The organism is Actinokineospora sp. (assembly GCF_052390155.1).
Classification (GTDB): Bacteria; Actinomycetota; Actinomycetes; order Mycobacteriales; family Pseudonocardiaceae; genus Actinokineospora.
In genome coordinates this window covers 1-57,671 of the sequence record NZ_JBQTHF010000047.1, presented here as the reverse complement: position 1 = coordinate 57,671, position 57,671 = coordinate 1, and the positions used below count along the sequence as shown (strand labels likewise).

Below are 57,671 nucleotides of genomic sequence, written 5' to 3'. Positions count from 1 at the left end.
CAGATCGGCGCCGTCCCTGAACCAGACCATCCCACCGCCGTACTCGTCAGCCACCAGCCGGGCGGCCAGCACATGGCGACGGTCGAAGACGAACACCGCATCGGTGTACTGCTCCCGGCTGTAACTGGCGGCAATCCCGATCACGTCGTCATTGTCACGCAGGAGATGAAAGCTCCACCCCGCTTCCCGGATGGCGACCAATTCGGCCAACTCCGCGAACCGACCACAGGCATCGGCCTCAGAAATGGGCTGATGGCTCACGGACCAACCAACCCGACACCGGCCCCCGCAACCACAGCCTCGTCATTGTCCCGCAAGACTTTGGCCTCCGCCAAAGCACGCGTGGCCAACCCAACAAAACGAGCCAGGCCGTCTTCGTTGAACGCCAACTCGAAACTGTTCGACCGATCCCCGAACACGAAATCAATGTGCTCCTGCTCAGGCATCACATACCTGATCTCGCAGTCCCGACCAATGGTCACCCATGCGCCAACCCTGAGTGCTGTCCGCACCGCTATCCGCCTCCCAAGCTCCGGTAGTTGCCTCTGGACGACACCCAGCGCCGCGAGCCGACGCACGGTCATAAGGAAGACCGCCAGGGAAAGCAACTGCGTTCTCCCGACGCCGGGTGCCAGGTCGGAACGCTACGGACAACGGAAGGTGACGACTTGTACAAAATGTGTGACCACCGATCCGCTACGCTTGACCTGTCGCCGCAGGTCGAACGGGTGAGGCATTGGACAGCGCGCCACAGCAGATCGGCCAGAGGGTTCGGTACTGGCGGGAACGCCGGAACCTGACTCGCCAGCGGTTTGCCGACATGGTTAGCCGATCAACGTCGTGGCTGGACAAGATCGAGTCCGGCGAACGAGAGCTGGCGCGTCTGCCCATGATCGAGCGGGTGGCCGCCGCCCTTGGCCTCGACCCGGTCGTGCTGACCGATGCCAACTACGCCCAGCGCGCCGAACAGTGTGTGGATGCCTCCGAAGTCCAAGCTATTCGAGCGGCCTTGGCCGCCTACCCCGGCCTGGCCGTTGACGACACCTGGTCACTTGCGCGGGCTACCCGCAGTGTCGCTCGCGCCATGACCAGCACACACCAGCAATCCCAAGCCGCGCACACGCTGCTGGCGATGGCTGACCGAATGCGCGCCGAAACAGAGACGAACGCGACCGAACTCCTATCACTCTACGGCATGCTGTATCTAGCCGGCTCGATCACTGCGGCCGGCCAAGAAGACAGCGTTTTGGCGCGGGAAATGCACGACGAAGCCATGTTGGCCGCACACAAGTTCGAGCCGCACTACAACACGCACCACACGTTCTTTGGAATGATCAATACGCTCATCCACCGGGTATCCGCGTTGGTGCGATTGCATGAAAGCGGGCGGGCATTAGCGTTTGCCGCCACCATTGACCCGGTTGCGGTCATGTCCTTGTCTGCGGAACGGCAGTCGAACTTCTTGCTTGACCTCACCGAAGCGCACGCCAATGTCGGCAATTACCGTCAGGCTGTCGCGTTGCTTGGACAGGCTGAACAAATCGCACCGGAAGAAGTACGCTGCCGCCCCTTGGCGCATGGGTTGCTCCGCTCACTGTTGCACAACACGAGCGGTGAGCCAGCCAAGTTGGTCAAGCAAATGGCCAGGCGGGCGGGCGTGGAGGCGTGACCAAGCCGGTGTTGTACTTGATGGTCTGCGGCGCGGGTCCGGCTGGCCACAGTGCGCGCATGGTCGAGTTGGCGCAGGCCGATGGGTGGGAAGTGTGGTGCCTGGCCACGCCTGCGGCCATCGAGCACTTCCTTGACCTCGGCGAGCTGGAAGCGCTGACCGGCCATCCGGTTCGTACCGGCCACCAGCGCGCTGGGCAACCGGCCTTGCCGAAAGCCACGGCTGTCATTGTCGCCCCGGCCACTTACAACACCATCAACAAGTGGGCGGCCGGTATCGCGGATACCTACGTGCTCACCCAACTCGCCGAACTGACCGGCCTCGGCCTCCCCATTGCCGTGCTGCCGTTCGTGAACACCGCGCTTGCCGCCAACCGGGTCTTCCAGCGGAGCGTGGCCGAACTACGGGAATCGGGAGTTTCGGTGCTCTTCGGCAGTGGCGGGTTTGTGCCGCATCCGCCGCGCACAGGTGGACGGGCGATGGATTCGTACCCGTGGCATTCGGCGCTTGAGGCGGTGAAGCGGGCCAATTCAGGGTAGGCGCGATCCGCTCAATTCGAGGTTTCGCACCCCTCCGTCCCGTCCCTCCCCTGACCGCGAGCCATGGCAATCACGGAGAGTTGCAACCGGACTCAACGGCCTTCGTTGCGAAAGGTGAGGGGCGTGAGCACAATCGGGGAGCGCCGCCGTATCCTGCGCCTATGAGCGAACAACCTGTCACGGTGTCCGCCGACGACCTCCACGCGGCCAGTCGGCAGGCCGCCACCTGGGACGACGCCATCCGCCGTGCCGAGCACGGCGAGACCGTAGCGGTCATCGCCCACGGCGAGCATGTCGCCGATGTCGTGCCCTCCGGCGAGCTGCGTCGACTCCGCGAGACCATCGAAGTCCTCTCCGACACCGACGCCATGCGCGACCTCGCTGACACCGAGCCCGCAGTGCGCGGCATCGACGCCATCCGCGCACTGGTAGCCGAACGCGCAGCCCGCGTGACCGACGAATAGCCCTACTCAATCGACCTCACCAGCACCGCCCGCCGCGCACTGGCAGAACACCTGCCCTTGGACGTCGCGATGGGCGTCACTGACTTCCTCCGGTCACGATACGCAAGACGCCCGAACTAGTAAGGCTTCCGTTGACCTCGAACTTGCGACTGGTCATTCTGAAATGCTTGCCCCTGTAATCGTGCACAGCCGGTACAGGTATCCGTTCGGGACGTCTCCCGTGCCGGGCGGGTAGCGTCCACCGCGTGTTCTCGAACCGGAAGTGGTGTGTCAGCTCGGCGGCCTTGCTGCTCGTGATGGTGGTCGGCTGCTCGTCGTCCGATGATGTGTCCGCACCGGGGCCGTCGTCTTCTGTCACGTCCAGCGGTCAGCCGAGTGCCGCCCTGGCGGGCAAGTGGGCGTTTGCTCGTCAACTCGCCAACACGACTGACAGCAGCTATTACCTGGAGATCAAAGCGACGGGAGAGGTGGCAGCGCGCGGCAGCCTTCGCGCGTATCTCCTTGAACCGTACACCGACGGCTGCGTCGGGAAGGTCGGCGAACCCGATCAGGCGGGGCGGGCCGAGTTACTGATCAGTTGCCACGGCCTGAATCGCTACTTCCCGACCGGCCCCACGCCCCGGGACTACAAAGCCTGGGCGGAGATCCAGAACGACAATGAAATGAACGACAGCATCTGCGAATCGCTGGAGATGAACCCGGACAGAGGTGTGCTCATCCTCTCCTATCCCGACCGGACAGACCTCCTCTGTCGACGGGATGGGTAGGACCCGCCCCGTCATGTCTCGGCCCGGTCCCACCGACCTATGCGCGCCCCCCACGAGATGAGCGCCCTCCACCTGGCACGATCGAGCCCATCATGACGCTCACCGCCAGGCTCCCCGCCACCCCCGACCCCGACGACCTCTTCACCGCCTTCGCCACGTGGGCCGAGGAACAGGGCTTGTCCCTGTACCCCGCCCAGGAAGAGGCCCTGATGGAGATCGTCTCCGGGGCGAACGTCATCCTCAGCACCCCCACCGGCTCCGGCAAGAGCCTCGTCGCGGCGGGCGCGCACTTCACCGCGTTGGCCCACGAGAAGCGCACCTTCTACACCGCCCCCATCAAGGCGCTGGTGTCGGAGAAGTTCTTCGCGCTGTGCGAGACGTTCGGCGCGGAGAACGTCGGCATGATGACCGGCGACTCACAGGTCAACGGGGCCGCGCCGATCATCTGCTGTACCGCCGAGATCCTGGCGAACATCGCGCTGCGCGACGGGGCGGACGCCGATGTCGGGCAGGTCGTGATGGACGAGTTCCACTTCTACGCCGAGCCCGACCGGGGCTGGGCGTGGCAGATTCCGCTGCTGGAGCTGCCGAACGTGCAGTTCGTGCTGATGTCGGCCACCCTCGGCGACGTCACCCGGTTCGTCGACGATCTGTCCCGGCGCACGGGGCGGCCCACGGCGGTGGTCACCTCGGCCGAACGGCCGGTGCCGCTGTTCTACAGCTTCGGGATGACGACGCTGACCGACGCGCTGGAGGAGTTGCTCAGCACCAACCAGGCCCCGATCTACGTCGTGCACTTCACCCAGGCCGCCGCGCTGGAGCGGGCGCAGGCGCTGATGAGCATCAACGTGTGCACGCGGGAGGAGAAGGACCGGATCGCCGCGCTGATCGGCAACTTCCGGTTCTCCTCGGGCTTCGGCAAGACGCTGTCGCGGCTGGTGCGGCACGGCATCGGGGTGCACCACGCGGGCATGCTGCCCAAGTACCGGCGGCTGGTGGAGCGGCTGGCGCAGGCCGGGCTGATGAAGATCGTGTGCGGCACCGACACCCTCGGCGTCGGCATCAACGTGCCCATCAGGACGGTCGTGTTCACCTCGCTGTCGAAGTACGACGGGGTGCGGACCCGGCTGCTCAAGGCGCGCGAGTTCCACCAGATCGCCGGGCGGGCCGGGCGCGCGGGCTACGACACGCTCGGCACGGTGCTGGTGCAGGCGCCCGAGCACGTGATCGACAACGAGCGGACGCTGGCGAAGGTCGGCGACGACCCGAAGAAGCGGCGCAAGGTGGTGCGCAAGAAGCCGCCGGAAGGCATGGTGTCGTGGGGGAAGCCGACCTTCGAGCGGCTGGTCGACGCCGAGCCGGAGCCGCTCACGTCGAGCTTCCACGTCAGCCATTCCATGCTGCTCAACGTGATCGGCCGCCCGGGCGACGCGTTCGCCGCGATGCGCCACCTGCTCACCGACAACCACGAGGACCGGCCCGCGCAGCGGCGGCACATCCGGCGCGCCATCGCGATCTACCGGGCGCTGCTCGCCGCCGGGGTGGTCGAGAAGCTCGACGAGCCCGACGAGCAGGGGCGCCGGGTGCGGCTGACCGTCGATCTGCAGTTCGACTTCGCGCTCAACCAGCCGCTGTCGCCGTTCGCGCTGGCCGCGATCGAGCTGCTGGACCGGGAGTCGCCGGGCTACGCCCTCGACGTGCTCTCCGTCGTGGAGTCCACTTTGGACGATCCACGGCAGATTCTCTCGGCACAGCAGCACAAGGCGCGCGGCGAGGCCGTCGCCGCGATGAAGTCCGAAGGCATCGAGTACGACCAGCGGATGGAGCTGCTGGAGCAGGTCACCCACCCGAAGCCGTTGGCGGAGCTGCTCGGCGGGGCGTTCGAGACCTACCGGCGCGGGCACCCGTGGGTGGGCGATCACCAGCTCTCGCCGAAGTCGGTGGTGCGCGACATGTACGAGCGCGCCATGACCTTCACCGAGTACGTCTCGTTCTACGCGCTGGCCCGGTCCGAGGGCCTGGTGCTGCGCTACCTCGCCGACGCCTTCCGCGCGGTCCGCCAGACGGTGCCGGACGACGCGAAGACCGAGGAGCTGACCGATCTGGTGGAGTGGCTGGGCGAACTGGTGCGCCAGGTCGACTCCAGCCTCCTCGACGAGTGGGAGAAGCTGACCAACCCGGAGACGGGCGAGGTCACCGACCAGGTGGACGCCACACCGCCCGGGGTCACCAAGAACCTGCGCGCGTTCCGCGTCCTGGTGCGCAACGCGCTGTTCCACCGGGTTCAGCTCGCCGCCCGGCGCGCCTACCACGACCTGGGCGAACTGGACGCGGGCACCGGCTGGGACGCCGACTCCTGGGCCGATGCGCTGGAGCCGTACTTCCAGGCGCACAGCCACATGGGCACCGGCCCCGACGCCCGCGGCCCGGCGCTGTTGATCATCGAGGTCGAATCCGACCGCTGGCTGGCCCGGCAGATCTTCGAAGACCCGGCGGGCGACCACGATTGGGGCTTCACCGCCGAGATCGACCTGGCCGCCTCCGACGAGGCGGGCACCGCGGTCGTGCACATCACCGCCGTCGGCGAACTCTGACGACGAGTGTGGCAGGCGACGAACCTGCGATGAAGTCGAGCGCACCCGATGGAATCCCGCCGATCTATGTAGGATGGAGCTACGTAGTTGCCACCTACCTATGCGGGGTGCCGTGGACGGGTTCATCGGGAGAATGGGCGAACTCGGCCTGCTACGGAAACGCCTCGACCGGGTCACCGCGACGGGCACCGGGGCAGCCCTCACCCTGCGTGGGCGTCGCCAAGTCGGCAAGTCGAGGCTGATCCAGGAGTTCTGCGACCGGTCAGACCTGCCCTACCTGTTCTACACCGCGACCAAAGGCGCGTCACCGGTCGAGTCCGTGGCAGCCTTCCTCGACGAACTGGCGGAGTCGTCCCTGGCGACCGACCGAGAACTCATCCCCAGGCGAGTCGCGGGCGGTTGGCCGGACGCCTTTCGGGTCCTCGCCTCGGCGCTACCTCCCGCACCGGCGATCGTCGTCATGGACGAGGTGCCCTGGCTCACCGAGCAGGACGATCTGTTCGACGGCGCCCTGCAGACGGCATGGGACCGGCTCCTCGCCGCGCGCCCTGTACTGCTGTTGCTCCTCGGCAGCGACATCCACATGATGGAACGGCTCACCGCCTATGACCGGCCGTTCTTCGGCCGAGCCGACAACATGGTGCTGGGCCCACTCAACCCGGCCGAAACCGGCCACGCCCTCGGCCTGGACGCCGCCGACGCCATCGACGCCCATCTGATCACCGGCGGCCTGCCTGGCATCATCCGCAGTTGGCCGCATGCCACCCCGACCCTTCGTTTCCTGGAAACCGAGTGCGCGGACCCGGCTGCCCCCGTGTTCAGCGTCCCGGAGTCCGCACTGATGGCCGAGTTCGCCACCCCGGATCAGGCCAGGCGGGTCATCGAGGCAGTGGGCAGCGGCGACCGCACCTACGCCAACATCGCGGCCACAGCCGGGACCCGTCATGGCAGCATCCCCTCGGGTTCGCTGTCCCCGCTCCTGCACCGCCTGACCGAGGAGAAGCGAGTCCTCGCCATCGATCAGCCACTGTCGACCCAACCCGGCAAACCCGCGCTGTACCGGGTCGCCGACAGCAACCTCCGCCTGTACCTGGCCGTCGGTAGAACCGCGCAGGAACAAGCCCGTCGCGGTCGCCCCGAGGCAGGCGTGCGCCTGTTCGACCGGCGCTGGAGCACTTGGCGCGGCCGCGCGGTGGAACCCCTGATCCGCGCCGCGCTCGAACTCGCCGCCCTGGCGGGGACACTGCCGTGGCCCGACGCGACCACCGTGGGCGGCTGGTGGAACCGCAGATTCGACCCTGAGATCGACCTCGTCGGCGCGGATCGCTCGCCCTTCGCGCAACGCGTGTTCTTCGCCGGGTCGATCAAGTGGCTGAACAGCCCCTTCGACGCGCACGACCTGGCCGCTCTCCGCCACGGGGCCACCCACGTCCCAGGCTTCGGCGTCGGACAGCCGAGCCTCGCTGTCGTCGCGCGGTCGGGCATCTCGCTGCCCGACAACACCGCCGACCACATCGACCTCGCCTGGGGACCACGCGACGTCCTGGCATCCTGGCCGTCACCGACATAGGACGCCATCGACGAAAGAGAGGGACAGCGATGCCCCGCGGCGACGGCGACCGGGTGGTGCGGTGCGACCGCGGCCACGTGCACTGGGGTCGCTACGGTGCGGCCGGTCTGCTCGCGGTGCACGGCGGCCCGGACGGGCAGGTGCTGTTGCAACAGCGGGCGTGGTGGACGCCCGGCGGCAACACGTGGGGCCTGTTCGGCGGGGCGCGCGACAGCCACGAGGACGCGGTGGCGGCCGCGCTGCGCGAGACCGGCGAGGAGAGCACGCTCGACCCGGATCTCGTGCGGCCCTACGGCGTGGTGCGTGAGGACCACGGAAAATGGGCCTATGACACGGTGATCGGCGCGCTGGACGTGATGCCGGAGGTCGAGCCCGCCTCGAACGAGACCCGGGACGCCGCCTGGGTGCCGGTCGCCGAGGTGCCCGATCGGTCGCTGTTCACGCCGTTCGCGGCGGCCTGGCCCCGGCTGCTCCCCTGCCTGCGGCGGCCGGTGCTGGTGGTCGACTGCGCGAACGTGATGGGTTCCCGCGCGGACGGGTGGTGGAAGGACCGCGCGGCGGCGGCGGCCCGACTGCGCGACGAACTGGCGGCGCTGGCAGGCCCCGGTGTGGTCGGCATGGCCCCGTTCGCCGTGGCCTTCCCGGAGATCGTCCTGGTCGTCGAGGGCGCGGCGCGCGGGGTCGGGTCGGTCGACGGCGTCACGGTGGTGTCGGCCCCCGGCAGCGGCGACGACGCCATCGTGGCCACGGTCGAGGGCAGGCTGGACGCGAATTGCCTGGTGGTGACGGCGGACCGGGAACTCCGCACCCGCTGCGCATCGGCGGGCGCCCAGGTGACCGGCCCCCGCTGGCTCCTCGCCCGCCTCCCCTGACGCCCGGTCAGGGGCGGCTGAGGGGGTGGCGCGGCGGCGGGAGGTGGGCGGTGTCGGGGAACATCAGCAGGGCGCGCAGCGCGGTGCCGATCTCGGCGATGTCGGCCGGGTCGCTGAGCGAGCGGCCCAGTTCCTCGCTCACCCGACGCAGCCGGTGTCGGATCGTGTTGGCGTGGCAGTACATCCGCTCCGCGGTGAGCCGGGTGGAGCCGTGGTTGTCGAACCAGACCCGCAGCGTGGACAGCAACACGTCCCGTTCGTCGGCGGACAGGTCGAGCAGCGGGCGCAGCACCTGGTGGGCGAGTTGCGCGGACGCCTCCGGTGAGCCCGCGACCAGCCCGGCCAGCGGCGAGTGGTCGAACTGGACCGCCTCCGCCGTGCCCATCGGCAGGCTGGACAGCGCCACCCGGGCGAAGTGCAGGGCGCGGGCCGTGTTGCCCAGGCCGGTGAACATCGGGCTCACGCCGACCCGGGCCGACACGTGCGCGCCGAGGGTCTTGAGCACGAGCCCGACCGCGCCCGGCTCGCGCAGCGACACCACGCCCAACTGCAGGTCGGGGGTGAGCCGCCAGGCCGAGGCGTGGTTGTCCGAGCGCAGCCGCGCCTCGATCTGCGGCAGCGGCTCCTGCCCCAACCCGGGCGTCTCGGCGGCGACGACCACGAACGTGCCGTCCAGCGGCAGGTCGAGCAGCCGCGCGATGTCCCACAGGGTGCCGCCCGTGCGGCCCGCGAACAGCGCCTCCACGAGCACGGAGCGCTGGTTCTGCTGGGCCAGCGTCAATTCCGCGCTGGTCTCCCGGTATCCGCTGGTCAGCGCCTCGGTGTACTCATCGAACAGGTACCAGATCGTGGTCGCGGCGGAGATCACCGAGGTGAGCACCTCGCGGTCCTGGCGCACCGCCAGCTCGACCAGCCGGTTCCACACCTCGGTGAACCCGATCCGGTACGCGCGCAGCACCTCCGGCAGCGGCGCACCCTGCAACGCGCGCTCGCGGCCGGTCTGGCGGGGCGGTTCGAGGTCGGACAGGCCGGGGCCCGACAGCGCGGCGAGCATCGAGCGCAGGTTCGCGGCCACCGAGTCGCGCAGTCGGGCGTGCGGCACCAGGCTGCCCGCCTCGTACATCGACATCTCGTCGAGGATCTTGTTGTACGTGACGTCGATGAGCTGGTCCAGACCCCGCACGACCTCCGCGACCAGCGCGGCGACCCGGTGGTCGTACTTGCGGTCGAAGGCGAGCGTCATGGCGGTCTCCTCGTCGAGTCGCCCTGTTCAACGAGCAACCGGGCCGAACGGCGACGGGTCGTTGCTAAGGCAACTGTAGGTCAGAAGGACACCGTCAGGCAGGCCAGCCGCGAACCCGCGGTGCCCGCCTCGCCCGGCGCGGTGTGCGTGTGCTCGGCGTGGATCACCAGCGAACCGGCCGGGCGGCCGCCGAATCGCCACGGCACCTGGGCGACGGCGACCGCGGCGCCGCGTGCGTCGGTGCCGAAGTCGAGCCACACCTCGTTGCGCGGGTTGGCGTACGCGGGGTCCACCGACGGCACCACGGGGTCGGCGACGTGCTGGAAGTGCGGGCCCGCGTCGGCCGGGGCGGGTCCGCACGGCCTGGTGTGCACGTGCGCGCCGTAGTGCCGGTGCGGCAGCAGGCCGCGCACCAGCAGGATCACCACCGTGCGCCGTCCGCCCGCGATGGGCACGACGGTGGCGCGGGCGCCGACCGGGACCAGGTCCGGGGCATAGGTGACCGCGGCCGCGCCAGGGCGGTAGGGCTCGAACGCGCCGGAACCGGAGGCAGCGGCGGGGACGGTGAGGGTGGCCGCGAGCACGAGGGCCGCGGCGAGGGTGACCAGGGAACGCATGCCGCGATCCTGGCAAGCCGGACCCCGGGCACCGCGCCGCCGGGCGCGAGAGTCACCCGATGGTGTGATCCACCGTCACTCCGAGTCGCCGCGGCTTTCCGGGATGCGGCTTTCCGGGATGACGATGGCCGGTCGGTCGCGGTGCGGGGGCGGGTCGGACTCCACGACGAAGGAGTCCACGACGATCGGCCGGTGCCTGCCGTCGGCGAGGGCCCGCTCCGCGCGACGGATGATCCGGCGGCGCACGACGGCTCGCGTCGGCGGCAGCAGCAGCGCGATGGCCAACAGGTCGCTGAGGAAGCCGGGCAGGACCACCAGGATGCCCGCGGCGGCGATGAGCATGCCGTCGACCAGTTCCTTCTCGGGCGCGCGGCGGGCGAAGACGGCCTGCTGGAGCGCGGCGAAGGCGCGGGTGCCCTCGCGGCGCAGCAGGGCGGCGCCGAGGACGGTGGCGGCGATGAGCAGCAGGATGGTGGGCAGCACGCCGACGAGGTTCCCGACCGTCACCATGACGGTGATCTCGGCGGCGACGGCCAGCAGCAGCACTAGCAGGACCGGCACGACGGCACTCCTCGCTGGTATCCGGTTCGCTGAGATCCGGTGGATACCTTTTCCAACGCACGAACCGCCCGAAACGCTCCCGAAACCCTGTTCGCGCTGGTCACGGCTAGAATCACCCGGACAGCGGCGCCGTCAAGACCACGTGGTCTTCACCACGAGCGCCGATCGGCGTATCCCGATAACGCCGAGTTCACACTATTGTCATGAGAACCCCCGGATGACCTCGGGGGTGACCAGCGCGGGTACAGGCGGTTCCGTACCGGAATCCGCCCTTGTCCGCCCCGGCCGCACGATGAGGTGCGCTGCCGCTCCGCACGATCTTTCGCACGATCTTTTCGCACGATGAGGTGCGCTCAACCGCCCACGCCCGGGCATTCTCCGCGTCGCCGGAACCGACGGACGCGACACCGGGCGGAGTCGACGGTGAAGGTGCCCTCCTGGCCTTCCGGTCCGCTCCGCGACACCCGGCGTCGGGGTCCCGACCATGGGAGGGCCACCAACCGTGACGACCCGCCACAACCACCGCCAGGGTGGTCTCTACGACGAGCAGTACGAGCACGACGCCTGCGGGGTGGCCTTCGTGGCCGACCTCACCGGCCGCCGAGACCACGGCATCGTTGCCAAAGCGCTCGTCGCCCTGCGCAATCTGGAGCACCGGGGCGCCCGCGGTGCCGAGTCGGACACCGGCGACGGCGCGGGCATCCTGATCCAGGTCCCGGACGCGTTCTACCGCGACGTCGTGGCGTTCCCGCTGCCCGCGGCAGGCGCCTTCGCGGTCGGCACCGCCTTTCTGCCGGTCGCCGCCGGGGAGCGCGCCGAGGTGGTCGAGGTCGTCGAGCGGATCGCCGCCGAGGAAGGCGCGGTCGTGCTGGGCTGGCGCGACCTGCCGGTGCACGTCGAGCACACGGGCGCCACCGCGGCGTCGGTCATGCCGCACTTCAGCCAACTCTTCCTCGCCGCGGCGGACGGTGTGTCGGGTCTGGCCCTGGAGCGGCTGGCGTTCTGCGTGCGCAAGCGCGTCGAGCGGGCCGCGGACGTCTACTTCGCCAGCCTGTCCGCGCGCACGATCGTCTACAAAGGAATGTTGACCGAGCCGCAGGTCGAGCTGTTCTTCGCCGACCTGTCCGACGAGCGGGTCACCAGCTCGGTCGCCCTGGTGCACTCCCGCTTCTCCACCAACACCTTCCCGTCGTGGCCGCTGGCCCACCCGTACCGCTACGTCGCGCACAACGGCGAGATCAACACCTTGCGGGGCAACCGGAACTGGATGGACGCGCGCGAGTCGACGCTCGCCAGCGACCTGATCCCCGGCGACCTCAAGCGAATCTTCCCGGTGATCACCCGCGGCGCGAGTGACTCCGCGTCCTTCGACGAAGTGCTGGAGCTGCTGCACCTTGGCGGGCGGTCGCTGCCGCACGCGGTGCTGATGATGATCCCGGAGGCGTGGGAGAACCACACCGGGATGGACACCGCGCGGCGCGCCTTCTACGAGTTCCACTCGACGCTGATGGAGCCGTGGGACGGCCCGGCGCTGGTGGCGTTCACCGACGGCACCCAGATCGGCGCCGTGCTCGACCGCAACGGCCTGCGCCCGGCCCGCTACTGGGTCACCGAGGACGGCCTGGTGGTGCTCGCCAGCGAGGTCGGCGTGCTCGACATCGACCCGACCACCATCGTCCGAAAGGGACGGTTGGAGCCGGGCAGGATGTTCCTGGTCGACACCGCCGCGGGCCGGATCGTGGACGACGAGGAGATCAAGGGCGGCCTCGCCGCCGCGCACCCGTACGCGGACTGGGTGGCCGCCGGGCTCATCCCGCTGGAGACGCTGCCCGAGCGCGAGCGCGAGGTGCCCACGCACGCGTCACTGGTAGCCAGGCAGCAGGCGTTCGGCTACACCGAGGAGGAGCTGGCGGTCCTGCTTGAGCCGATGGCCCGCACCGGTGCGGAGCCGATCGGGTCGATGGGCAACGACGCGCCGCTGGCGCCGCTGTCGACCGGCCAGCGGCCGGTGTTCGACTACTTCAGCCAGCTCTTCGCCCAGGTGACCAACCCGCCGCTGGACGCGATCCGCGAGGAACTGGTCACCTCGCTGGGCGCGCAACTCGGCGCGGAGCCGAACCTGCTGGCCGCGGGCGCCGACTCGTGCAGGCGGATCACCCTGCCGTTCCCGGTGCTGGACAACGATGAGCTGGCGAAGATCGTGCACGTCAACGATGACGGCGATCTGCCCGAGTTCCAGTCGGTGACCATCCACGGCCGGTTCGACATCCGCGGCGGCGGCGACGCGCTGCGCGAGCAGTTGGCCGAGATCCGTACCGAGGTGTCCTGGGCGATCAAGCACGGCGCCCGGATCGTGGTGCTCTCCGACCGCGGCGTGACCGAGCACCTGGCGCCGATCCCGTCGCTGCTGCTGGTCGGCGCGGTGCACCAGCACCTGGTGCGATGCAAGACCCGCACCCAGGTCAGCCTGATCGTGGAGTCCGGCGACGCCCGCGAGGTGCACCACGTCGCGCTGCTCATCGGCTACGGCGCCGCCGCGGTCAACCCGTACCTGGCGATGGCCACGGTCGAGGACCTGGCCGACCGCGGGCTCATCGCGGGCGTCGACGGCAAGCACGCCACCCGCAACCTGATCAAGGCGCTGGGCAAGGGCGTGCGCAAGACGATGTCCAAGATGGGAGTGTCCACTGTGGCCTCCTACACCGGGGCGCAGGTCTTCGAGTCGCTCGGCCTTGGCGCCGAGGTGGTCGACGCCTGCTTCACCGGCACCAGCGCGCCGCTGGGCGGCGTGGGCTTCGACGTGCTGGCCGAAGAGGTGGCCCAGCGGCACCGGCAGGCGTTCCCGGCCGACGGGGTGCGCGCGAGCCACCGCGAGCTGACCACCGGCGGGGACTACCAGTGGCGCCGCGAGGGCGAACCGCACCTGTTCAACCCGACGACGGTGTTCAAGCTGCAGCATTCCACCAGGGCCGGGAAGTACGACGTCTTCAAGGAGTACACCCGCGCCGTCGACGACCAGTCGCGCTCGCTCAAGACGCTGCGCGGGCTGTTCGCGTTCCGGGAGGGCGCGCGGCCGCCGGTACCGATCGACGAGGTCGAGCCGGTCTCCGCGATCGTCAAGCGGTTCGGCACGGGCGCGATCTCCTACGGCTCGATCTCCCAGGAGATGCACGAGACGCTGGCGATCGCGATGAACCGGCTGGGCGCGAAGTCCAACACGGGCGAGGGCGGCGAGGACGCCGATCGGCTCTACGACCCGGCGCGGCGCTCGGCGGTCAAGCAGGTCGCGAGTGGCCGGTTCGGCGTGACCAGCGAGTACCTGGTGAACGCCGACGACATCCAGATCAAGATGGCGCAGGGCGCCAAACCCGGCGAGGGCGGGCAACTCCCGGGGCCGAAGGTGTACCCGTGGATCGCCAAGACCCGACACTCCACCCCCGGCGTCGGACTGATCTCGCCGCCGCCGCACCACGACATCTACTCGATCGAGGACCTCGCGCAGCTCATCCACGACCTGAAGAACGCCAACCCGGCCGCCCGCATCCACGTGAAGCTGGTGTCCGAGGTGGGCGTCGGCACGGTCGCGGCGGGGGTGTCCAAGGCGCACGCCGACGTGGTGCTGATCTCCGGGCACGACGGCGGCACCGGCGCGTCGCCGCTGTCCTCGATCAAGCACGCGGGCGGGCCGTGGGAGCTGGGCCTGGCCGAGACCCAGCAGACGCTGCTGGCCAACCGGCTGCGCGACCGGATCGTGGTGCAGACCGACGGGCAGCTCAAGACCGGCCGCGACGTCATGGTGGCCGCACTGCTGGGCGCGGAGGAGTTCGGCTTCGCCACCGCGCCGCTGGTGGTGTCCGGCTGCGTGATGATGCGGGTGTGCCACCTGGACACCTGCCCAGTGGGCGTGGCCACGCAGAACCCGGTGCTGCGCGCCAGGTTCGACGGCAAGGCCGAGTACGTGGTGAACTTCTTCGAGTTCATCGCCGAGGAAGTGCGGGAATACCTGGCGGCACTGGGTTTCCGCTCGGTCGAGGAGGCCGTCGGGCACGCCGAGCTGCTCGACACCCGCGCGGCGGTCGACCACTGGAAGGCCGCCGACCTGGACCTGTCGCCGATCTTCCACGTGCCGCCGCTGGAGCCGCGCGCGGCCCGACACCGCACCACGGCGCAGGATCACGGCCTGGAGCGGGCGCTGGACAACACGCTGATCCAGCTCGCCGAGGGCGCGCTGAGCTCCGGGGACAAGGTGCGCCTGGAGCTGCCGGTACGCAACGTCAACCGGACCGTGGGCACCATGCTCGGCTCGGAGCTGACCAGGCGCTGGGGCGGCGAGGGCCTGCCGGACGACACCATCGACGTCACCTTCACCGGCACCGCAGGCCAGTCGTTCGGCGCGTTCCTGCCGCGCGGGATCACGCTGCGGCTGATCGGCGACGGCAACGACTACGTCGGCAAGGGCCTGTCCGGCGGGCGGATCGTCGTCCGCCCGCACCCGGGCGCGCAGTTCGCGGCCGAGCAGCACGTGATCGCGGGCAACGTGATCGGCTACGGCGCCACCGGGGGCGAGCTGTTCCTGCGCGGCAAGGTGGGCGAGCGGTTCTGCGTGCGCAACTCCGGCGCGGTGGCGGTCGCCGAGGGCGTTGGCGACCACGGCTGCGAGTACATGACCGGCGGCACGGTCGTGGTGCTCGGCCAGACCGGGCGCAACTTCGCCGCGGGCATGTCCGGCGGTATCGCCTACGTGCTCGACCTGGCGCGGGACCGGGTGAATCTGGAGATGGTCGACCTCGATCCGCTCGATGGTGACGACCCGGACTTCTTGCGCGCGGTCGTGGCCCGCCACCAGGCCGAGACCGACTCGGCGGCGGCGCGGGCCCTGCTGTCCGATTGGGACGGTCAGGTCGGCCGGTTCACCAAGGTGATGCCGAAGGACTACAAGCGCGTGCTGGCCGCGCGTGCGGCCGCCGAGCGCGACGGCCGCGACATCGACGAGGCGATCATGGAGGCCGCACATGGCTGACCCCAAGGGCTTTCTGACCACCCCGCGCGAGACGCCCGCGACCAGGCCGGTGTTTCTGCGGATCAAGGACTGGCGCGAGGTCTACGAGGAATCGAGCACGGCCGAGTTCGGCAGGGAGCGTCTGCCGCACCAAGCGGGGCGCTGTATGGACTGCGGGATTCCGTTCTGCCACCAGGGCTGTCCACTCGGCAATCTCATCCCGGAGTGGAACACCCTGGTGTGGCGGGACGACTGGCGGGAGGCGAGCGAGCGGCTGCACGCGACGAACAACTTCCCGGAGTTCACCGGGACGCTGTGCCCCGCGCCGTGCGAGGCGGCGTGCGTGCTCGGCATCAACAGCGACGCGGTGACCATCAAGCGGGTCGAGGTCTCGATCATCGACCGGGCCTGGGACGAGGGCTGGGTGACTCCGCGGGTCCCGACCGCACGGACCGGGAAGAAGGTGGCGGTGGTCGGTTCCGGCCCTGCCGGGCTGGCCGCCGCGCAGCAGCTCACCCGTGCGGGTCACGACGTGGTGGTGCTGGAGCGGGCGGACGCCGTCGGCGGGCTGCTGCGCTACGGCATCCCCGAGTTCAAGATGGAGAAGTCCCGATTGGACAGACGGCTCGCGCAGATGCGGGCCGAGGGCACGGAGTTCCGGGTGAACGTGGACGTCGGTGTGGACGTCACGGTGGCCCGGTTGCACGCGGACTACGACGCGGTGGTGCTCGCGGGCGGTGCCACGGCGTGGCGCGAGCTGCCGATCCCGGGCCGGGAGCTGCGCGGAATCCACCAGGCGATGGAGTACCTGCCGCCTGCGAACAAGGTGGCGGCCGGTCAGCTCGACCAGTCCCCCATCAGCGCCGAGGGCAAGCACGTCGTGGTGATCGGCGGCGGCGACACCGGCGCCGACTGCGTGGGCACGGCACACCGGCAGGGCGCGGCGTCGGTGACCCAGTTGGAGATCATGCCCCGGCCGCCGCTGGCCCGCGCGGACGTCAACCCGTGGCCGACCTACCCGATGCTCTACCGGGTGTCCTCGGCCCACGAGGAGGGCGGCGACCGGGTGTACTCGGTGTCCACCACCGAGTTCCTCGGCGACGACGACGGCACCGTGCGCGCGCTGCGGTTGGCCGAGGTGGCCGCCGAGGGCGGCCGGTTCGTGCCGGTCGAGGGCTCGGCGCGGGAGATCCCGGCCGACCTGGTGACCCTGGCGATGGGCTTCGTCGGCCCGGAGCGCGGCCCGCTGCTCGACGACCTCGGCGTGGACCTCGACGATCGCGGCAACGTCGCCCGCGGCACCGACTTCCAGACTTCCGTGCCGGGCGTGTTCACCGCGGGCGACATGGGCCGGGGCCAGTCGCTCATCGTGTGGGCCATCGCCGAGGGCCGCTCAGCCGCCGCGGGCGTCGACGCCTACCTGACCGGCCGGGCCGTGCTGCCGCGGCCGATCGACCCCACCGAACGGCCGCTGGTCTGAGACCACCGGCCCACGGCCCGTCGGCAATGGCGCCGCCGGGCCGTGCCAAGTGTCCCGGCACCGTCAGGCGACTGGTCGGGAACCGACGGAGAACTCGGTTCCGAACGGGTCGGTGACCTGCGCCATCCGGCCGTAGACCATGTCGAACGGGGTACCCGCCGTGCCACCCGCCGCCGTGACGCGGGCCACCGCGGCGTCGGCGTCGGCGACCTCGAACAGGGTGTCCCAGCGGGACCGCTTCGCCGCCGGGTCGCCCATGATGCCGCCGATCTCGTAGCCGTCTGGCCTGCGCAGGAAGGTGAAGTCGATGCCGGGCAGGTCGTCGTTGCCGTCGAGGGTGAAGTCGAAGACCGCGGCGTAGAACGGGCGGGCAAGAGCCGCGTCGGGCGTGACCAAGTCGTTGCGCAGCAACGAGTTCGGCTCGTTGACCACGGCGCAGCCGAAGTGCTTGGCGCCCTGCCACAGACCGAACTGGGCGCCGGTCGGGTCGGTCGCGATGGCCATCCGGCCCTGGTCCAGCACGTCCGAGGGGGGATTGAGCACGGTGCCGCCCGCCCGGGTGACCCGCTCGGCGGTGGCGTCGCAGTCGGCGGTGGCGAGGTAGACGTTCCACCAGAAGTCGGTGGCGTCGGGGTCGGGGTTCGGCATGATCGCCGCGACCGACCGACCGTCGAGCAGGCACATCGTGTAGTGCCCCAGGTCGGCCGAGCCGACGTCGAACTCCCAGCCGAAGACCGCGTGGTAGAAGGTCATCGCACGGTCGAGGTCGGGGATGCCGAGGTCGATCCAGGTGGGGGTGCCGGTGGGCTGGTTCTCGGTCAGGTGAGTCATGGTGTGCCTCCGCTGGAGTTGTCGCGGTGGCGAACCTAACCCCGGGCACCGACAATTCCTTGTCGCGGACGCCGCGCGCGGGGAGAATCGGGAGCGAGACACTGGAGGTCGGCGTGGCTGAGCGGTTCACCGACGAGGAGTTCGCGTTTCTGCGGTTCGTTCGCTTCGGCGAGCTGCCGCCGCGCGTCCTGCCCGCGGACCTGGTGGAGCTGAAGGAGACCGACCCCGCCCCCGACTACCCGAACCTCGCCTTCGACGCCACGGAGTGGGGCGGCGGCGGATACGGCTAGTCCATCCGGGTGAGCAACACCGTGAGCCTGCTGTGCAGGTCGACGATGTCCTCGGCAGGGCTGCCCAGGCCGCGGAACACGGCCCGCGGCACTTCGCGGATGTCGGTCCGCAGCGCCTCGCCGCGCGGGGTCAAGTCGATCACTACGCTGCGCTCGTCGGCGGTGTCGCGGGTGCGGCGCAGCAGCCCGCTCGCTGCCATCCGCTTGAGCAGCGGGGACAGCGTGCCCGAGTCGAGCCGCAGCGCCGCGCCGAGATCCTTGACCGAGAGCGGGCCGTGCTCGAAGAGCGCGAGCATCACCAGGTACTGCGGGTAGGTGAGCCCGAGCGCTTCGAGCAGCGGCCGGTAGCGGCTGGTCAGCGCGCGCGACGCCGAGTACAGCGCGAAGCAGAGCTGCTGCTCCAGCGCCAGCGGGTCACGCTCCGCCATATCCCACCCTTTCTCAGGCGACGACCAGTTCGACGTCGATGTTCCCACGGGTGGCCACGGAGTACGGGCACACCTGGTGGGCCTTGTTGACCAAGTCCTCGACAACCGCGCGGTCGCTGTCGGGCACGGAGACAGTCAGGGTGACGGCCAGGCCGTACCCGCCGCCCTCGGTGGCGCCGATGCCGACCTTGGCGGAGACCTCGGAGCCCGGGATCTTGGCCTTCTCGTTGCGCGCGACAAGCTGCAGCGCCCCGTGGAAGCAGGCCGCGTAGCCCGCGGCGAAGAGCTGCTCGGGGTTGGTGGCGTCGCCGCCGGGGCCGCCGAGGCCCTTCGGGACGGCGAGGCCCGCGTCGAGCACGCCGTCGGAGGAGCGCACATGTCCGCCGCGGCCGTCGCCGGTCGCCTTCGCCTCAGCCTCGTACAGAGCCTGCACTGGGTGCCTCCTGGATTGGTCGGGGTCAGGTGCCATGAAGGTAGCGGGTGATTTGATTGTGCGCAATTCGATGTGGCGCTATTTACTTTGCCCGTCGCCACGAGACGCGCGGCAGCAGCGGCGCGGCGGTGCGAGCCCGGATCGCGCCGAGCCAGAGACCCGCGCCGTAGGCGAGGTCGTCGAGCACCCGGACGCCAATGTGCGCGGGCAGCGGCAGCGTGGACCCGGACTTGCGGTGGTCGCGCACTCCCCCGACCACGACGGCCGCCGCGAGCACCCACCGCGCCCGCCGGTCGACCAGGGCCAGCGGCACGGCGATCGGCCAGTGGTGCCGGGTGGCGGCGTTGCCGAGTTGTTCTGCGGTGCCCCGCACGGCGGCGACGGCCAGCCGGACACCGGCCCGGACCGGCGTGTCGGCGTCGGGCATCCGGCGCGCGAGTCTGCCCGCGGCGACGGCGGTGAGCACCGCGGCGGGCAGCACTCGTCTGTCCACTAGCGACAGACAGGCCGCCACGGCCCACGGCGCCAGGTGCAGTGGCGCCACCGAACCGGGATGGCGTTGGGCCAGCACAGCCGCACCCGAGCCGTACCGCACCCGCTGGCGAACCCAATCCGCCAGGGTGGTGCGGTGATCGTGCGCGACCCGCGCGGTCGGCACGTAGCGCAGCCGCCAGCCCGCCTCGTGCAGCCGCAGACACAGGTCCACGTCCTCGGCCACCCGCAGGTCGGCGGCGAACCCGGCGCCGACCGCGGCCCGGCGGACGACGAGCGCCGCGCCGGGCACGTAGGCCACCGGCGACATCGGCACGATCGGCGCCTCGCGCGGCCCCAGATCCAGCGGCGATCGGACCCGCTCGTAGCGCGAGAGCACGCCGGAACCCGTTGCCAGCGACACGATCCGCGGCGCGGCGAGCGCCACCGCGGGGTCGGCGAACTGGGCGAGCAGCGGTGCCAGCCAGCCGGGACACGGCACCACGTCGGAGTCGCAGAACACCACGAACTCCGTACCGGCACAGGCAAGCCCGGTGTTGCGCGCGGCGGCCGGGCCGCGGTTGCGTTCGTGCCGCACGACTGTGGCGCCGAGAGCGGTCAAGGGCACCGGCGAGGCGTCGTCGACGACCACGACCTGGATCGCCGCGGTCTCGGGATCAGCGCGCAGGGCGGCGAGCAATCGGTCCACTTGGGACTGTCTACTGTGGGCTGGGATGACGATGGTCGCCCCGGCGGGCAGTGGTCCGGGCCGCGGGTGCGCGATGCCCGCGTCGACCAGCACGCGGGCGAGGGCCCGGCTCGCCGCGCAGCGCACGGTGACCTCGCCCGCGGCCATGAGCGCGGCAGCCCTGGGGCTGAACCGGAACAGCCGCGCGGGCGAACCGCCGAGCACCAGCCTGCCGTTGCTCGACGTGCGCGCGTCGGCGGCGATCCGAACTCGGAACCCTTCCGGCAACCGGGTGCGGGTCGGCGGCGGAACGGCACTCGGATTGGCCCCGTCCCGCTGCCGGGCACCCGCGGACAGGGCGACGGCGGTCCGACGGTCGACGCTCATCCGGTGAACCCGCCGTCCGCATGCAGCACGGACCCGGAGACGGCGGCCGAGTCCGGCGAACACGCCCACGCGATCACCGCGGCGACCTCGTCCGGGTCCAGAGCCCGCCCCGACAGTTGATGCGCCACCAACTCCGCGGCGTCGGGCAGCCCGTAGATCCGCGCGGTCGCGGCGAGCATCGCGGTGTCCGTGGCGCCCGGCGACACGGCGACCGCGGTCACCCCGGTGCCGCGCAGGTCGGCCGCGAGGCCGCGGACCAGACCGAGGACCGCGTGCTTGGCGGCGGTGTACCCGCCGAGGTGGTAGAGCCCGTGGTGGGCCGCGGCCGAGGCGACCGCGACGAACCGGCCGCGCCGGGGAGCGGGCCGGGCGAGCAGCGCGGGCACGGCCGCGCGGGCCAGGGCGAGGATGCCGCCGACGTCCACATCGAACAGTGTGCGCCAACTCGCGGCCGGGATCTCCCACACGGGTTCGCCGCCCAGGATGACGGCCGCGCAGCCGACCGCCGCGTCCAGCCCGCCGAACTCCGTGCGCGCGAGGTCCACCGCCGCGGCCAGCGCGGCAGCGTCGCGCACATCGGCGACCGCGGTGCGAACCCGCGGCCCGGCAAGGGTTTCCAACTCCGCGCGGGTGGCGAGCGGATACGGCACCGCCGGATCGTCGGCACACGAGTCGACCGCGACCACCGACCAGCCCGCCGCGACCAAGCTGCGCACCGTGGCCGCCCCGATCCCCCGTGCCGCGCCCGTCACCACCGCCACCGGACTCGTCGGCGCGCTCGTCATCATCGGAGTCTCCCCTGTGCCCCCACCTGCCACGCGCTGACCGCGCCCGCCAGGTCGGCCGCCAGGTCGGCCCACAGCGCCAAGCCCTCCGCCGCCGAGGCGTCCGCCGGGTCGCCGAGCACGCCGGTCGGGCTGACCGCGCGGACGCCGTGCGTGCGCAGGCGGGACATCAGCTCTGCCAACGGTTCCACCGCGCCCGCGATCGCCTGCTCACGGCGTACCGACGAACCGCGGATTGCCAGCATGAGCGCGGTCTCGGTCCGCCCCGCGTGGGCGTCGCCACCGGGAATCACCGGGCTCCACCATGCCGCGGCGTGGCCTTCCGTGCGGAGCCGGGCGACCGTGGTGACCAGGGCGGGCAGATTGCCGCCGTGCCCGTTGACCACGACGAGCCTGCCGCACCAGCGGGCCGCCGAACGAGCCAACTCCAGCAGCAGCAGGCCAAGCGCCTCGTGTCCTATGGAGACAGTGCCGGGGAAGTCCTCGTGCTCGCCGCTCGCACCGTAGGACAGCGTGGGCGCCACCAGCACGTCGAGGTCGAGCAGGGCGGCGGCGCGGGTGGCGACCGCGGTGGCGATGGCGGCGTCGGTGTCCACCGGCAGGTGCGGGCCGTGCTGCTCGCAGGAACCCAGCGGCAGCAACACGATCGGGCGGCGGCCGTCGAGGTCGGTCCAGGTCGCGGCGCCCAGGTTCATGACGTTCCGTCCGCCAGGTAACCGTGTTTGCGCAGGAAGCCCAGCAGTTCGTCGGCGGCGGCGGGCGGGTCGAGCGGGCCGAGGACGGTCGGCGGGGTGCGCTCGACCAGGGCGCCGGTCAGGTCCAGCACGCGTTGGCCTGGCCGGTCGCCGGGTGGGGCGGGCAGGACGCGCGGGCGTGGGCGGAACGGATGGCTGGACAGCACACGAAACCCTGGTGCCGCAACAGGTCCTGGCGCGACCGGGATAGCCGCGGCCGCGGCGTCGACGGTCGGCCGCAGGGGTGCGCGGCGCAGTCGGACCCCGGCCGCCTCGACCGAGACGACGGCCGGGGTGCCGACGCGCAGCACCTCCCGCCTGCCGCCGTCCAGTCTGCGGTGGACGGTGAGTCCGCGGTCGTCGGCCGCCAGTGCCACCACGCCGAGGGCTTGCGCCGCGCCGAGTCGGGCGGCGAGGAACGCCGGGGTGGGGGACGCGTCGCCGGTCAGCACCAGGTCGACGGGGCCGAGCGCGTCGGCGAGCGCGCGGGCGAGGGCGCTGCCGTCATCGAGCGGAGCGGGCGTCGGGGCCGTCACGCGCAGGACGCGGGTGGCGCCGCAGGCCAGGGCGTCGCGCAGCGCGGCGTCGGCGGCGGGCGGGCCCGCGACCACCGCCAGCACCTCGCCATCCCAGTGGGCGGCAAGGCGAAGGGCGTGTTCGAGGGCGGCGAGGTCGCCCGCGGTCGGGCCGTGGTCGCGCTCGTCGGCGCGGACGGCTCCGGTGAGCGGGTCGACCTCGGGACGCAGGCACGTCCAGGTCAGCAGGGCGGCGACGAGCACGGCCTCACCCGTTCCTGAACACGACGCCGCTGCCGCCGTCCGGGTAGGTCCAGGTGATCGCGCCCGCCGAATCGCACACCAGGTAACAGGTCCCGCACTCGAAGCACTGTTCGTAGTTGAACAGGATGCCGCCGTCCGTGGTCGGCACGAACAGGTCGGCCGGGCAGGCGTGCACACACGCCTTGGTGGTGCACGATCGGCAGACATCCGAGTCGACGGTGATGTGCGCCCGTTCGGCCACCCGGAACTCCACAGTGGACATGCGGTCCTCGAACGACACCTCGGGATAGTCTTCGGTCATCCGAACACCCGCAATCCGGCCAGGCCGTCGCGGGCCAACTGGCGCAGCTTGACGCCACGCTTCCGGGCGGTCGCCCGGAACAGCTTTCCCAGTCCCGGCTTGGGTTCCGGGTTGCGCACGGTGAACACGCCCTCGACGAAGTCGCAGATCAGCCCCGGGTACTGGCGCTGGACCCGGTCCGACAGCACGAGTCCCGGCGCGCCGCGCAGCCGCTTGTGGTCCGCCAGCACGAAATTCTCCGTCAACCGCTTGCGGTATCCGGCCAGCCCGGCCGCGCTCACGTCACCCGTCGCGACGGCCTCGGCGGCGACTCGGCCCGCGGCCAGGCCGGAGCCGATCGCGAAGTTGACGCCCTCCAGCCAGATCCCGGCTGCCAGGCACATCGCCGCCGCGTCACCCGCGATCAGCAGGCCGTCCGCGGCCAAGTCGGGCATCGTCTGGTAGCCGCCCTCGGGGATCAGGTGCGCCGAGTACTCCTTCAACTCGGCCCCGCGCAGATACGGCGCGATCGACGGGTGCGCCTTGAGTTCCGCGACGATGTCCTCCGGGCGCCTGCGCGCGACCGCGAGATCGGTCAGCGACAGCACCACGCCGATGCTGATCGAATCCCGGTTGGTGTAGAGGAAGCCGCCGCCCGCGATGTCCCCGGTGCAGCCGAGCATCTCGATGTCGACGCCCTCGTCGCCGACCAGGCCGAACCGCTCCTCGATCACCGCGCGCGGCAGCGCCAGGGTCTCCTTGACGCCGAGCGTGTGGTGGGCGGCGTCGGCGGCAGGCAGCAGACCGGCTTCCTTGGCCAGGAAGGAGTTCGCGCCGTCGCAGGCGATCACCAGCGCGGCGGGCAGGTCGCCGTCGGGCCGGTCGGTGCGCACGCCCGCGACCCGGCCCGCGGCGTCGCGCAGCAGGCCGGTGGCCACCGTAGACGTCACCAGTCGGGCGCCGGCGTCGACCGCGCGCTGAGCCAGCCAGGCGTCGAAATCGGCCCGGTAGGTGGTCATCCCGTTGTAGGGCGGGCCCGCCCACGCCTGAGTGCGGAAGTCGACCGACAGCGACTGCGTCGGCGTCAGGATCATCGTGCTGCGCCGGGTCACCCAGCGCTGCACCGGCACCTCGTCCCACCACTGTGGACAAATCTCGTCGAGCACTCTGCCGTAGACCACGCCGCCGTAGACGTTCTTCGAGCCGGGGAACGGGCCGCGCTCCAGCAGCACCACGCCGCGGCCCGCGCGGGCCAACTCCAGCGCCGCCGCGGACCCGGCAGGCCCCGCGCCGACCACGACCGCGTCCAGTCGGTCAGTCATCGCGAACTCCCAGTCGCACGGCCACTTCCGCGAGCACCGCGGGCGCGTCGGCCACCAGCCCCAGGTCGGCCATGGCGGTCATCGGGCAGGACTGGTCGGTGTTGACACTCACCACATGCCTCGGGTGGCCGAGCCCACCGGTGTGCTGTGTCGCGCCCGACACCCCGAACGCCACGTAGAGATCGGGCGCGGTCACCACGCCCGTGGTGCCGATCTGGCGCGCGTGGTCCATCCAGCCCGCGTCGGTGACCACCCTGGTCGCCCCCGCGGACGCGCCGAGCGCGGCGGCCACCTCGGTCAGCAGCCGCATCGCCGCCTGCCCGTCCGCGTCGGCGGGCACCAACCCGGCGCCGCCGCCGATGATCCGGCCCGCCTCCGCCAGGTCCATAGTGGACGGATCGGGCGGCTCGACGGCGAGCAGTTCGGCATCGGCGCCGGCTTCCGGCACGACGAGTGCGATCTCCTCGACCTCCGGGGGCCCGGCCACCGGGTCGGCGCCCGCGCCGGGATCGAGGGTGGCCACGACGGGACCGTCGAGCGCGACCGTGACGCCGAGCCGGGAGTGGTACCGGGTCAGTTCGGCGGTGCCGTCCGAGCAGCGCACGGCGTGCGCCAGCAGCGGCCGGTCGAGCAGGTCGGCCAGCCGGGGGGCGAGGTCGCGGCCATCGGCGGAAGAGGGCAGCAGCACCAACGGAATGCCGCCCAGCAGCGGGGCCAGCGCCGCGGCCAGCGCGCCGGGCGCCACGGTGTCCGTCTCGGCACACCACACCCGTCGAGCGGGCACGTGCGCCACCGCCCGCATCGTCCCGCTGCCGACCAGCAGCACGGCCCCGCCCGCCTCCGCGACGGCTTCGGCCGCGCCGGCAGGCGGTTCTCCGTCCCGTACCACGGCGATCGCCAGTGTGTCCACATCAGACAGTGCGGCCATAGTGGGCAGTGTCACAGTGCCACCGCCGCACGGTGTCCTTCGACCACGGCCGCGTGCGCGCGCCGGGGGGCCACGCAGTCGCCCGCGCGGTGGACCTCGAAAGCCCGCTCGCCGCGCAGGGCGCGCCAGAGTTCGTCCTCCGGCCGCTGGTGGGTCGCGCACACCACCCAGTCGCAGCGGCGTTCGGCCGACTCGCCAGTCGGGTGGTGCAGCAGGGTGAGCGCGAGGCCGCCGTCGGCGTCGGCGGCCGCCATGACCACCAGGTCGGTGGCCTGCCGGATGCCCTTGCTGTGCGCGCGGCGGGTGAAGTTCTCCAGATCCAGGGTGACGCCGAGATCCTGGCCGACCACCATGCCCGCCGTGACGATCTCCACCCGCGCGCCGCGGTCGGCGAGCAGTTCGGCCACGCTGGTCGCCTGGTGGAAACCGAGGTCGTCGACCACGACCACGTCGCCGGCCGGGTCCGCCCGCCCCTCCAGCACATCGCGCACGTCGACCACCCGGGGATGTCCGCCCGCCCAGTGCGGCGGCTCCGGCCGGGCGCCGGTCGCCAGCACGACCGCGTCCGGCCGCTGCGCCCGCAGACTGTCCACAGTGGCCACACTGCCGGTGCGGATCTCGACCCCGTTCCGGTCGCACTCGGCGCGCAGATTGCGCACCACGTCAAGGAATTCCGCTCGACCGGGCACGCTCGCCGCGGTGGCCACCTGGCCGCCCGTGCGCGGCGCGCGCTCGAACAACGTCACCCGGTGGCCGCGTCGGGCCGCGGTAGCCGCGGCTTGCAGGCCGGCGGGTCCGCCGCCGACCACGAGCACGCGCCGACCGCGCACCCGGGGCGGGGCGATGGTGATCACCTCGCGGCCGGTGCGCGGGTTCTCGATGCAGCCCAGCCAGCGGTTGAGGCCCATCCGGCCGACGCACTCCTGGTTGCACGACAGGCACGTGCGGATGTCGGATGCCTTGCCCGCGCGGGCTTTCGCGACGAAGTCGGCGTCGGCGATCTGGCCGCGCACCACGCCGACCAGGTCGCAGTGTCCCTCGGCCAGCGCCCGCTCGGCCTGCACGGGGTCCTTGATCCGGCCGACGCCGACCACCGGGATGGACACCGCGCGGCGGATGGCGTTGGAGATGAACAGTGCGTAGCCCGGCGGCACGGCCATGGACGCCTCGATCATGTAGAGCGTCGCGGTGGCCACGCCGATCGAAGTGTTGATGTAGTCGACCTGGCCGGACGCCTCGACCAGCCGCGCCACCTCGACGGCCTCGTCGATGGTGGTGCCGCCCTCGATCAGCTCGTCGCCGCAGAGCCGCACCCCCAATGCGCGGCCCGGCCCGATCGCCTCGCGCACCGCGGCGACGATCTCCAGCAGGATCCGGGCGCGGTTGGCCAGCGAGCCGCCGTAGCCGTCGGTCCGCCTGTTGGTGGCGGGTGAGAGGAATCCGCGCACGATCGAGGAATGCGAGCATTGCAGTTCCACGCCGTCGAACCCGCCTTCGGCGCAGTGCCCGGCGACCGTGCCGTAGCCCGCGATGATCTCGGCGATCTCGCGCGCGTCGACCGCGTGCGGCACCTCGCGGAACATCGGGTCCGGCACCGGGGACGGCGCCCACACCGGCAGCCGGGAGTACATCGAGGACGCCTGGCCGCCGTTGTGGTTGAGCTGCGCGAGAATCGGCGTGCCGTGCCGGTGCACCGCCGCGGTGATGCGCCGGTAGCCCGGGATCACCGCGCGGTGGAAGCCGTGGATCAGCTTCTCGTAGGGCCAGTCCGTGGGGTGCGTCGAGTGTTCCTCGGTGATGATCAGGCCGACCCCGCCCGCCGCGCGCTCGGCGTAGTACGCCGCGTGCTGCGCGCTGGGAAGCCCGTCCTCGGCGTAGTTGGTCAGGTGCGCGGAGAACACCACCCGGTTGCGGACCACGATCGGGCCGATCCGCAAGGGAGAGAACAGGTAGCGGTAGCTCATCGCACGCCCACCAGCCCGGACCCGATCAGCGCGAGCGCGGCCCGGCGCGCGTCCAGCACCGCTTCGAGCACGGTCCGCGGGGCGACGGCGTCCCCGATCCGAATGCCGTCGATTCCCGGTCCGGCCTCGGGAATCCGATGTCCACAGTGGACTATCGTGGCGCAGTCGACCTCGCGCGTCTCGCCGGTCCAGCAGTGCTCCAGCAGCACCCGGCCCGGCCCCACCTCGCGCAGCACGCTGCGCAACTCCCGGCGGACGCCCGCGCGCTGGAGCCTGCCGTTGGCATCGGCGAGGTCGCCGGTCATCGAGAGCTGGGCGCCCGCGATGGAGTCCTGGGTGATGATCGAGGTGTGCACACCGGATGCGGCGAGCAACTCGGCCACGCCCACCCCGATCGGCCCGCCGACCGGGTCGAACACCGCCACCGGGCCGTCGGGGTGCTCGCCCCGAGCCATCCCGGTCAGCAGGTCCACCACGTCGACCACGACGCCGCCGGGCGCCACCTGGTAGTCCCGCGGGCCGGGCACCGATCCGGTGGCCAGGATCACCCTGCCGGGGAAGGCTTCCGTCTCGGTGACCATACGTCCCAAGTGGACTGTCACACCGAGACGATCGAGTTCGCGGGCCCACCAGTCCAGTGCCTCGCCCCAGCGGTCCCGCCCGTGCACCAGTCGGGCCACCCGCAGCAGGCCGCCGAGCCGATCGGCGCGCTCAGCCAGTTCCACCTCGTACCCGCGGGTCGCGAGCACCCGCGCGGCCTCCAGCCCCGCCGGTCCCCCGCCGACCACCAGCACCCGCCCGCCTGCGCCGGAAGGGCCGATGTCCGGTTCGGCGATCTCGTGACCACTGCGCGGATCGAGCACGCACGACACGATGGGGTTGCGGTTGTCCCGCACCTGACATGCCTGGTTGCACAGCACGCACGGGCGCACCTCGGCGGCGCGGCCCGCCCGCACCAGTTCGACCAGGCGGGCGTCGGCGATCTGCGCGCGGGTCATCTCCACCAGGTCGGCCACGCCGTCGTCCAACGCCCACTGCGCCTGCCCCGGATCGACCACGGAACCCTGCAGCACCACCGGAACTCCCCCGGCGGCCGCCCGCATCGCCCGGCACAGCTCGATGCCGAAGCCGGGATCGGTGTGCAGGTCGGGCCGGGTGGCGGGCACCGAGAAGATCGAGCCGCGCACCACCACCAGGTAGTCGACCAGCGGCGCCAACCTGGTCACCTGCTCGGCGGCGGCCTCCGGGGTGACCCCGGCCCACGGCGCGAGTTCGTCGCAGGACAGCCGAAGTCCCAGCACGCCGTCGCCGATCTCCTCGCGCACCCGGCGAAGCACCCGCTCGGTCAGCCGCAGCCGGTCTTCGCCGTAGGCGTCGGCGCGCAGGTTGGTCAGTCCTGAGTGGAACTGACGCAGCAGCGAGTGCTGGCCCGCGTTCACCTCGACGCCGTGCAGCCCGCAGCGCGCGGCGAGTGCGGCCGCGCCGCCGAAGCCGTCGACCACCTCGTCGATCTCGCCCTCGGCCAGCTCCATCGGCATCTCGCGGGTGCCCGCGTCCGGCACCGGCGAGGGTGCCCAGACCGCAAGTTGGGAGAACGCCGACGCGCCCTGCATCCCGGCATGCCCCAGTCCCGCCACCACAACGGTTCCGTACTCCCGACACGCCGCCGCGACCGCCGCCCACCCCGGCCCGCAGTCCGCCGCGAACGGCGCCCGCTCGTAGGGCCAGTCGGACTCGTGCACCGACGCGATCTCGGTGACCAGCACGCCCGCGCCACCCGCCGCGCGACGGGCGTAGTAGGCGACGTGGCGATCCGAGATCGCCCGCCCGCGGCCGAGATTGGTCTCGTGCGGCCCGAACAGCACCCGGCTCGGCGCCCGAGCCGCGCCGAGCGCCACCGGGTCGGTCAGCATCAGATCTGCCCGGCCAGGGGGCTGGCATCGCACGCGCGGTCCGGCCTGCGCGGCAGCGGCATGCCCAGCGACACCCGGGAATGGTCCCGCGTCGGCTTCGGTAGCACGGAGGAGTCTATTGTGGACAGAGCGGTGGTGCCGTACCCCTTGACGCACTCCGGGTCCGGCCCGTCGAGCGGCAGCCCGGTGAAGAACTTGGCGGCCATACACCCGCCCTGGCAGGTGTCGTACGCCGGACACTTCGCGCACGTGCCGCCGCTCTGCGGCCCCCGCAGCGTCGCGAACAGCGGCGAATCCCGCCACACAGCCCCGAATCCGGCGTCGAGAACGTTGCCTGCGAGGAAGGCGTCGTGGATGGCGAACGGGCAGGCGTAGACGTCGCCGACCGGGTCGATCAGGCACACCACGCGCCCAGCGCCGCACAGGTTGAGCCCGGGCAGCGGATCCGAGCCGAGCGCGTTGAGGTGGAAGAACGAGTCGCCGGTGAGCACGTTCTCGCCGCCCGCGACCAGCCACCGGTACAGCTCGCGCTGCTGGTCCTGGGTGGGGTGCAGATCGTCCCAGACGTCCGCCCCGCGCCCGGACGGCCGCAGCCGGGTGATCCTGAGCTGCGCGTCGTAGCGGTCGGCGATGGCCTTGAACGCGTCGAGCTGCGGCACGTTGTGCCGGGTCATCACGACCGAGATCTTGAACCCGTGCAAGCCCGCCGCGGCCAGATTCTCCATGGCCAGCAAGGCGAGGTCGTAGGAACCCGCGCCGCGAACGGCGTCGTTGACCTCGCGGGTGGCGCCGTCGAGGGAGATCTGCACGTCGACGTAGTCCGACCCGGCGAGCTGCTCGGCGCGCGCCCGGGTGAGCCGGACGCCGTTGGTGGAGAACTTCACGCCGACCTGGTGGTCGACGGCGTAGTCCAGCAGTTCCCAGAAGTCCGGCCGCACCGTCGGTTCGCCGCCGCCGACGTTGACGTAGAACACCTGCATCCGCTGCAGTTCGTCGATCAGCTCGCGCATCCGGGCGGTGGACAGCTCGCGCGGGTCGCGTCTGCCCGAAGAGGACAGACAGTGCGTGCAGGCCAGATTGCAGGCATAGGTCCATTCCCAGGTCAGGCAGATGGGCGCGGTGAGGCCGCCCTTGAACTGCTCGACCAGCGGCGGGACGGGGGCGGAGCGCGGGTCAAGCAGCGCGGTCATCGGGCAGCTCCCTGGGAACGATCATGTCGGACTCGGCGAGCGTGGCCAGCGCCCTGGCGAAGCCTGCCCGGCGGGCGGGCGGCACCGTGGCGAGCGCGTCGGCGACCGTGGCGTGGTCGCCGAGCGCGCGCACCAGGGTGACCAGCTCGGGCGCCTTGAGGAAGGACAACCTGCGGTTGCCGAAGTGGTAGGCCAGCGCGCCGAACGGCTCCGGCCGCAGCGCCACCTTGGGATTGAGCCGGTATGCCAGGTCCACGTCGAACATCGCCCGCACCGTCCTCAGTAGACGCCGCACATGCCGTCGATGGAGACCTCCTCGACCAGCAACTCCTCGACCATGGCCGCGTCGTCGGCGTCGATTCGCTCGGTGTCCTCGGGCACGGTGTGCTCCCTCCTGTGGTCGTCTCGCCAAGTCAACTCGGCGGTGCCCGGGCGGATCGCCGTACATGTGGGCCGTCGCACCTGCCCGGTCGGACAGGTCGGAGGTCGGACCCGGCCTGCGCCCGCGCCCGACCCGCCGACCCGCCCTGCTCAGTCCGCGTCGTGCAGGATCACACCGCGAATGTTCTTGCCGTCACGCAGATCCTGGTAGCCCTCGTTGACCTGGTCGAGGGTGTACTGGGTGGTGACGAGCTCGTCGAGCTTGAGGTGGCCGGAGTCGTAGAGCCGCAGCAGCCGGGGGATGTCGTACTGCGGGTTCGCCGAGCCGAACAGCGTGCCCTTGATCGTCTTGCCGAACAGGGTGAGCACGCCGCCGGAGATGTGCACGGTCAGCTTCTCCGGGTTGGCCAGGCCGGTCACCACCACGACGCCGCCCTTGCCGACGACGTTGAACGCCGAGGTCACCACGTCCTCGTCCACCACGCCGACCGTGATCAACGCCTGGTCGGCGAGCTGGCCCCACGTCAGCTCGTCGACCTTGGCGTGCGCCTCCGCGGCGGTCGCGAAGGCGTGCGTGGCACCGAGGTTCAGCGCGCTCTCCCGCTTGAACGCCACCGGGTCGACCACCACGACGTGCTTGGCGCCCGCGTGCGCGGCACCCTGCACGGCGTTGCTGCCGATTCCGCCGATCCCGTACACCACAACGGTGTCACCGGCCATCACGCCGCCCGCGTACACCGCGGTGCCCCAGCCGGTGGGCACGCCGCAGCCGACCAGCACCGCCTTGTCCAGCGGCAGCCAGTCGTCCACCTTGATCACCGAGTGCTGGGAGATGGTGGCGCGCTGGGCGAAGGTGCCGATCATGCACATCGCGCCGTAGTCCTGGCCGTTCGCGGAGAACCGGGTCGACCCGTCGGGCATGGTGCCCTCCAGGATGGTCGCGCCGAGGTCGCACAGCGCCTGCCTGCCGGTGGAGCAGTAGCGACACGACCCGCAGTTGGGGATGAAGCTGCACACCACGTGGTCGCCGGGCTTGACCTTGGTGACGCCGGGGCCGACGTCCTCGATGATGCCCGCGCCCTCGTGTCCGCCGACGATCGGAAACCTCGGCACCAGGTCGCCGTCGGTCAGGTGCAGGTCGGAGTGGCACAGCCCGGCCGCCGCGTAGCGGATCAGGACTTCGCCCGCGCGTGGGCCCTCCAGATCCAGTTCGATGATCTCGAAGGGCTTTCCGGCGTCGTAGAGCACTGCTGCCTTGGTCTTCACGATGTCCTCTCCTAGCCAGATCGCGGCACGGGCACAGCTGTCGAGGAGCCCATCGTGCGGCTGTCCCGCGGTGGCTAACTGTGCAAATGCCGGACACCCGCGGCGCCGCCGCGCGGCGGGACTGCCCGATCGGGTTCTCGGCGGTGCCTGATCGCTTATCTGCGACGGACTCGCTACAGCGCGTGGCCACCGCTTAGCGTCCGAACTGGCGACAGATTTCCAAACTCACGGAGTGCGCATGAGTGACGACACGGAGACGTGGTCCTGGGTCGACGACGAGTCCCGAAGGTGGCTCGACGCGTACGGCCCGCACTGGCCGGAGGAGGTCGGGAGAGCACTGTCCGAACGGGTGTCCGGGTGGTCGGAGCGGTCGGACGCCGACCGGCTGACCGAACTCCACCTGCTCATCGCGGAGTGGACCCGGAGTGCTCACCTGACGTGGCTGGACCAGTCGACGCGGGACCAGCTCGCCGCGCACTGGCCGAGTTTCGAGGCCGATCTGCCGGTGCACCTGGACGCCAGGCTCGCGGGTTGGCGCGATGAGCCGGTCGACCGCAAGTTCCACCTGCTCGACCAGGTCATCGGTGAGCTGTGGCCCGCGCGGGCGGTCGGCGTCGACTGGGTCGAGCCCGGCTACGCCCGGTACCTCGACGGCTGGTGGGCGACCTGGCGGACCGAGGTCCCGGCGCACCTCGACCACGGTCACCCTGGCTGGCGGACCGACGACCCGGCCGAGCGCAATGTCAAGCTCCGCGCGCTGGTGGCCGGCTGGCAACAGACCGAAGCCCCCATGCGGGCCGCGGTGTCCGACGAGTTGGTGGAGGCCGCCAGAAACGCGCTCAGCACACGAATCCCGGACCTCGCGAGAAGAACGGGTGTGGCTGAGGGAGACCTGCTGGCGGCGTTCGACGACCTCTCCGCCGACGAGATCTGGTCGGCGCTGCACGGCGACCAGGCCGCACTGAGCGAAAGGGCGAACCGATGACCGGGCACCGGAAGGCCAGGAACATCCTGCACCACGTACTGGGCACCACGATCGCCACCGAGCTGGGGATCGCGGGGCCCACCGAAGGCGCGGACCGCACCCACGCGCGGGAGCTGAAACGGCACAACGACGCGATCGCCGCGGACATGCCCCGCCGGCACCACCAGGACAAGCGGGGGCAACGGGTTCCCGCGGTCAACGAGAACCCCGCGGCCGTCCTGCGCCACGTCGTCCAGGACCACATCCAGGTGCTCGACCTCGACGGCCGCGTCTTACCGGTCGTCGCCGACCCGCAAGGCGGCGGCAGACTCGTGGCGGCCCGCGGCGGCGCCGACGTCATGGACGACGGCACGCCGTACTACACCGTCGACACGCCGAGGGCGCTGGTCGGGACCTCGGCGCAGATCGCGGGGTTCTTCGCCGAACGGCCCGACTTCCGGCTGATCCTGGCCGAGGACGGTGCCGACATGTTGGGCATCCGGGTCTCGCCGTTCATCCCGCTGCCGGAGGACCGGCAGTGGAAGCTCTGCGACCCGCAAGTGCTGATGGTCACGCACATGGCCAAGATCCTCGGCGGGCTCGGACTCGGGGCGGGCATCGGCTCGCTGCCGACGATTCCGCGCGGCGGCAACATCCCGCTGCCCGACCTCGCGGACTTGTTCGACACGGTCCGCCACACGGTGTTCGACGGGATCTCCGAACTCGCCGGGTGGACGAAGACGGCGGAGTTCCTGGTGGAGTTCCACCCGCACACGGTGCACACCGAGAAGGGGCCGCAGGTGACCCAACGCCTCGCCTCGCACCGGTGGACCGCGCTGGCGGGGCGCCAGTACATGGACATCCCGCTGAAAACGGTGGGCCGCGAGGTGGCCAGGCTGATCGACAAGCTCAAGGCCAAGATCGCCTCGTGACCCGGGTCAGGAGGTGATGCCGAGGACGCGGATACGGTTGTAGAGCGTCGATCGGCTGATGCCGAGGTGTTCGGCGGCGTGCACCTTGTTGCCGCCGGTCGCGGCCAGCGCCTTGCTGATGGCGTCGTGTTCGGCCTGTTCCCACGCCGTGAGGCGGTGGGTGCGCGGCGCCGTGCGGTAGGGCTCGGGCAGGTCGCGGCCGGTGATGTCGCCCGCGGCGCGGTGGGCGGCGGCCTGGCGCAGGACGGACTCCAGCTCGCGCAGGTTGCCCGGCCAGGTGCGGGCGGCCAGCAGGTCCAGCGCGCTCGCGGTGAACCGCAGCGACCGGCCGGGCAGGTGCCGCGCGACCATCGCGCGCACCAGTTCCGGCAGGTCGGCGCGGCGGTTGCGCAGCGGCGGCAGCTCGACCGTGGCGGTGCAGCGCGCCGACAGCGCCGCCAGCTCGCCCGCGGGCTCGTCGAGCGGGGCGGCGGTCAGCGCGACCCACGCGGCGCTGGTGTCGAGCACCCGGCACAGCCGGGCGGCGACCGCGTCCGGCAGCAGGTGCACCCCCTCCACCAGGACGAGCCCGGGGTGGGTGGCCACCAGTTCGTCAAGCCGCGCGCACCAGGCCGCCGCGCCGAGGGCGGGCAGGTCGGCGGCGTCGAGCACGGCCACCGCGGCGCCGCCCGCGAGCACCCGCCCGCTGCTGGTGCGCCCGGTGCCGGGCTCCCCCGTGACCAGCACGCGGGTGTGCTCGGCGCCGTGTCTGCGCAGGTCACGGTCGGCCTGGGCGGACAGCACCCCGCCCTGGACGCGCCTGCGCGGGACGGGCGTGCGGGACCGCTCGACGGCGGCCAGCTCGAACAGCGCGCCCCCGCTGATCCGCTCGACCCGGACGTCGACCGAGCCGCCCGAGGTGAGCCGCAGCCCGCGGGTCACCCGGCCCAGCGCCGGCAGGTCCGTCGCGACTTCGCGCAGCAGCGCGTGGTCGGCGGGCTCGACCAGGTCGACCGCGGCCGCGTTGGCCAGCACCACGTCGTCGCCGAGGGCTAGCACCGCGCCCGCGCCGTGTCGCACCGCCTGGAACGCGGCGAACAGCCGCTGCTCGGCCTGGCGCGCGCCTGCCAGCAGGCGGACCTCGATGTCGGCCACGGCGCGGCGCAGGAACGGGGCGAGCAGCGGGTTGGCGTCCTGCGCGCGGCCGGTGATGTCGAGGACGCCCTCCAGCCGCCGGGTCGCCGGGTGCACGATCGGGTGGCCGTAGCAGGAGAACGGCTTGAGCGCGTCGAGGAAGTGCTCGTCGCCGTGCACGGTGACGCCGCGGCGCAGCTCGAACGGGGTGGCGATGGAGTTGGTGCCGGTGGTCTCCTCGGTGAACTGGCACCCCGGCACGGCGCTGATGCCGTCGAGGGCCAACTCGACCGCGCGGGCGTCGAACCGGCGGTCGACGATGCGGGAGTCGCGGTCGGCCAGCACGACGCAGAACGCGGTGCCCGCGAGCTGCTCGGCCATCTCGTCCAGCACCGGCGTCGCGGCGACCACGAGCCTGCTGCGGCGGTCGATCTCGGTGACGGTGAGCCGGTCGGTCGGGGTCGACGGGGTGAGGCCGCCCGCCTCGGAGCGGCGCCACGACAGCGCGATCTCGGGTCGCAGCCGCTCGTCGTCGAGACCGGGGCGTTCAGCACGCACGGCGCACTCCTGTAGGGACGACACTGGCCCGCCTGGGTGAGCTGCCCCCATCCTGACATGCGCATACGACCGGCAGCTACCTCTCCGATCGGAGGGGTGCCGCCCCGATCCCCAGTGCCGACCTCCCCTCCCGGACGGCCGGTACCGGCCGGTAACCACTGCCGGACCCCGCCTCCGGCCGGCTACTTTTCGGTTCATCCGTCCTGAACGGACACCGCCGCCCGGAGAGGACACCGCGGATCATGCAGGTCGACGAACTGCTCAAGCCGTTCCCCATCAAGGAATTCCACCCGTTCCCCCGGGCTCTGATGGGGCCCGGCGCGCACGAGATGATCGGCCCGGAGGCCCTCAAGCTCGGCTTCAAGAAGACCCTGATCATGACCTCGGGCCTGCGCGGCACGGACATCGTGCACAAGATCGCCGAGTCGATGAAGTACCACGGCATCGAGGTCGTCGTCTACGACAAGGTCGAGTCCAATCCCAAGGACTACAACGTCATGGACGCCGTGTCGATGTACCAGGAAGCCAAGTGCGACTCGTTCGTCAGCATCGGCGGCGGCTCGTCGCACGACGCCTGCAAGGGCGCGCGGGTCTCGGTCGCGCATGACGGCCGCAACGTCAACGACTTCGAGGGCTTCAACAAGTCGGAGAACCCGAAGAACCCGCCGCACATCGCGGTGTCCACGACCGCGGGCACGGGCTCGGAGACCTCGTGGGCCTACGTCATCACCGACACCACGACCGACCCGGCCAACCCGCACAAGTACGTCGCCTTCGACGACGCCTCGATCACCAGCCTGGCGATCGACGACCCGGTGCTGTACTTCGACTGCCCGGTCGACTACACCGCGCAGTGCGGGTTCGACGTGCTCGCGCACGCCTCCGAGCCCTACGTCTCGCGGCTGAACTTCCATCCCTCGCTGGGCAACGCGCTGCACGCGATCAAGCTGACCGCGGAGAACCTGCGCGCGGCAGTGTGGAACGGCCAGGATCTCGCGGGCCGCGAGGGCATGATGTACGCGCAGTACATCGCCGCGCAGGCGTTCAACTCCGGCGGCCTGGGCATCATCCACTCGATCTCGCACGCGGTGAGCGCGTTCTACGACACCCACCACGGCCTGAACAACGCCATCGCGCTGCCGCGCGTGTGGGCGTTCAACATGCCGGTGGCCTACAAGCGCTTCGCCGACATCGCGCGCGCGATGGGCCTGGACACGCACGGGATGACCGACGTGCAGGCGGCCGACGCCGCGCTGGCGGCGGCGATCCGGCTGCTGCGCGACGTGGGCATCCCGGAGAAGTTCTGCGACGTCACCCAGAGCAGCTACTCGAAGAACCGGCTCGGCGAGGGGCCGACGAAGTTCTACGCGGACGCGAAGGTCATCACCGGCGACGCCGCCGACGTCGACCGGATCACCAACCACGTGCTTGGCGACGCCTGCACTCCGGGCAACGCCAAGGAATGCACGTTCGACACCGTCCGCCCCGTCGTGGAGCACTGCATGACCGGCGACCTGGACGACCTGCTGAGCTGACCATGGCGGGCCGCCGGGCGAGATCCCGGCGGTCCGCGACCCGGCACACGAGAATCGGAGGAACCGGTGCCGCAGGACAGTGCGCAGCCCGACCAGCCGTTCGACTCGGTCGACGACGTGAGCGCGAAGTTCGCGTCGGCGGGCTACATCGCCGACCGGCGGGTGGCCACGACCATCTACCTCCAGTCCAAATTGGACAAACCGGTGCTGCTGGAAGGCCCGGCGGGCGTCGGCAAGACCGAGCTGGCCAAGACCCTGGCCAAGGTCACCGGACGCAGGCTGCTGCGCCTGCAGTGCTACGAGGGCCAGGACGAGACCAAGGCCCTCTACGAGTGGGACTACGGCAAGCAGCTGCTCTACACCCAGCTCCTGCGCGAGAAGATCGGCGAGGTCATCGCCGACGCGCCCGACCTCGCCGCCGCCGTCGAGCGGATCGACGCGCAGGACAGCGTGTTCTTCTCCGACCACTTCCTCGCGCCGCGGCCGCTGCTGGAGGCCATCCGCGGCGAGGAGCCCGCGGTGCTGCTCATCGACGAGGTCGACCGGGCCGACGAGGCGCTCGAAGCGGTGCTGCTGGAATGCCTTGGCGAGTACCAGGTGTCGGTGCCCGAGATCGGCACCTACGTCGCGAAGGTGCCGCCGTATGTGATCCTCACCTCGAACAACACCCGCGACCTGTCCGCCGCGCTCAAACGTCGCTGCCTGCACCTGTTCCTGGACTACCCGGACGCGGAGCGGGAGCTGGAGATCGTGCGGTCGAAGAAGACCGGCCTGCCGGACGCGACGGCGCGCCAACTCGTCGAGGTGGTGCGCGGACTGCGGGAACTGGGGCTGCGCAAGAACCCCAGTATCTCCGAGACCGTCGACTGGGCGCGCACGCTGGCCGTGCTCGGCGTCGAGGAGCTGACCGCGGAGGTGGTGTCCGACACCGCGAACGTGGTGCTCAAGTACGAGCGCGACCTGAACCGGGCGCTGGGCGTCCTACCGTCCCTTGTGGACCCAAACCGCGAGCTGCCCGCGTCGGTGGGACACGGCCACGGGCACGGTCACGGCCATGACCACGAGGACCCGCCGCCCGACGAGCCGGACGGCCGCGCGAAGCGCGCGGCGAAGGACAAACCCGGCAGGCACGACGGTTACTACGGCTCACCCAGCCAGGGCAGCCGGTCGTTCGGATCGGCCACCCGACGGCGTCCGGGGTAGGCGGGCCGTGGAATCCGCTGTGCACCGGTTCGTTCGGCTGCTCCGGCTGTTCGGCCTGCGCGTGTCGGTGTCGGAGGCGACCGACGGGATGCGCGCGGCCGCGCAGCCGGGCGTGCTGGCCGACCGGCCCATCCTGCGCGAGGCGCTGCGGATGACGCTGATCAAGGACCGCCGCGACGAAGAGGTGTTCGACGAGCTGTTCACCGCGTTCTTCCACCTGCGTCCGGTGTCCAAAGAGGACGCCGGGCACGGGCACTCGCACGAGCACGACGACCTGGCCGACACCGGCGACCTGGAGTCGTTCACCGTGTCGGAGGAGCCGTCGGAGACCCCGCAGCAGGGCCACACGCACGGCAAGCCCGCCGACATCCGGGACTTCTTCGACCAGCAGGATCTCGCCCAGCAGTACAACCTGCACCAGGAGGCGAACAAGGTCGACCTGGCCTCGCTGACCGACGAGATCGTGCTGTCCACCGACTCCGCGCCCACCGGGCCGGACGGCGCGTCGGTGCAATTGGCGACCGACCGGCTGCACAACGCCGGAATCCCCGGTTCGCTGGCGCCGTCCACCGGGCACCGGGTCGACGCCGACCTGACGGTGGCCCAGGAGCGGGCCCTGCTCGGCTGGCTGTCCGATGTGGAGGATGCGGACGACCTGTCGGCGCTGCGCAGGCAGCTCAGCGGGGTCATCGAGAACCTGCCCGAACTGCTGCGCAGGCACCTGGACAAGCTGGCCGAACTGCAGGCGGAACTGGAATCGCGGGTGGTCGAGCGGGCCCGCACGGAACGGGTGGACGAGCGCGAACGGCAGCAGTTGGAGGAGTCGCTGCGCAGGCTGGTGCAGTCGCTGCACGGGGCGCTCACCAGCCGCAAGCGCGACAGCCCACGCGGGCGGATCAACTCGGGCCGGACGATGCGCCGCAACATGCGCTACGACGGCGTGCCGTTCCGCCCGGTGACCACGGTGCGCGCCGAGGACCGGCCGCGACTGGTCGTGCTGGCCGACGTGTCGCTGTCGGTGCGGGCGACGGCGCGGTTCACCCTGCATCTCGTGCACGGGCTGCAATCGCTGTTCGGTCAGGTGCGGTCGTTCGCGTTCGTGGACTCGCCGACCGAGATCACCGAACTGTTCGCCGACCACCCGCTGGAACGCGCGCTCGGGCTGGTGTTCGACGGCCTGCCCGCGGGCGGAATGCTCGACGTGGACGGCAATTCCGACTACGGACAGACCTTCGACCGGCTGCTCGACGAGCACTCGACCGCGCTCAACCGGCGCTCCACCCTGCTGATCCTCGGTGACGGCCGGGGCAACGGCACCGATCCCCGAATCGACCAGTTCGAGGAGATCACCCGCCGGGTGCGCCGCACGGTGTGGCTCACCCCGGAACCGCGCTACTCCTGGCAACTCGGCGGCTGCGACCTGCCCGCGTACGCCGAGTTCTGCGACCAGGTGCGGGTGGTGGCCGACCTGACCGGGCTCGACCGGGCCGCGACCGCGTTCACCACCGAGGTGACGGGGCGATGACCGAGTCCTCGCTGTCGGCGCCGGAAATCGACCCGCTCAAGGCGGGTCAGCCCGGCCGCTACGAGGACCACCTGGTGTGCGTCCTGCGCGACGACCCGGCGGCCGAGCGGTCGCCGCCCGTGGTGGTGCGGACCGCGCACTTCTGCCTGCGCCGCAACGGCGCGCGGGTGCTGCTCAGCCACGCGCTGGCCCCCGACAGGCTGGACAACGACCTGGCCGGGCTGCTCGCCGCCGAGCTGTTCGACCCCGGCTGGCTCAGCGGGTCCGACGTGTTCGAGCGGGTCTTCACCGGTATCGTTCGGTCCACTGTGGATGGTGCGGTGGAGGCGTGGCTCACCTTCTACCGCAACACCCTTCGCCGTATCGCCGAGGACCGCGAGGGCGACCACGAGCACTCGACCATCGCGGGCTTCGCCCCGGTGTACCGGCGCGCGATCGAGCTGACCCCGCCGGGACACGTGCTGGACCTGGGCTCCTGCTTCGGTTTCCTCGGTCTGCTGCTGGCCGCGCGGCCGCGCACCACCGTCACCGCGTCCGACGTCTCGACCGGCGGCATGCGCCTGCTGCGCACCGTGTCCGCCCGGCTCGGCACCCCGGTGTCCACAGTGGTCTGCGACGCGGCCCGGATTCCGTTGCCGGACAAGGCGGTGGACACGGTCACCGTGCTGCACCTGCTGGAACACCTCGAACCAGGGCACGGCCAGGCGGTACTGCACGAGAGCGTCCGACTGGCCCGCAGGCGCGTCGTGGTGGCGGTGCCGTACGAGGAGGTGCCGACCGCGACGTACGGCCACGTGCGCACCTTCGCCCCCATCGACCTCGTGGACCTGGGCCGCCGCAGCGGCTGCCGCTTCACCGTCACCACCCACCACGGCGGTTGGCTCGTCCTCCGCCCCGCCTGATCATCACCGCGACCCGAACCACGGTGACATTTCGACCAGTTCAGCCGACCTGACTGGGCCGTCGAGTTGGAACAGCATCGGCGATAGAGCCTGAACCCGTTCGCCTTCAACAACGGCGTCACGTTCGCGCATGCCAACGCTTTGATCATCACGCCTCCGCGCCCCCGTTGACGGATGTCGCCACCCCTGTAACGATGAACAAGCAGTTTTCGACAACTTCGAGCAAGGAGACCCGGTGCGCGCCAAATTTCTCGGCAAAGACCCAGAGTCCACCGAAGGTGCGTCCCCTACGCTGTTCGCCACGGACAGGACCGACCGCATCACCTACATCGCGCAGGGCTGGAAGGTCACCGACCCGCAGATCCTTGCCGACGTCGGCTCTGTCCCAGACCACGAGACGCTGATCGAGATCCCCGAAGAAGTTCTGAAGTTCTATGCCCGCCGCTACGCGCAGGAGAAGGGGACGGACAACTGACTCTCATCGAGCCAGGTCCAGAGTTCGCCAAGCTCTTCACGACCTTCGAGCACACGGCCTTCCGGCTGGAGACGCGCGGTCATTACAACGTCCCTCATGAGGCTGAGCCGTATGGCAAGTTTCTCGCTGGTGAACCGGACGCTTCGTACCACGAGACCTGGCTGAACATGGTCCGCCAGGCGACGGCAGAAGGACGGCTCTTCTCTCGCGTGCGAGTCGTTGGCTTCCCGCTCACCGACTACGTCCGCTTCAGCATGTGGGTAGGAAGGCTCACCCGAGAAGCCGGTGATGACATCCGCTATCTCACTTGTGAGCAGGCCGCCGAGCTACCGCAGTACGACTACTGGCTGTTCGACTCCTGCAAGCTGGTCAAGGTGCTCTTCGGCGATGACGACAGCTTCCTTGGCGGGGAAGTCATCGAAGACCCGGCAGTCATCGTTCAACACAACTACTGGCGTGACGTTGCCCGTCACCACGCCGTGACCCGAGATGAGTTTGACGCCAAGTATGAGCAACGGGATATCCGGCGTTGACGAAGCGCGCAACGCGCTGGGCAAACGACTCCGCGAGCTGCGGGTAGCCACCAAGCTATCCGGTAAAGAGCTCGCGGAGTCCTTGTTATGGGTAGGCTCGAAAGTCTCCAAGATCGAAAATGGAAAGCAGACACCAACCGACGACGATATTCGGGATTGGGCACGCGCGACCAACGCCGAGGATCAGACGGCGAGCCTTCTCGCAGCGCTTCACAATCTTGAGCTTCAGCATGCCGAGTGGCAGCGGGTACTCAAAGCGGGAATGAAGTCCCACCAGCTCACCCTGTCGCAACTTGACGATAGGACTAAGTTCTATCGCGGCTTCGAGAACACAATAATTCCTGGACTTACCCAGACGCCCGAGTACGCCCGTGCTCGCTTCGCGCAGGTTGTCATGGTGCACAAAGTGCCCAACGACATCAACGAAGCAGTGAAGACCCGTATGCAGCGCCAAGAGATGCTGTACCGACCGGACAGACGCTTCCACTTCGTCATCACGGAAGCCGCGCTCCGCTACCGGCTGGTCGGGCGCGACATCATGATCGGCCAGCTTGACCGCCTCATGGCGATGACGTCCATGGGCAACGTCAAGCTTGGGATCATCGACTTCAAGACTCAGTACGTCACCGATCCTCGGCACGGCTTCTGGGTCTACGACGACCACCTTGTTCAGTTCGAGTCCTACTCCGCCGAGATCAACCTGCGTCAGCCACAGGAGATCGAGCTGTACAGCGGCATCTTCGAGCATCTGGCCGCCGTCGCCAGCTACGGGGCGGCAGCCAGGGCGGTCATCGCTCGGGTAATGCACGAACTCGCCGACGAAGCCGAGGATTCTGGCGTGTAATTTCGGCAGGCAATCTATCTCAGATTTTTTCGAGAAAAATTGAGCAAATTTCTGGCGAGACAGTAGTCATCTGCTTACTCTCCAAAGCGACCCACCCCGCTGACCTTGGAGAACGTCACGTGATGACACCTGTCTCTGCTCAGTGCGGATCAGATCGATGGCTGGCTGCCCCTGGAAAGACTCCGCGACCGACCGACCGGAGGTGGCCGCGATGATGAGCCCGGGCTCTTCTGACCGCAGGTTCGGCCTGTTCGTCAGCGTCGAGGGACCAAGCGGCGCAGGCAAGACCACGATCGTCCGCCACCTCGCACAAATGCTTGTGGCACAGGGCGAACACGCCACCGTCACCGCCGAGCCCTCCAGTGGGCCGATCGGGAAACTGGCGTCGGAACTGACAGAAACGGTCACCGGTCACGCCCTAGCCTGCTTGTATGCCGCCGACCGCTACCACCATGTCGAAGCGGAGATCAGGCCGCTTCTCAAGTCGGGCCACATCGTCATCTCGGACCGCTACATCGCCTCCGGCTTGGCGATCCAACGCTTCGACGGCGTCGACCCCGGGTTCTTGTGGGGGCTCAACGAGGAAGTCGAGATCCCCGATCTCACCGTCATCCTCGAAACCAACCCGAACGTGATCTCTGAGCGCCTGGCCGATCGAAGCCCGCACAACCGCTTCCAGTTCACCCCCGGCAGCAGCCACGCCGAAGCCAAGTACTACCAGGATGCCAAGGAACAGCTCATCCGCGCGGGCTTCAACGTCCTGCCCGTCGACTGCGTAAGCCGCCAGCCTGAGCAGTCAGCCGCTTTGATTCTTGGCCACCTAACCGAACTTCTGACGTCGGATCGGGAGTTGGTCCAATGAGCGAGTCGATCAGCGACGCCGAAGCAGTGCGGCGCTTCCCAGAGCTTCAGTCTCTAGTGGACGTTCGACAAGCCGGGTGGAACTTCCGTCCCATCACGGACGACGACGGCTCGTTGGTCGGCATCTCCGGCAGCTACAGCGTCCAGCAGTACACGGACGCCATCTTCATCTTCGGCCGCACCACATTACGGCTGCCCGCGTCGTGGCCGAGGAGTACGGCGGAGGCTGTGTCTGGTCACGGGAAGGTGACAGACCCCAGATTGATGCGGAACGGAACAGCCCCGCGTGCGCGGGGAAGACTCGAGCATCCGCCGTTCGTCCGGTCGCGCCTCCGGAACAGCCCCGCGTGCGCGGGGAAGACCAGGGTTCCTCCGCTGTGGGCAGGGCCGCGAACGGAACAGCCCCGCGTGCGCGGGGAAGACCGCAGCGTGCTGCCCAGTGCGAGCCGCTGCGGGGGAACAGCCCCGCGTGCGCGGGGAAGACCGACGCAGTTTGTCCACTGTGGACGTGACCCAGTGGAACAGCCCCGCGTGCGCGGGGAAGACGCGCTCCGGTGTGTCCACAGGCAACACCAACGCGGAACAGCCCCGCGTGCGCGGGGAAGACGACCGGGTACGCGTGATAGACGCCGAATCCGGGGGAACAGCCCCGCGTGCGCGGGGAAGACCGTATCGGCGTGCCAGGCCTGCACGCGCACCAGGGAACAGCCCCGCGTGCGCGGGGAAGACCTCGGCGTCGACCCCGGCAGCACCGGGACCAACGGAACAGCCCCGCGTGCGCGGGGAAGACGTCACCGGGCTGCGGTGGGTACGCGGGTTGTCGGGAACAGCCCCGCGTGCGCGGGGAAGACCGAGCCTGCTCCCGGATCTCCCCCGTGATGTCCGGAACAGCCCCGCGTGCGCGGGGAAGACCAGATCCGGCCGTCCAACTTACGGCCGGCGGCCGGAACAGCCCCGCGTGCGCGGGGAAGACGCCACGCCAGCGCGGGGATGTGCGGGGCCCACGGGAACAGCCCCGCGTGCGCGGGGAAGACCTCGCTGCTGCCGTGTCATGCACCCAATGTTCCGGAACAGCCCCGCGTGCGCGGGGAAGACGGTGAGGCGGAAGCGGTCCAGCTTGGACGGTCGGGAACAGCCCCGCGTGCGCGGGGAAGACTGCCATCGTTCAGTCCCCTCTCATGCCTGCGGGGGAACAGCCCCGCGTGCGCGGGGAAGACACGACGCCGTGAAGTCCACAGAGGACCCGTTCGGGAACAGCCCCGCGTGCGCGGGGAAGACATCATCCTCGGCCTGCTCAAAGGCATCGGGAACGGAACAGCCCCGCGTGCGCGGGGAAGACTCGGATCGGCGGTGTGTCGGTGATCGGTCGGTGGGGAACAGCCCCGCGTGCGCGGGGAAGACTTCAGGAAGCTCGGCCTCGAAGGCCCGCAGGCAGGAACAGCCCCGCGTGCGCGGGGAAGACGCGGTGGGCGCGCAGGGGTCTGCGACGGCTGCGGGAACAGCCCCGCGTGCGCGGGGAAGACCCAGCACTTCCGCTGCTTGCGCGGAGCCGAGGGGGAACAGCCCCGCGTGCGCGGGGAAGACGTCGGGCATCGCCCACGGCCCGCAGTCGCACTCGGGAACAGCCCCGCGTGCGCGGGGAAGACGCCAAGGGCGAGGTGACCGCGGTCTTCTCCACCGGAACAGCCCCGCGTGCGCGGGGAAGACACCGGCTCCCCTTCGTGCTCTCCGTAGGAGAACGGAACAGCCCCGCGTGCGCGGGGAAGACGCCCTGGCGCTCGCGCCCACCCTCGAAGAGTTCGGAACAGCCCCGCGTGCGCGGGGAAGACCAGGCCGCGGAGGCGCTCGACGCGGCGCTGCTGGGAACAGCCCCGCGTGCGCGGGGAAGACAGCTTTGAGCAGGCCGATCTGCTCTACGGCGCGGGAACAGCCCCGCGTGCGCGGGGAAGACCGGTCCTGCGTAGACGACCAGCACGGCAGCTCCGGAACAGCCCCGCGTGCGCGGGGAAGACCGCAAGGGCAACCGGCCGGGTATCCGATTGACGGGAACAGCCCCGCGTGCGCGGGGAAGACCGGCCACCGCCCTCGATTCATGTGCTGCGGCAACGGAACAGCCCCGCGTGCGCGGGGAAGACGCCCTCGATGATCCGCGAGGCCGTCTGCGGCCCGGAACAGCCCCGCGTGCGCGGGGAAGACGGAGCCTCCGCAGTCGGTGCACTTGACCGGCTTGGAACAGCCCCGCGTGCGCGGGGAAGACGGTCGCGTCCGTCTCGGGATCGTCCGCAAGTAGGGAACAGCCCCGCGTGCGCGGGGAAGACACATGACCGGCGAGGAGCCGACCAGGCGGATGGGGAACAGCCCCGCGTGCGCGGGGAAGACCCGGCTGCGGCGAGCCGTCGGCAAGGGGCAGACGGAACAGCCCCGCGTGCGCGGGGAAGACACGAGGTCGCCGTGGCCGACCGCGTGGCCGAACGGAACAGCCCCGCGTGCGCGGGGAAGACGCCCCGTCCGGTGGTCTCCCGGCCGTGCAGAAGGGAACAGCCCCGCGTGCGCGGGGAAGACCGGGCTCCACCTTTCGGCATGGTCGATCACTCCGGAACAGCCCCGCGTGCGCGGGGAAGACTAATCCACACGGTTTCGGCCATGTCACCACGCCGGAACAGCCCCGCGTGCGCGGGGAAGACCTCGACAACGCGGTGCGCGGGACCAGTTCGGCGGGAACAGCCCCGCGTGCGCGGGGAAGACCGGGAACGTGGGGTTCGGCGTGACCGCCTGCCAGGGAACAGCCCCGCGTGCGCGGGGAAGACCGTAAGTGCTTCCCATTGCTTGGCTCCTGGCTGGGAACAGCCCCGCGTGCGCGGGGAAGACCCGCATCCGCCGCGACTGCTCCGCTGTGGACAGGGAACAGCCCCGCGTGCGCGGGGAAGACGTGGGCAAGGTACTCGGGGTTGTCGTCGACGGAGGAACAGCCCCGCGTGCGCGGGGAAGACTCGGCGACCGCCGCGAGCATCGCGTCGAGCGCCGGAACAGCCCCGCGTGCGCGGGGAAGACTTTCCAGATGACCCCTGTCACCCGCCGTAGGGCGGAACAGCCCCGCGTGCGCGGGGAAGACGAAGAGATCGACCCGCACGCCCCGCTGACGCTGGGAACAGCCCCGCGTGCGCGGGGAAGACGACCCGGGCTGGTGGGCGTCCGCGACGTACAGCGGAACAGCCCCGCGTGCGCGGGGAAGACACGCCAGGAGGAACAACCGGTGGCAATCAATCTCGGAACAGCCCCGCGTGCGCGGGGAAGACCCGGCCTCACCGCCGAGCAGGCCGATGGCCGGGCGGAACAGCCCCGCGTGCGCGGGGAAGACGCACGCGACCGGGCGCACGCCGTCCGGCGCGGGGGAACAGCCCCGCGTGCGCGGGGAAGACACGGGCCAGGATTGCCTGGGCCAGGGTGTCCACGGAACAGCCCCGCGTGCGCGGGGAAGACCCCGCCGCGAAGCCGACCAGGCCACCGCAGCGCGGAACAGCCCCGCGTGCGCGGGGAAGACCTACCGGCCAGTAGGCAACCCGGTGGTTAACGCGGAACAGCCCCGCGTGCGCGGGGAAGACCACATCTGAGAAGAAGCACGGAATCCGCCCCCAGGAACAGCCCCGCGTGCGCGGGGAAGACCTCAGAGCCGTCGACGGCGAGAATCGAGAACTCGGAACAGCCCCGCGTGCGCGGGGAAGACTAGCCGTCGGAGGTGAACCTCCCGGCCTCGGTGGGAACAGCCCCGCGTGCGCGGGGAAGACCGACCCGGGCGCGGGCCGCTCGTGTGGCGACCGGGAACAGCCCCGCGTGCGCGGGGAAGACCGAGGCTTGCGGACGGTGATCTTGCGGTCCGGCGGAACAGCCCCGCGTGCGCGGGGAAGACCGCCCTGCGTCAGCGGTTCTGGTCGGCCAGCGCGGAACAGCCCCGCGTGCGCGGGGAAGACTGCACGCCGTCGATGGCGGGCGACGCCTGATCTGGAACAGCCCCGCGTGCGCGGGGAAGACGTCTTCTTGTCCAGCGCCTCCTGCGTGACCTTGGGAACAGCCCCGCGTGCGCGGGGAAGACCCCGTGCGAGGGTGGAGCACCGCCCAGCGCACGGGAACAGCCCCGCGTGCGCGGGGAAGACAGGAGGGTCAGGGAGGTGGTCATCGCGGGGGCCGGAACAGCCCCGCGTGCGCGGGGAAGACGGGCAGTGACCGACCCGTCCCGGCGGCGTTTGGGGAACAGCCCCGCGTGCGCGGGGAAGACGATGTCGCGGCTCTGTCGCTGCGGCAAGTCCACGGAACAGCCCCGCGTGCGCGGGGAAGACCAGCGTCTCAATGAGACCGCTGCGCCCGGTGACGGAACAGCCCCGCGTGCGCGGGGAAGACCCCGCCGCGAAGCCGACCAGGCCACCGCAGCCCGGAACAGCCCCGCGTGCGCGGGGAAGACGCCTGCCATCAGCGCGGCGGGGGTGATGTCGACGGAACAGCCCCGCGTGCGCGGGGAAGACCGACCATGGGCCCGTCTGCCCATGTGGTCATCGGGAACAGCCCCGCGTGCGCGGGGAAGACACCGTCGCCGGACACCGGCTGCAACGGCCGCCGGGAACAGCCCCGCGTGCGCGGGGAAGACGTCTTCGTCGTCCCAAGGGTTACTGGTCAAAAGGGAACAGCCCCGCGTGCGCGGGGAAGACCGCGCTTGGTTCGCAGAGGACGAGGACCGGCGCGGAACAGCCCCGCGTGCGCGGGGAAGACGGTGGCCCGCCGTTTTTTCTGGTGCGTCAGGGCGGAACAGCCCCGCGTGCGCGGGGAAGACCCGCTGCTCGGTGTCGAGTCTCTCGAAGGACTGGAACAGCCCCGCGTGCGCGGGGAAGACAGCCACAGCGTGCTTCCAAAGACGCCCCATGCCGGAACAGCCCCGCGTGCGCGGGGAAGACTAATCGAGTATCTGCACGCCTCACCACCTCCTGGGAACAGCCCCGCGTGCGCGGGGAAGACCTTGTGTTTGGTACACGGCTGTTGTCTTACCCTAGGAACAGCCCCGCGTGCGCGGGGAAGACCGGTGGCAATCCAGTACGACGGCCGCCTGCTGGGGAACAGCCCCGCGTGCGCGGGGAAGACCAGCTCCGCCCTTACGTCAGGCGCGGACAGGTAGGAACAGCCCCGCGTGCGCGGGGACGACGTCCCAGTCCTGCGACTGGATGGTTAGACCGGCGGAACAGCCCCGCGTGCGCGGGGAAGACTCCACAGTGGACTGGCCACAGTGGACGCGCCGGGGAACAGCCCCGCGTGCGCGGGGAAGACTCGCGCTCGCGGGTGAGGTGCCCGCGGAGGTGCGGAACAGCCCCGCGTGCGCGGGGAAGACTCTCCGGTCCCCGTTGGCCTGACAAGCTGAAGCGGAACAGCCCCGCGTGCGCGGGGAAGACAACCGTGCGCCACCAAACCGACTACGGGGCGGTGGAACAGCCCCGCGTGCGCGGGGAAGACAGTGAGTACAGTCCCTATCTCCCTTACGTGTCGGGAACAGCCCCGCGTGCGCGGGGAAGACGCCGGCTGACCCCGGTGGATGAAGTTCGCCGCCGGAACAGCCCCGCGTGCGCGGGGAAGACCACCTCCCGATCACGGCGGGCGTCCCGGAATCGGGAACAGCCCCGCGTGCGCGGGGAAGACCACCCGAATGCACCTGCCGGAGCGCCACCGCGCGGAACAGCCCCGCGTGCGCGGGGAAGACCAGGTCGTGGTGGTAGACCGCCTCGAACGAGGCGGAACAGCCCCGCGTGCGCGGGGAAGACTGCGCCCGGTGACTTGATCGAGTACCCGGTGACGGAACAGCCCCGCGTGCGCGGGGAAGACCACGAACGGCTCCGGCGCGGTCTTCACGCGGCGGGAACAGCCCCGCGTGCGCGGGGAAGACGGTGTCGGCTCCGTGGTCGCCACGGTCCGCCAGGGAACAGCCCCGCGTGCGCGGGGAAGACAACGCCGCCGCCGGCAGCCACTTCCGCGTGACCGGAACAGCCCCGCGTGCGCGGGGAAGACGTCGGCCGCGGTGAGCCCGTAGGACCAGATGTGGGAACAGCCCCGCGTGCGCGGGGAAGACGTGACGTCACAGATCCCGGCGGCCCAGATGTACGGAACAGCCCCGCGTGCGCGGGGAAGACGTGCGCACCGCGTACAAGCGCAACGGCACGGTCGGAACAGCCCCGCGTGCGCGGGGAAGACGGCCTGTTGCGGACACTGGACCAGACCCGCCAGGGAACAGCCCCGCGTGCGCGGGGAAGACTGATCCGGCTGTCGACGAGTACGACGGTCTGTGGGAACAGCCCCGCGTGCGCGGGGAAGACGGACCGGGGGTCCACCTGTGCCCAACCGGATCGGGAACAGCCCCGCGTGCGCGGGGAAGACCTGGACAAGAAGGTCGCGGCGCTCGACGCATTCGGAACAGCCCCGCGTGCGCGGGGAAGACGCCGCGTACTCCGGGGAGTAGTCGCGCGTCGAGGGAACAGCCCCGCGTGCGCGGGGAAGACGCCTCGCGGAGGCGCCGCGCGGCGGAGCTGGTGGGAACAGCCCCGCGTGCGCGGGGAAGACTCGTGCCCGCGGGTCGTGCGGGTGTGGCGGGTGGGAACAGCCCCGCGTGCGCGGGGAAGACCGACCTCGCTGTCTATACCGAGGTCTGCCCGGAGGAACAGCCCCGCGTGCGCGGGGAAGACCCGCTCTTGAGCCCAGCGGCCCTCACGTGGCCCGGAACAGCCCCGCGTGCGCGGGGAAGTCACCGCCACAGCCCGGGTTCAGCAGAGGCCGAGGAACAGCCCCGCGTGCGCGGGGAAGACTCCGTGGGGGCATCGACGAGGGCGGGGTGCGGGGGAACAGCCCCGCGTGCGCGGGGAAGACATGGGCAATCGCCAATCCGTCGAGACTGACGGAGGAACAGCCCCGCGTGCGCGGGGAAGACATAGGCATCGGCCGCACCGCGCCGGAGCCGGTCGGAACAGCCCCGCGTGCGCGGGGAAGACCTCGGCCTGGCGGCCGCGATCACGTTGTACCGCGGAACAGCCCCGCGTGCGCGGGGAAGACCAAGGCTGCCGTCGAAGCCGTCTTCGCCCAAGCGGAACAGCCCCGCGTGCGCGGGGAAGACGTGCTTCCCAGTCTGGTCGATCGCAAGGTCACCGGAACAGCCCCGCGTGCGCGGGGAAGACACAGGCGCCCGGCTGGATCGCCGGGCGGTCTTCGGGAACAGCCCCGCGTGCGCGGGGAAGACCCTCGGAGGGCACCGCGTCCAACGGCATCGCCTGGAACAGCCCCGCGTGCGCGGGGAAGACGCGCCCCAATCCACAGACACCTCGACGACCGGACCCAAGTGGGGAACAGCCCCGCGTGCGCGGGGAAGACGCGCCGGAGCAGGTGTGGATCGATGAGACGTCGGGAACAGCCCCGCGTGCGCGGGGAAGACCGGGTGGCCGGTCCGGGCGCGGCGTTGCTGGTGGGAACAGCCCCGCGTGCGCGGGGAAGACTACGGCCGGTCGAAAGACACGGCGTAGGAGCGGGGAACAGCCCCGCGTGCGCGGGGAAGACGCATGACCTTGCCGCCGTACAATGCGAGACCCTGGAACAGCCCCGCGTGCGCGGGGAAGACGCGTCGATGAGCGCGCGTTTCGCCGCGACCGCGGGAACAGCCCCGCGTGCGCGGGGAAGACTGCGAGTGTCATGCACCGGGCAGGCACTTTTGGGGAACAGCCCCGCGTGCGCGGGGAAGACGACGACCCCGGCAACCCAGGGCAGTGCCTGTCGGGAACAGCCCCGCGTGCGCGGGGAAGACGACCGGGTGCGACTGGTCGACGCCGAGTCCGGGGGAACAGCCCCGCGTGCGCGGGGAAGACCAAGCATCCCGCGCGGGATCTTGCAGGAATAGAGGAACAGCCCCGCGTGCGCGGGGAAGACGCCGTCTCGCAATGCCGGAAGGCGGGGCACCGCGGAACAGCCCCGCGTGCGCGGGGAAGACCCGACACCTGAGAATGCGGCGGAGACGCTGATGGGAACAGCCCCGCGTGCGCGGGGAAGACGATTCGGGCGGGGGTGGACAGGTGTGTGGCGGCGGAACAGCCCCGCGTGCGCGGGGAAGACATGCGCGCGGCGTGTTCCTGCGGCGACCCGGCCGGAACAGCCCCGCGTGCGCGGGGAAGACAGCGCAGTGGCCTCACCGCGTAGTTCGTCCACGGGAACAGCCCCGCGTGCGCGGGGAAGACGGCGGCGGTGCGGGCCCTGGCCCGCCGGTCCGCGGGAACAGCCCCGCGTGCGCGGGGAAGACGCCGGGTGGACCGCGATGCACGCCGCCGGGAACGGAACAGCCCCGCGTGCGCGGGGAAGACTTGGTGGCACCCTTGGCAAGCAGAGTGCGGGTGGGAACAGCCCCGCGTGCGCGGGGAAGACGCGTAGGCGGCCCACACCTCGGGGTTCTCGGTCGGAACAGCCCCGCGTGCGCGGGGAAGACCGTGACCGTGCCCCCGACTGATCCTGAGGTCAGGGAACAGCCCCGCGTGCGCGGGGAAGACGAGGACTGGTCTTTGCTCATACATTCCGGTCTTGGAACAGCCCCGCGTGCGCGGGGAAGACGTCCGTGACGCGTCGACAGCGGTCCAGGCCACGGGAACAGCCCCGCGTGCGCGGGGAAGACTCCCGGGTGATCTCCACCGCATGCTCGTCGACCGGAACAGCCCCGCGTGCGCGGGGAAGACCTCGACGGCACGCTCAGGCATACGGTTGATCAGGGAACAGCCCCGCGTGCGCGGGGAAGACTCAATCCGGTGTTGCAGGTCCATCCCGGTCTGGGGAACAGCCCCGCGTGCGCGGGGAAGACGTCTCGTGGTTGGCGATGTCGCGGGCGAAACGCGGAACAGCCCCGCGTGCGCGGGGAAGACTCGCGTGGGCCGCAAGGCCCCAAGAACACCCTTCCGCGTCCCCGGCCGGAACAGCCCCGCGTGCGCGGGGAAGACGGCGCTACTCGCACTGGACGTGCGGCGCTGCTGGGAACAGCCCCGCGTGCGCGGGGAAGACTTTCAGGGTCGGCGGCATGACCACACCAGCCCCGGAACAGCCCCGCGTGCGCGGGGAAGACTTTGAGGCTTTCCGTCGCCGCATCCAGGGACGAGGAACAGCCCCGCGTGCGCGGGGAAGACGACGCTGCGGCCGGGAGCGCCACGAGGGCCTTGGGAACAGCCCCGCGTGCGCGGGGAAGACTGTCGTCGAACGCGGCACCGATGATCGAGTTGGGGAACAGCCCCGCGTGCGCGGGGAAGACCTGCTTGAGGTGCTTGACCGGCACGTGGTCGAGGGAACAGCCCCGCGTGCGCGGGGAAGACACCAGCATCGCCGCGGGCAAGATCACCAACCTGGGAACAGCCCCGCGTGCGCGGGGAAGACGGACGGAGCTGCCCACTGTAACGATTCAGCTCAGGAACAGCCCCGCGTGCGCGGGGAAGACACCGCCAACTGCTCGACGGTCGGACACGCACCCGGAACAGCCCCGCGTGCGCGGGGAAGACGTGCTCGGCGCTGGGCTGCATCTGCAGCGGTACCGGAACAGCCCCGCGTGCGCGGGGAAGACCCCCTGGGTGGGCCGCGACGACACCGGCCTTGGGGAACAGCCCCGCGTGCGCGGGGAAGACGTACCCGTGCGTCGGTTCTCCGCGGTGAAGCAGGGAACAGCCCCGCGTGCGCGGGGAAGACCTCTACCGACCAGCAGGTGCCGGCGGCTCTGTCGGAACAGCCCCGCGTGCGCGGGGAAGACGTCGACCCTGGTGTTCTCCAGCCATCGGCCCGACGGAACAGCCCCGCGTGCGCGGGGAAGACCTGCTGTACGGGCGGCGCTGGAGTCGGCGGTGCGGAACAGCCCCGCGTGCGCGGGGAAGACATCGAACCTAGACTGATCATCTTCGCCTACGACGGAACAGCCCCGCGTGCGCGGGGAAGACTCCCGGTCTCCGATCAACGCGCGGGCACGGTTCGGAACAGCCCCGCGTGCGCGGGGAAGACCGGGTGTTTCGAGGACGTCTCGTACGGCCGCAACGGAACAGCCCCGCGTGCGCGGGGAAGACCGTACCGGAATGGCGGAGTCGGCGAGCGAGGCGGGAACAGCCCCGCGTGCGCGGGGAAGACCGCGGCGCCGCCCCACAGTGCAAGAGGCGGTGAGGAACAGCCCCGCGTGCGCGGGGAAGACGCCACTCACCCCCAGCCGGGGGCGCGGACACCAGGAACAGCCCCGCGTGCGCGGGGAAGACCGCCGCTGAGTTCACCGGCCTGTGGCACAAGCGGGAACAGCCCCGCGTGCGCGGGGAAGACACCGCCAACTAACACGACTTACTCGTCAAATGCGGAACAGCCCCGCGTGCGCGGGGAAGACCATGTTCTTCGGCGCCCGCGGCAACGCCGTCGAGGAACAGCCCCGCGTGCGCGGGGAAGACTGTGTATCGGTTCCCGGAGTGGAGCAGTTCACGGGAACAGCCCCGCGTGCGCGGGGAAGACCAACGCGACGACCGGTTTCGCCGGGTATCAGGCGGGAACAGCCCCGCGTGCGCGGGGAAGACGGGTGGGCCGCTACCTGGGGTGACTTTGCAGGGGGAACAGCCCCGCGTGCGCGGGGAAGACGTCACCGTCGAGGACGCCGCCGCGCTCCAGAGCGGAACAGCCCCGCGTGCGCGGGGAAGACCAAAGTCATCGAGCGACACACCTACTGCCCGGGGGAACAGCCCCGCGTGCGCGGGGAAGACCCGGCAAGACCATTGCGTCCATCATCGCGTGGCGGAACAGCCCCGCGTGCGCGGGGAAGACCGACCGGCCCCACGAGGCGCGCGAAGCACTGGCGGAACAGCCCCGCGTGCGCGGGGAAGACAGCCCATGCTCACGTGCGAACTCCAACGACGACGGAACAGCCCCGCGTGCGCGGGGAAGACTGCCGGTTGCGGTCGTTCTCCGCGCGGGACGGAGGAACAGCCCCGCGTGCGCGGGGAAGACTTCCGGCGACGAGTGGCGCGAGCTTGATGTCCAGGAACAGCCCCGCGTGCGCGGGGAAGACCGGCGACGTCCTGTCCGCTGCCGGGGTGCTGCAGGAACAGCCCCGCGTGCGCGGGGAAGACCGGGAACCGGCGGCCGCCCCAGATGCCGAAACGGGAACAGCCCCGCGTGCGCGGGGAAGACGTCCGTCTGGACCACGTACTCGTCGGAGAGTAGGGAACAGCCCCGCGTGCGCGGGGAAGACCCCGTGGGCACGGTGCCCGCCGGGTCATCAGGGGGAACAGCCCCGCGTGCGCGGGGAAGACCGCCGCCGGGGCTTTTCCCGCCATGTGGTCCGCGGAACAGCCCCGCGTGCGCGGGGAAGACCCAACGAGCTCACCTTCCAGTTGCAGCAGCAGCGGAACAGCCCCGCGTGCGCGGGGAAGACCGCATGACGTCCATCTTCCAGGTGCTCTTCGCGGGAACAGCCCCGCGTGCGCGGGGAAGACCGCTACTTCGACTTCACGCACCTGCCCGAGCGCGGAACAGCCCCGCGTGCGCGGGGAAGACGACCCGCGCACCGTGCCCGGCGGGATGCCGGGCGGAACAGCCCCGCGTGCGCGGGGAAGACGAGCAAGGGCGTCGACAAGGCGGGCAACCGGATGGAACAGCCCCGCGTGCGCGGGGAAGACACGCAGGGCGATCAGGGGCAGGTGCGGCCGCTGGGAACAGCCCCGCGTGCGCGGGGAAGACAGATGTGCCGCCGTCCCGAGGTCGAAGTGGCGCGGAACAGCCCCGCGTGCGCGGGGAAGACGCGCCAAGGTCATCGTCTACGACGCTGCGGGCGGGAACAGCCCCGCGTGCGCGGGGAAGACTGTAGGGGAGACTGACTCATGAGCCTCAATGCCGGAACAGCCCCGCGTGCGCGGGGAAGACCGAGTGGGGCGCTCCGTGAACGGCCCAGCCGAGGGAACAGCCCCGCGTGCGCGGGGAAGACGCGGCGATCTTGGCGCGGATGTCCTGGGCCACCGGAACAGCCCCGCGTGCGCGGGGAAGACATCGCGCGGTCGGGGATGTTGGTGCGGTGGATGGGAACAGCCCCGCGTGCGCGGGGAAGACACGATACAGCCCACACCTGGCGGGCCCGTTCATCCGGAACAGCCCCGCGTGCGCGGGGAAGACACAACTGGCATAGACGGGGGTTCCGTGAAGCGGGGAACAGCCCCGCGTGCGCGGGGAAGACGCGGAGGCTCTCCAGCACGGCCGCCGCCACGGCGGAACAGCCCCGCGTGCGCGGGGAAGACGTCCGACCACGCGGCCACGGCGGGCCCGGACGCGGAACAGCCCCGCGTGCGCGGGGAAGACTCCGCCGTCCTCGACATCGAGATCAAGACCCTGGGAACAGCCCCGCGTGCGCGGGGAAGACTGGGTTACGCCATCCCCAACCGGGCGCTCGAACGGAACAGCCCCGCGTGCGCGGGGAAGACTCCGGATCGATGCCGAGATCAGCACGGCGGCGGGGAACAGCCCCGCGTGCGCGGGGAAGACTCACCGGTGATGGCTCCGCCGAGGGCCGAGTAGGGAACAGCCCCGCGTGCGCGGGGAAGACCTCAGATCGAGCGGGTCATCGCCAAGGGCCAGCGGAACAGCCCCGCGTGCGCGGGGAAGACGGCGACGGCTTTCTCGACACTGACGAGGTCCGCGGAACAGCCCCGCGTGCGCGGGGAAGACGGGTGGTCACGGCTCGATGTCCGGGGTGTCGCGGGAACAGCCCCGCGTGCGCGGGGAAGACGACCCGCGCAACGACATCGGTGGTACGCAAGAGGGAACAGCCCCGCGTGCGCGGGGAAGACTCCGCGGCCTGCTTCATCGTCCCGCGGTTTTCGGGAACAGCCCCGCGTGCGCGGGGAAGACGTCAACACATAATGTGTACATCATCATCCCGACGGAACAGCCCCGCGTGCGCGGGGAAGACCTCTCCTTCTTCTGCGCGGGCTTGGCGGTCGACGGAACAGCCCCGCGTGCGCGGGGAAGACGCGTCGGTCGTGCCGTCCTTGCGCTTCGGCGGCGGAACAGCCCCGCGTGCGCGGGGAAGACCCACAGCAGGGATGCGTGCAGGGCTTGCACGCAGGAACAGCCCCGCGTGCGCGGGGAAGACCAGCCTAGACAGAGTGCGCGAGGTTGCGTATAGGGAACAGCCCCGCGTGCGCGGGGAAGACGAACTGGACCTGGTTGACGACGTCGCGCCAGCCGGAACAGCCCCGCGTGCGCGGGGAAGACCAGGCGGCGGCCCTGGCGGCGGACGCCTGAGCCGGAACAGCCCCGCGTGCGCGGGGAAGACGCCCACGTAGACGGTCCAGCCCCAGGAGATCGCGGAACAGCCACGCGTGCGCGGGGAAGACGAGCCGGGTATGGGCATGCTGGGCGTCATCCAGGGAACAGCCCCGCGTGCGCGGGGAAGACACTTGCTGACCAGGGAGCATACCGGGCGTATGTTCGTTTCAGCATCACTTTGACGTCCGAGCCTCTAGCTTGCCAGCGGACATGAAAAAGTCTGGGTGGGCGGACAGTTTGGTCCGGGTGTGCGGACATGAAGTCTCCGGATGGATGGACATGAGATCTCCGGGACACGCCTGGCATCAATGCAGGTAGGGACCCTTCCGGCGGGGTTGGCTCTGGTTGCTGATCAGTTGCCGACCGTGGTGCCGGAGGAGTCCCTTGACCAAGTCTGACAGGGAGATCGTGGAGATTCTGGAAGCGTTCGATTTGACACGCTGTGCGCACTCGGCGGC

Annotated in this window: 42 protein-coding genes and 1 CRISPR repeat array (1 of these 43 running past the window's edge); of the genes, 20 read left to right on the top strand and 22 right to left on the bottom strand. The window is 70.8% G+C overall.

From position 1 onward, the window contains the following. Together ACT4N7_RS16775 and ACT4N7_RS16770 are read right to left on the bottom strand one after the other, a co-directional pair. Positions 1–261 carry the 5' portion of a hypothetical protein gene (locus tag ACT4N7_RS16775; protein WP_444829674.1) on the bottom strand. The gene continues 96 nt to the left of window position 1, outside the view, so 261 of the gene's 357 nt are visible here — the first part of the coding sequence; the start codon lies at positions 259–261; its stop codon lies off the left edge, out of view. Then, on the bottom strand, positions 258–446 hold the full coding sequence (locus ACT4N7_RS16770) for a hypothetical protein (protein WP_444829673.1): 189 nt from the start codon (positions 444–446) through the stop codon (positions 258–260). Before ACT4N7_RS16770 ends, ACT4N7_RS16775 begins: the two co-directional genes overlap by 4 nt. 290 nt (positions 447–736) lie before the next feature. Here ACT4N7_RS16770 and ACT4N7_RS16765 point away from each other — a divergent pair, with 290 nt between their 5' ends. From ACT4N7_RS16765 to ACT4N7_RS16735, 7 genes are all read left to right on the top strand, one after another. Continuing rightward, positions 737–1,669: a helix-turn-helix domain-containing protein gene (locus ACT4N7_RS16765; protein WP_444829672.1), complete on the top strand. Its 933-nt coding sequence runs from the start codon at positions 737–739 to the stop codon at positions 1,667–1,669. Further along, positions 1,666–2,208 (top strand): flavoprotein, encoded by a 543-nt coding sequence (locus ACT4N7_RS16760; RefSeq protein WP_444829671.1) that lies wholly within the window; start codon positions 1,666–1,668, stop codon positions 2,206–2,208. Before ACT4N7_RS16765 ends, ACT4N7_RS16760 begins: the two co-directional genes overlap by 4 nt. Before the next feature lie 161 nt (positions 2,209–2,369). Next, positions 2,370–2,672 carry a hypothetical protein gene (locus tag ACT4N7_RS16755; RefSeq protein WP_444829670.1) on the top strand — a complete coding sequence of 101 codons (303 nt, stop codon included), beginning with the start codon at positions 2,370–2,372 and terminating at the stop codon, positions 2,670–2,672. 245 nt (positions 2,673–2,917) lie between these two features. After that, entirely contained in the window at positions 2,918–3,439 is a 522-nt protein-coding gene (locus ACT4N7_RS16750) for a hypothetical protein (protein WP_444829669.1), read from the top strand. A 92-nt stretch (positions 3,440–3,531) separates the two neighbouring features. Then, on the top strand, positions 3,532–6,033 hold the full coding sequence (locus tag ACT4N7_RS16745; protein WP_444829668.1) for a DEAD/DEAH box helicase: 2,502 nt from the start codon (positions 3,532–3,534) through the stop codon (positions 6,031–6,033). Between the two features lie 112 nt (positions 6,034–6,145). Next, positions 6,146–7,603, top strand: coding sequence for an AAA family ATPase (locus tag ACT4N7_RS16740; RefSeq protein ID WP_444829667.1), 1,458 nt, complete (start codon positions 6,146–6,148; stop codon positions 7,601–7,603). 29 nt (positions 7,604–7,632) lie between these two features. Next, positions 7,633–8,475 carry an NUDIX domain-containing protein gene (locus tag ACT4N7_RS16735; RefSeq protein ID WP_444829666.1) on the top strand — a complete coding sequence of 281 codons (843 nt, stop codon included), beginning with the start codon at positions 7,633–7,635 and terminating at the stop codon, positions 8,473–8,475. 7 nt (positions 8,476–8,482) lie between these two features. Here the strand turns inward: ACT4N7_RS16735 and ACT4N7_RS16730 are convergent, their stop codons facing one another. From ACT4N7_RS16730 to ACT4N7_RS16720, 3 genes are all read right to left on the bottom strand, one after another. Continuing rightward, positions 8,483–9,718 carry a PucR family transcriptional regulator gene (locus ACT4N7_RS16730; RefSeq protein WP_444829665.1) on the bottom strand — a complete coding sequence of 412 codons (1,236 nt, stop codon included), beginning with the start codon at positions 9,716–9,718 and terminating at the stop codon, positions 8,483–8,485. Between the two features lie 80 nt (positions 9,719–9,798). Next, on the bottom strand, positions 9,799–10,335 hold the full coding sequence (locus ACT4N7_RS16725) for a superoxide dismutase (RefSeq protein ID WP_444829664.1): 537 nt from the start codon (positions 10,333–10,335) through the stop codon (positions 9,799–9,801). A 75-nt stretch (positions 10,336–10,410) separates the two neighbouring features. Further along, positions 10,411–10,896 carry an FxsA family protein gene (locus ACT4N7_RS16720; RefSeq protein ID WP_444829663.1) on the bottom strand — a complete coding sequence of 162 codons (486 nt, stop codon included), beginning with the start codon at positions 10,894–10,896 and terminating at the stop codon, positions 10,411–10,413. A 502-nt stretch (positions 10,897–11,398) separates the two neighbouring features. On the opposite strand from ACT4N7_RS16720, the gene gltB reads away from it, so the two are divergent. Next, positions 11,399–15,916: a glutamate synthase large subunit gene (gene gltB / locus ACT4N7_RS16715; protein WP_444829662.1), complete on the top strand. Its 4,518-nt coding sequence runs from the start codon at positions 11,399–11,401 to the stop codon at positions 15,914–15,916. After that, positions 15,909–17,375 carry a glutamate synthase subunit beta gene (locus tag ACT4N7_RS16710; protein ID WP_444829661.1) on the top strand — a complete coding sequence of 489 codons (1,467 nt, stop codon included), beginning with the start codon at positions 15,909–15,911 and terminating at the stop codon, positions 17,373–17,375. Before gltB ends, ACT4N7_RS16710 begins: the two co-directional genes overlap by 8 nt. Positions 17,376–17,438: 63 nt before the next feature. Here the strand turns inward: ACT4N7_RS16710 and ACT4N7_RS16705 are convergent, their stop codons facing one another. After that, positions 17,439–18,206, bottom strand: coding sequence for a VOC family protein (locus ACT4N7_RS16705; RefSeq protein WP_444829660.1), 768 nt, complete (start codon positions 18,204–18,206; stop codon positions 17,439–17,441). A 113-nt stretch (positions 18,207–18,319) separates the two neighbouring features. On the opposite strand from ACT4N7_RS16705, the gene ACT4N7_RS16700 reads away from it, so the two are divergent. Next, entirely contained in the window at positions 18,320–18,496 is a 177-nt protein-coding gene (locus ACT4N7_RS16700; protein ID WP_444829659.1) for a hypothetical protein, read from the top strand. Here the strand turns inward: ACT4N7_RS16700 and ACT4N7_RS16695 are convergent. The 15 genes from ACT4N7_RS16695 to ACT4N7_RS16625 form a co-directional block, all read right to left on the bottom strand. Then, positions 18,493–18,924 (bottom strand): MarR family winged helix-turn-helix transcriptional regulator, encoded by a 432-nt coding sequence (locus ACT4N7_RS16695; protein ID WP_444829658.1) that lies wholly within the window; start codon positions 18,922–18,924, stop codon positions 18,493–18,495. The two genes, ACT4N7_RS16700 and ACT4N7_RS16695, sit on opposite strands and share 4 nt — an antisense overlap. A 13-nt stretch (positions 18,925–18,937) precedes the next feature. Further along, positions 18,938–19,357 carry an organic hydroperoxide resistance protein gene (locus ACT4N7_RS16690; RefSeq protein WP_444829657.1) on the bottom strand — a complete coding sequence of 140 codons (420 nt, stop codon included), beginning with the start codon at positions 19,355–19,357 and terminating at the stop codon, positions 18,938–18,940. A gap of 82 nt (positions 19,358–19,439) precedes the next feature. Continuing rightward, positions 19,440–20,903 carry a mycofactocin biosynthesis glycosyltransferase MftF gene (gene mftF / locus ACT4N7_RS16685; RefSeq protein WP_444829656.1) on the bottom strand — a complete coding sequence of 488 codons (1,464 nt, stop codon included), beginning with the start codon at positions 20,901–20,903 and terminating at the stop codon, positions 19,440–19,442. Then, on the bottom strand, positions 20,900–21,691 hold the full coding sequence (locus ACT4N7_RS16680) for a mycofactocin-coupled SDR family oxidoreductase (RefSeq protein WP_444829655.1): 792 nt from the start codon (positions 21,689–21,691) through the stop codon (positions 20,900–20,902). The genes mftF and ACT4N7_RS16680 overlap by 4 nt, the downstream gene beginning before the upstream one ends. Further along, positions 21,688–22,383, bottom strand: coding sequence for a mycofactocin biosynthesis peptidyl-dipeptidase MftE (gene mftE / locus ACT4N7_RS16675; protein WP_444829654.1), 696 nt, complete (start codon positions 22,381–22,383; stop codon positions 21,688–21,690). The genes ACT4N7_RS16680 and mftE overlap by 4 nt, the downstream gene beginning before the upstream one ends. Beyond that, positions 22,380–23,201 (bottom strand): mycofactocin-associated electron transfer flavoprotein beta subunit, encoded by an 822-nt coding sequence (locus tag ACT4N7_RS16670; protein ID WP_444829653.1) that lies wholly within the window; start codon positions 23,199–23,201, stop codon positions 22,380–22,382. Before ACT4N7_RS16670 ends, mftE begins: the two co-directional genes overlap by 4 nt. Before the next feature lie 4 nt (positions 23,202–23,205). Next, positions 23,206–23,502 (bottom strand): ferredoxin family protein, encoded by a 297-nt coding sequence (locus tag ACT4N7_RS16665; RefSeq protein ID WP_444829652.1) that lies wholly within the window; start codon positions 23,500–23,502, stop codon positions 23,206–23,208. After that, positions 23,499–24,803: an FAD-dependent oxidoreductase gene (locus tag ACT4N7_RS16660; RefSeq protein WP_444829651.1), complete on the bottom strand. Its 1,305-nt coding sequence runs from the start codon at positions 24,801–24,803 to the stop codon at positions 23,499–23,501. The genes ACT4N7_RS16665 and ACT4N7_RS16660 overlap by 4 nt, the downstream gene beginning before the upstream one ends. Then, positions 24,796–25,731 carry a mycofactocin-associated electron transfer flavoprotein alpha subunit gene (locus ACT4N7_RS16655; protein ID WP_444829650.1) on the bottom strand — a complete coding sequence of 312 codons (936 nt, stop codon included), beginning with the start codon at positions 25,729–25,731 and terminating at the stop codon, positions 24,796–24,798. The genes ACT4N7_RS16660 and ACT4N7_RS16655 overlap by 8 nt, the downstream gene beginning before the upstream one ends. Positions 25,732–25,742: 11 nt before the next feature. Further along, entirely contained in the window at positions 25,743–27,695 is a 1,953-nt protein-coding gene (locus ACT4N7_RS16650) for a mycofactocin system FadH/OYE family oxidoreductase 2 (protein WP_444829649.1), read from the bottom strand. After that, the gene (locus ACT4N7_RS16645) at positions 27,692–29,608 is read right to left on the bottom strand and encodes a mycofactocin system FadH/OYE family oxidoreductase 1 (protein ID WP_444829648.1); all 1,917 of its coding nucleotides are present in this window, start codon (positions 29,606–29,608) and stop codon (positions 27,692–27,694) included. The genes ACT4N7_RS16650 and ACT4N7_RS16645 overlap by 4 nt, the downstream gene beginning before the upstream one ends. Beyond that, entirely contained in the window at positions 29,608–30,798 is a 1,191-nt protein-coding gene (mftC, locus tag ACT4N7_RS16640) for a mycofactocin radical SAM maturase (protein ID WP_444829647.1), read from the bottom strand. The genes ACT4N7_RS16645 and mftC overlap by 1 nt, the downstream gene beginning before the upstream one ends. Then, positions 30,782–31,063: a mycofactocin biosynthesis chaperone MftB gene (gene mftB, locus ACT4N7_RS16635; protein WP_444829646.1), complete on the bottom strand. Its 282-nt coding sequence runs from the start codon at positions 31,061–31,063 to the stop codon at positions 30,782–30,784. The genes mftC and mftB overlap by 17 nt, the downstream gene beginning before the upstream one ends. 14 nt (positions 31,064–31,077) lie before the next feature. Beyond that, positions 31,078–31,179: a mycofactocin precursor MftA gene (mftA, locus tag ACT4N7_RS16630; protein ID WP_444829645.1), complete on the bottom strand. Its 102-nt coding sequence runs from the start codon at positions 31,177–31,179 to the stop codon at positions 31,078–31,080. Between the two features lie 150 nt (positions 31,180–31,329). Then, positions 31,330–32,445, bottom strand: a complete 1,116-nt coding sequence (locus ACT4N7_RS16625) for an NDMA-dependent alcohol dehydrogenase (protein ID WP_444829644.1) — start codon at positions 32,443–32,445, stop codon at positions 31,330–31,332. Between the two features lie 238 nt (positions 32,446–32,683). Between ACT4N7_RS16625 and ACT4N7_RS16620 the strand changes: the two genes are divergently transcribed. Both ACT4N7_RS16620 and ACT4N7_RS16615 read left to right on the top strand, forming a co-directional pair. Then, positions 32,684–33,430 (top strand): hypothetical protein, encoded by a 747-nt coding sequence (locus ACT4N7_RS16620; protein WP_444829643.1) that lies wholly within the window; start codon positions 32,684–32,686, stop codon positions 33,428–33,430. After that, positions 33,427–34,341: a hypothetical protein gene (locus ACT4N7_RS16615; RefSeq protein ID WP_444829642.1), complete on the top strand. Its 915-nt coding sequence runs from the start codon at positions 33,427–33,429 to the stop codon at positions 34,339–34,341. Before ACT4N7_RS16620 ends, ACT4N7_RS16615 begins: the two co-directional genes overlap by 4 nt. A 6-nt stretch (positions 34,342–34,347) precedes the next feature. On the opposite strand, the gene ACT4N7_RS16610 is transcribed toward ACT4N7_RS16615, so the two are convergent. Then, a complete protein-coding gene (locus ACT4N7_RS16610) occupies positions 34,348–36,012 on the bottom strand; it encodes a sigma-54-dependent Fis family transcriptional regulator (RefSeq protein ID WP_444829641.1) in 1,665 nt (554 codons plus the stop codon). A 242-nt stretch (positions 36,013–36,254) separates the two neighbouring features. Here ACT4N7_RS16610 and mdo point away from each other — a divergent pair, with 242 nt between their 5' ends. From mdo to tmk, 8 genes are all read left to right on the top strand, one after another. Beyond that, positions 36,255–37,547, top strand: coding sequence for an NDMA-dependent methanol dehydrogenase (gene mdo / locus ACT4N7_RS16605; RefSeq protein WP_444829640.1), 1,293 nt, complete (start codon positions 36,255–36,257; stop codon positions 37,545–37,547). A 66-nt stretch (positions 37,548–37,613) separates the two neighbouring features. Then, entirely contained in the window at positions 37,614–38,750 is a 1,137-nt protein-coding gene (locus tag ACT4N7_RS16600; protein WP_444829639.1) for an AAA family ATPase, read from the top strand. Positions 38,751–38,769: 19 nt separating this feature from the next. After that, entirely contained in the window at positions 38,770–40,275 is a 1,506-nt protein-coding gene (locus ACT4N7_RS16595; protein ID WP_444829638.1) for a VWA domain-containing protein, read from the top strand. After that, complete coding sequence (gene mftM, locus ACT4N7_RS16590; protein ID WP_444829637.1) at positions 40,272–41,177, top strand: mycofactocin oligosaccharide methyltransferase MftM; 906 nt, start codon at positions 40,272–40,274, stop codon at positions 41,175–41,177. The genes ACT4N7_RS16595 and mftM overlap by 4 nt, the downstream gene beginning before the upstream one ends. Before the next feature lie 235 nt (positions 41,178–41,412). Then, complete coding sequence (locus ACT4N7_RS16585; RefSeq protein ID WP_444829636.1) at positions 41,413–41,652, top strand: hypothetical protein; 240 nt, start codon at positions 41,413–41,415, stop codon at positions 41,650–41,652. Beyond that, on the top strand, positions 41,649–42,185 hold the full coding sequence (locus ACT4N7_RS16580) for a DUF6879 family protein (RefSeq protein WP_444829693.1): 537 nt from the start codon (positions 41,649–41,651) through the stop codon (positions 42,183–42,185). The genes ACT4N7_RS16585 and ACT4N7_RS16580 overlap by 4 nt, the downstream gene beginning before the upstream one ends. After that, a complete protein-coding gene (locus ACT4N7_RS16575) occupies positions 42,160–43,029 on the top strand; it encodes a helix-turn-helix domain-containing protein (protein ID WP_444829635.1) in 870 nt (289 codons plus the stop codon). Before ACT4N7_RS16580 ends, ACT4N7_RS16575 begins: the two co-directional genes overlap by 26 nt. A 211-nt stretch (positions 43,030–43,240) precedes the next feature. Further along, a complete protein-coding gene (tmk, locus tag ACT4N7_RS16570) occupies positions 43,241–43,891 on the top strand; it encodes a dTMP kinase (RefSeq protein WP_444829692.1) in 651 nt (216 codons plus the stop codon). 272 nt (positions 43,892–44,163) lie between these two features. Next, positions 44,164–57,342: direct repeats of the CRISPR family, unit length 28 nt; unit sequence GGAACAGCCCCGCGTGCGCGGGGAAGAC. Positions 57,343–57,671 lie beyond the last annotated feature (329 nt).

Coding starts and splice junctions, on each gene's coding strand:
- ACT4N7_RS16615 (WP_444829642.1), top strand. CDS start 33,427: ATGACCGGGCACCGGAAGGCCAGGAACATCCTGCACCACGTACTGGGC.
- tmk (WP_444829692.1), top strand. CDS start 43,241: ATGATGAGCCCGGGCTCTTCTGACCGCAGGTTCGGCCTGTTCGTCAGC.
- ACT4N7_RS16730 (WP_444829665.1), bottom strand. CDS start 9,718: ATGACGCTCGCCTTCGACCGCAAGTACGACCACCGGGTCGCCGCGCTG.
- ACT4N7_RS16655 (WP_444829650.1), bottom strand. CDS start 25,731: ATGGCCGCACTGTCTGATGTGGACACACTGGCGATCGCCGTGGTACGG.
- ACT4N7_RS16735 (WP_444829666.1), top strand. CDS start 7,633: ATGCCCCGCGGCGACGGCGACCGGGTGGTGCGGTGCGACCGCGGCCAC.
- ACT4N7_RS16645 (WP_444829648.1), bottom strand. CDS start 29,608: ATGCTGACCGACCCGGTGGCGCTCGGCGCGGCTCGGGCGCCGAGCCGG.
- ACT4N7_RS16665 (WP_444829652.1), bottom strand. CDS start 23,502: ATGACCGAAGACTATCCCGAGGTGTCGTTCGAGGACCGCATGTCCACT.
- ACT4N7_RS16695 (WP_444829658.1), bottom strand. CDS start 18,924: ATGGCGGAGCGTGACCCGCTGGCGCTGGAGCAGCAGCTCTGCTTCGCG.
- ACT4N7_RS16745 (WP_444829668.1), top strand. CDS start 3,532: ATGACGCTCACCGCCAGGCTCCCCGCCACCCCCGACCCCGACGACCTC.
- ACT4N7_RS16705 (WP_444829660.1), bottom strand. CDS start 18,206: ATGACTCACCTGACCGAGAACCAGCCCACCGGCACCCCCACCTGGATC.
- ACT4N7_RS16575 (WP_444829635.1), top strand. CDS start 42,160: ATGAGCAACGGGATATCCGGCGTTGACGAAGCGCGCAACGCGCTGGGC.
- ACT4N7_RS16755 (WP_444829670.1), top strand. CDS start 2,370: ATGAGCGAACAACCTGTCACGGTGTCCGCCGACGACCTCCACGCGGCC.
- ACT4N7_RS16770 (WP_444829673.1), bottom strand. CDS start 446: ATGCCTGAGCAGGAGCACATTGATTTCGTGTTCGGGGATCGGTCGAAC.
- ACT4N7_RS16725 (WP_444829664.1), bottom strand. CDS start 10,335: ATGCGTTCCCTGGTCACCCTCGCCGCGGCCCTCGTGCTCGCGGCCACC.
- mftM (WP_444829637.1), top strand. CDS start 40,272: ATGACCGAGTCCTCGCTGTCGGCGCCGGAAATCGACCCGCTCAAGGCG.
- ACT4N7_RS16680 (WP_444829655.1), bottom strand. CDS start 21,691: ATGATGACGAGCGCGCCGACGAGTCCGGTGGCGGTGGTGACGGGCGCG.
- mftF (WP_444829656.1), bottom strand. CDS start 20,903: ATGAGCGTCGACCGTCGGACCGCCGTCGCCCTGTCCGCGGGTGCCCGG.
- ACT4N7_RS16660 (WP_444829651.1), bottom strand. CDS start 24,803: ATGACTGACCGACTGGACGCGGTCGTGGTCGGCGCGGGGCCTGCCGGG.
- mdo (WP_444829640.1), top strand. CDS start 36,255: ATGCAGGTCGACGAACTGCTCAAGCCGTTCCCCATCAAGGAATTCCAC.
- mftE (WP_444829654.1), bottom strand. CDS start 22,383: ATGAACCTGGGCGCCGCGACCTGGACCGACCTCGACGGCCGCCGCCCG.
- ACT4N7_RS16620 (WP_444829643.1), top strand. CDS start 32,684: ATGAGTGACGACACGGAGACGTGGTCCTGGGTCGACGACGAGTCCCGA.
- mftB (WP_444829646.1), bottom strand. CDS start 31,063: ATGTTCGACGTGGACCTGGCATACCGGCTCAATCCCAAGGTGGCGCTG.
- mftC (WP_444829647.1), bottom strand. CDS start 30,798: ATGACCGCGCTGCTTGACCCGCGCTCCGCCCCCGTCCCGCCGCTGGTC.
- ACT4N7_RS16710 (WP_444829661.1), top strand. CDS start 15,909: ATGGCTGACCCCAAGGGCTTTCTGACCACCCCGCGCGAGACGCCCGCG.
- ACT4N7_RS16650 (WP_444829649.1), bottom strand. CDS start 27,695: ATGAGCTACCGCTACCTGTTCTCTCCCTTGCGGATCGGCCCGATCGTG.